At 36.6% G+C, this 54,569-nt stretch carries 51 protein-coding genes, 1 tRNA gene and 2 pseudogenes; 31 read left to right on the forward strand and 23 right to left on the reverse strand.

Translation table 11 applies throughout. The annotated features are described in order from the left end of the window. Positions 1 to 133: 133 nt before the first annotated feature. Both BHECKSOX2_RS04965 and BHECKSOX2_RS10475 read left to right on the forward strand, forming a co-directional pair. A complete protein-coding gene (locus tag BHECKSOX2_RS04965; protein WP_425356607.1) occupies positions 134 to 859 on the forward strand; it encodes an inverse autotransporter beta domain-containing protein in 726 nt (241 codons plus the stop codon). A 29-nt stretch (positions 860 to 888) separates the two neighbouring features. Then, on the forward strand, positions 889 to 3,558 hold the full coding sequence (locus BHECKSOX2_RS10475; protein ID WP_342589271.1) for an inverse autotransporter beta domain-containing protein: 2,670 nt from the start codon (positions 889 to 891) through the stop codon (positions 3,556 to 3,558). A 1,679-nt stretch (positions 3,559 to 5,237) separates the two neighbouring features. Here the strand turns inward: BHECKSOX2_RS10475 and BHECKSOX2_RS04975 are convergent. Next, positions 5,238 to 6,995 carry a TonB-dependent receptor plug domain-containing protein gene (locus BHECKSOX2_RS04975; protein WP_180323667.1) on the reverse strand — a complete coding sequence of 586 codons (1,758 nt, stop codon included), beginning with the start codon at positions 6,993 to 6,995 and terminating at the stop codon, positions 5,238 to 5,240. A gap of 197 nt (positions 6,996 to 7,192) precedes the next feature. Between BHECKSOX2_RS04975 and serC the strand changes: the two genes are divergently transcribed. The 10 genes from serC to aroA are packed head-to-tail and all read left to right on the forward strand — an operon-like array spanning position 7,193 to position 20,091. Continuing rightward, entirely contained in the window at positions 7,193 to 8,272 is a 1,080-nt protein-coding gene (serC, locus tag BHECKSOX2_RS04980; RefSeq protein ID WP_139682704.1) for a 3-phosphoserine/phosphohydroxythreonine transaminase, read from the forward strand. Next, positions 8,272 to 9,429, forward strand: coding sequence for a phosphoglycerate dehydrogenase (locus BHECKSOX2_RS04985; protein ID WP_139682705.1), 1,158 nt, complete (start codon positions 8,272 to 8,274; stop codon positions 9,427 to 9,429). Before serC ends, BHECKSOX2_RS04985 begins: the two co-directional genes overlap by 1 nt. A gap of 8 nt (positions 9,430 to 9,437) precedes the next feature. Next, positions 9,438 to 10,514: a prephenate dehydratase gene (gene pheA, locus BHECKSOX2_RS04990; RefSeq protein ID WP_139682706.1), complete on the forward strand. Its 1,077-nt coding sequence runs from the start codon at positions 9,438 to 9,440 to the stop codon at positions 10,512 to 10,514. A 40-nt stretch (positions 10,515 to 10,554) separates the two neighbouring features. Then, on the forward strand, positions 10,555 to 11,751 hold the full coding sequence (locus BHECKSOX2_RS04995) for a hypothetical protein (protein ID WP_139682707.1): 1,197 nt from the start codon (positions 10,555 to 10,557) through the stop codon (positions 11,749 to 11,751). Positions 11,752 to 11,758: 7 nt separating this feature from the next. Further along, a complete protein-coding gene (locus BHECKSOX2_RS05000) occupies positions 11,759 to 12,328 on the forward strand; it encodes a condensin complex protein MksE (protein WP_139682708.1) in 570 nt (189 codons plus the stop codon). Beyond that, complete coding sequence (locus BHECKSOX2_RS05005) at positions 12,312 to 16,010, forward strand: ATP-binding protein (RefSeq protein WP_139682709.1); 3,699 nt, start codon at positions 12,312 to 12,314, stop codon at positions 16,008 to 16,010. Before BHECKSOX2_RS05000 ends, BHECKSOX2_RS05005 begins: the two co-directional genes overlap by 17 nt. Beyond that, positions 16,010 to 16,864 (forward strand): DUF7281 domain-containing protein, encoded by an 855-nt coding sequence (locus tag BHECKSOX2_RS05010; RefSeq protein WP_139682753.1) that lies wholly within the window; start codon positions 16,010 to 16,012, stop codon positions 16,862 to 16,864. Before BHECKSOX2_RS05005 ends, BHECKSOX2_RS05010 begins: the two co-directional genes overlap by 1 nt. Beyond that, positions 16,861 to 17,940 carry a histidinol-phosphate transaminase gene (hisC, locus tag BHECKSOX2_RS05015; RefSeq protein ID WP_180323668.1) on the forward strand — a complete coding sequence of 360 codons (1,080 nt, stop codon included), beginning with the start codon at positions 16,861 to 16,863 and terminating at the stop codon, positions 17,938 to 17,940. Before BHECKSOX2_RS05010 ends, hisC begins: the two co-directional genes overlap by 4 nt. Continuing rightward, on the forward strand, positions 17,937 to 18,797 hold the full coding sequence (locus BHECKSOX2_RS05020) for a prephenate dehydrogenase (protein WP_139682710.1): 861 nt from the start codon (positions 17,937 to 17,939) through the stop codon (positions 18,795 to 18,797). The genes hisC and BHECKSOX2_RS05020 overlap by 4 nt, the downstream gene beginning before the upstream one ends. Continuing rightward, a complete protein-coding gene (gene aroA, locus BHECKSOX2_RS05025) occupies positions 18,790 to 20,091 on the forward strand; it encodes a 3-phosphoshikimate 1-carboxyvinyltransferase (RefSeq protein WP_139682711.1) in 1,302 nt (433 codons plus the stop codon). The genes BHECKSOX2_RS05020 and aroA overlap by 8 nt, the downstream gene beginning before the upstream one ends. A gap of 133 nt (positions 20,092 to 20,224) precedes the next feature. Here aroA and BHECKSOX2_RS05030 read toward each other — a convergent pair whose 3' ends face one another. Then, the gene (locus BHECKSOX2_RS05030; protein WP_090717654.1) at positions 20,225 to 20,551 is read right to left on the reverse strand and encodes a TusE/DsrC/DsvC family sulfur relay protein; all 327 of its coding nucleotides are present in this window, start codon (positions 20,549 to 20,551) and stop codon (positions 20,225 to 20,227) included. A gap of 68 nt (positions 20,552 to 20,619) precedes the next feature. Here BHECKSOX2_RS05030 and lepB point away from each other — a divergent pair, with 68 nt between their 5' ends. Next, a complete protein-coding gene (lepB, locus tag BHECKSOX2_RS05035; protein WP_139682712.1) occupies positions 20,620 to 21,537 on the forward strand; it encodes a signal peptidase I in 918 nt (305 codons plus the stop codon). A gap of 43 nt (positions 21,538 to 21,580) precedes the next feature. Here the strand turns inward: lepB and BHECKSOX2_RS05040 are convergent, their stop codons facing one another. The 3 genes from BHECKSOX2_RS05040 to BHECKSOX2_RS05050 are packed head-to-tail and all read right to left on the reverse strand — an operon-like array spanning position 21,581 to position 24,554. Beyond that, complete coding sequence (locus BHECKSOX2_RS05040; RefSeq protein WP_139682713.1) at positions 21,581 to 22,420, reverse strand: ParB/RepB/Spo0J family partition protein; 840 nt, start codon at positions 22,418 to 22,420, stop codon at positions 21,581 to 21,583. Positions 22,421 to 22,422: 2 nt separating this feature from the next. After that, positions 22,423 to 23,196 (reverse strand): ParA family protein, encoded by a 774-nt coding sequence (locus BHECKSOX2_RS05045; RefSeq protein WP_139682714.1) that lies wholly within the window; start codon positions 23,194 to 23,196, stop codon positions 22,423 to 22,425. After that, entirely contained in the window at positions 23,196 to 24,554 is a 1,359-nt protein-coding gene (locus tag BHECKSOX2_RS05050; RefSeq protein WP_139682715.1) for a S41 family peptidase, read from the reverse strand. Before BHECKSOX2_RS05050 ends, BHECKSOX2_RS05045 begins: the two co-directional genes overlap by 1 nt. A gap of 96 nt (positions 24,555 to 24,650) precedes the next feature. On the opposite strand from BHECKSOX2_RS05050, the gene BHECKSOX2_RS05055 reads away from it, so the two are divergent. The 6 genes from BHECKSOX2_RS05055 to BHECKSOX2_RS05080 all read left to right on the forward strand — a co-directional run bounded on the left by BHECKSOX2_RS05055 (position 24,651) and on the right by BHECKSOX2_RS05080 (position 27,633). Next, on the forward strand, positions 24,651 to 25,256 hold the full coding sequence (locus tag BHECKSOX2_RS05055) for an ABC transporter substrate-binding protein (protein WP_139682716.1): 606 nt from the start codon (positions 24,651 to 24,653) through the stop codon (positions 25,254 to 25,256). A 10-nt stretch (positions 25,257 to 25,266) separates the two neighbouring features. Further along, entirely contained in the window at positions 25,267 to 25,572 is a 306-nt protein-coding gene (locus BHECKSOX2_RS05060) for an ArsR/SmtB family transcription factor (protein WP_139682717.1), read from the forward strand. Positions 25,573 to 25,599: 27 nt separating this feature from the next. Beyond that, positions 25,600 to 25,676: transfer RNA gene (locus BHECKSOX2_RS05065), tRNA-Arg, on the forward strand. A gap of 6 nt (positions 25,677 to 25,682) precedes the next feature. After that, a complete protein-coding gene (gene lgt, locus BHECKSOX2_RS05070) occupies positions 25,683 to 26,456 on the forward strand; it encodes a prolipoprotein diacylglyceryl transferase (protein ID WP_139682718.1) in 774 nt (257 codons plus the stop codon). Further along, complete coding sequence (gene thyA, locus BHECKSOX2_RS05075) at positions 26,453 to 27,307, forward strand: thymidylate synthase (RefSeq protein WP_139682719.1); 855 nt, start codon at positions 26,453 to 26,455, stop codon at positions 27,305 to 27,307. The genes lgt and thyA overlap by 4 nt, the downstream gene beginning before the upstream one ends. After that, entirely contained in the window at positions 27,304 to 27,633 is a 330-nt protein-coding gene (locus BHECKSOX2_RS05080; RefSeq protein ID WP_090717680.1) for a zinc ribbon domain-containing protein YjdM, read from the forward strand. Before thyA ends, BHECKSOX2_RS05080 begins: the two co-directional genes overlap by 4 nt. Here BHECKSOX2_RS05080 and BHECKSOX2_RS05085 read toward each other — a convergent pair whose 3' ends face one another. Both BHECKSOX2_RS05085 and cas6 read right to left on the reverse strand, forming a co-directional pair. After that, positions 27,634 to 28,665: a thioredoxin family protein gene (locus BHECKSOX2_RS05085; protein ID WP_139682720.1), complete on the reverse strand. Its 1,032-nt coding sequence runs from the start codon at positions 28,663 to 28,665 to the stop codon at positions 27,634 to 27,636. A gap of 91 nt (positions 28,666 to 28,756) precedes the next feature. After that, complete coding sequence (cas6, locus tag BHECKSOX2_RS05090) at positions 28,757 to 29,428, reverse strand: type I-MYXAN CRISPR-associated protein Cas6/Cmx6 (RefSeq protein ID WP_139682721.1); 672 nt, start codon at positions 29,426 to 29,428, stop codon at positions 28,757 to 28,759. 54 nt (positions 29,429 to 29,482) lie between these two features. Between cas6 and rnc the strand changes: the two genes are divergently transcribed. The 5 genes from rnc to acpS all read left to right on the forward strand — a co-directional run bounded on the left by rnc (position 29,483) and on the right by acpS (position 32,979). Then, on the forward strand, positions 29,483 to 30,157 hold the full coding sequence (rnc, locus tag BHECKSOX2_RS05095) for a ribonuclease III (protein ID WP_090716537.1): 675 nt from the start codon (positions 29,483 to 29,485) through the stop codon (positions 30,155 to 30,157). Further along, positions 30,154 to 31,038 (forward strand): GTPase Era, encoded by an 885-nt coding sequence (era, locus tag BHECKSOX2_RS05100; RefSeq protein WP_090716538.1) that lies wholly within the window; start codon positions 30,154 to 30,156, stop codon positions 31,036 to 31,038. The genes rnc and era overlap by 4 nt, the downstream gene beginning before the upstream one ends. A gap of 98 nt (positions 31,039 to 31,136) precedes the next feature. Then, positions 31,137 to 31,829 carry a DNA repair protein RecO gene (recO, locus tag BHECKSOX2_RS05105; RefSeq protein ID WP_245391318.1) on the forward strand — a complete coding sequence of 231 codons (693 nt, stop codon included), beginning with the start codon at positions 31,137 to 31,139 and terminating at the stop codon, positions 31,827 to 31,829. 5 nt (positions 31,830 to 31,834) lie between these two features. After that, positions 31,835 to 32,560, forward strand: a complete 726-nt coding sequence (gene pdxJ / locus BHECKSOX2_RS05110; protein ID WP_139682722.1) for a pyridoxine 5'-phosphate synthase — start codon at positions 31,835 to 31,837, stop codon at positions 32,558 to 32,560. Then, complete coding sequence (gene acpS / locus BHECKSOX2_RS05115; protein ID WP_139682723.1) at positions 32,557 to 32,979, forward strand: holo-ACP synthase; 423 nt, start codon at positions 32,557 to 32,559, stop codon at positions 32,977 to 32,979. Before pdxJ ends, acpS begins: the two co-directional genes overlap by 4 nt. Before the next feature lie 39 nt (positions 32,980 to 33,018). Here the strand turns inward: acpS and BHECKSOX2_RS05120 are convergent, their stop codons facing one another. The 4 genes from BHECKSOX2_RS05120 to BHECKSOX2_RS05135 are packed head-to-tail and all read right to left on the reverse strand — an operon-like array spanning position 33,019 to position 35,174. Further along, entirely contained in the window at positions 33,019 to 33,324 is a 306-nt protein-coding gene (locus BHECKSOX2_RS05120; RefSeq protein WP_139682724.1) for a hypothetical protein, read from the reverse strand. A gap of 37 nt (positions 33,325 to 33,361) precedes the next feature. After that, complete coding sequence (locus tag BHECKSOX2_RS05125) at positions 33,362 to 34,048, reverse strand: hypothetical protein (RefSeq protein ID WP_139682725.1); 687 nt, start codon at positions 34,046 to 34,048, stop codon at positions 33,362 to 33,364. After that, on the reverse strand, positions 34,030 to 34,728 hold the full coding sequence (gene ubiG, locus BHECKSOX2_RS05130) for a bifunctional 2-polyprenyl-6-hydroxyphenol methylase/3-demethylubiquinol 3-O-methyltransferase UbiG (RefSeq protein WP_180323669.1): 699 nt from the start codon (positions 34,726 to 34,728) through the stop codon (positions 34,030 to 34,032). Before ubiG ends, BHECKSOX2_RS05125 begins: the two co-directional genes overlap by 19 nt. Continuing rightward, positions 34,725 to 35,174, reverse strand: coding sequence for a peroxiredoxin (locus tag BHECKSOX2_RS05135; RefSeq protein WP_139682727.1), 450 nt, complete (start codon positions 35,172 to 35,174; stop codon positions 34,725 to 34,727). The genes ubiG and BHECKSOX2_RS05135 overlap by 4 nt, the downstream gene beginning before the upstream one ends. Before the next feature lie 44 nt (positions 35,175 to 35,218). On the opposite strand from BHECKSOX2_RS05135, the gene lepA reads away from it, so the two are divergent. Then, the gene (gene lepA / locus BHECKSOX2_RS05140; RefSeq protein WP_139682728.1) at positions 35,219 to 37,006 is read left to right on the forward strand and encodes a translation elongation factor 4; all 1,788 of its coding nucleotides are present in this window, start codon (positions 35,219 to 35,221) and stop codon (positions 37,004 to 37,006) included. Positions 37,007 to 37,134: 128 nt separating this feature from the next. Here the strand turns inward: lepA and BHECKSOX2_RS05145 are convergent, their stop codons facing one another. Both BHECKSOX2_RS05145 and BHECKSOX2_RS05150 read right to left on the reverse strand, forming a co-directional pair. Further along, entirely contained in the window at positions 37,135 to 38,145 is a 1,011-nt protein-coding gene (locus tag BHECKSOX2_RS05145) for a S1/P1 nuclease (RefSeq protein WP_180323670.1), read from the reverse strand. A gap of 73 nt (positions 38,146 to 38,218) precedes the next feature. Continuing rightward, complete coding sequence (locus BHECKSOX2_RS05150; protein ID WP_139682730.1) at positions 38,219 to 39,004, reverse strand: cytochrome C assembly family protein; 786 nt, start codon at positions 39,002 to 39,004, stop codon at positions 38,219 to 38,221. A 67-nt stretch (positions 39,005 to 39,071) separates the two neighbouring features. Between BHECKSOX2_RS05150 and ffh the strand changes: the two genes are divergently transcribed. The 4 genes and pseudogenes from ffh to BHECKSOX2_RS05165 all read left to right on the forward strand — a co-directional run bounded on the left by ffh (position 39,072) and on the right by BHECKSOX2_RS05165 (position 43,475). Further along, positions 39,072 to 40,487: a signal recognition particle protein gene (gene ffh, locus BHECKSOX2_RS05155; RefSeq protein ID WP_139682731.1), complete on the forward strand. Its 1,416-nt coding sequence runs from the start codon at positions 39,072 to 39,074 to the stop codon at positions 40,485 to 40,487. 27 nt (positions 40,488 to 40,514) lie between these two features. Then, positions 40,515 to 40,828 (forward strand): annotated as a pseudogene (locus BHECKSOX2_RS10230) (IS30 family transposase); the annotation flags it as partial. 56 nt (positions 40,829 to 40,884) lie between these two features. Further along, entirely contained in the window at positions 40,885 to 42,276 is a 1,392-nt protein-coding gene (locus BHECKSOX2_RS05160; protein WP_139682732.1) for a DNA cytosine methyltransferase, read from the forward strand. Continuing rightward, positions 42,273 to 43,475: an MvaI/BcnI family restriction endonuclease gene (locus BHECKSOX2_RS05165; RefSeq protein WP_139682733.1), complete on the forward strand. Its 1,203-nt coding sequence runs from the start codon at positions 42,273 to 42,275 to the stop codon at positions 43,473 to 43,475. Before BHECKSOX2_RS05160 ends, BHECKSOX2_RS05165 begins: the two co-directional genes overlap by 4 nt. Positions 43,476 to 43,501: 26 nt before the next feature. On the opposite strand, the gene hisD is transcribed toward BHECKSOX2_RS05165, so the two are convergent. The 4 genes from hisD to BHECKSOX2_RS05185 are packed head-to-tail and all read right to left on the reverse strand — an operon-like array spanning position 43,502 to position 47,326. Continuing rightward, positions 43,502 to 44,797, reverse strand: a complete 1,296-nt coding sequence (gene hisD / locus BHECKSOX2_RS05170; RefSeq protein WP_139682734.1) for a histidinol dehydrogenase — start codon at positions 44,795 to 44,797, stop codon at positions 43,502 to 43,504. Then, a complete protein-coding gene (gene hisG / locus BHECKSOX2_RS05175) occupies positions 44,794 to 45,411 on the reverse strand; it encodes an ATP phosphoribosyltransferase (protein WP_139682735.1) in 618 nt (205 codons plus the stop codon). The genes hisD and hisG overlap by 4 nt, the downstream gene beginning before the upstream one ends. A gap of 15 nt (positions 45,412 to 45,426) precedes the next feature. Continuing rightward, positions 45,427 to 46,686 (reverse strand): UDP-N-acetylglucosamine 1-carboxyvinyltransferase, encoded by a 1,260-nt coding sequence (gene murA / locus BHECKSOX2_RS05180; protein WP_139682736.1) that lies wholly within the window; start codon positions 46,684 to 46,686, stop codon positions 45,427 to 45,429. A 13-nt stretch (positions 46,687 to 46,699) separates the two neighbouring features. Then, complete coding sequence (locus BHECKSOX2_RS05185) at positions 46,700 to 47,326, reverse strand: MlaC/ttg2D family ABC transporter substrate-binding protein (protein ID WP_090717137.1); 627 nt, start codon at positions 47,324 to 47,326, stop codon at positions 46,700 to 46,702. Positions 47,327 to 47,370: 44 nt separating this feature from the next. Here BHECKSOX2_RS05185 and uvrC point away from each other — a divergent pair, with 44 nt between their 5' ends. Further along, positions 47,371 to 49,152 (forward strand): excinuclease ABC subunit UvrC, encoded by a 1,782-nt coding sequence (gene uvrC, locus BHECKSOX2_RS05190; protein WP_139682737.1) that lies wholly within the window; start codon positions 47,371 to 47,373, stop codon positions 49,150 to 49,152. Between the two features lie 353 nt (positions 49,153 to 49,505). Here the strand turns inward: uvrC and BHECKSOX2_RS05195 are convergent. Both BHECKSOX2_RS05195 and BHECKSOX2_RS05200 read right to left on the reverse strand, forming a co-directional pair. Then, positions 49,506 to 49,737: pseudogene (locus BHECKSOX2_RS05195) on the reverse strand (integrase core domain-containing protein); the annotation flags it as partial. Positions 49,738 to 49,741: 4 nt separating this feature from the next. Beyond that, entirely contained in the window at positions 49,742 to 50,050 is a 309-nt protein-coding gene (locus BHECKSOX2_RS05200; RefSeq protein WP_139682738.1) for a hypothetical protein, read from the reverse strand. 139 nt (positions 50,051 to 50,189) lie between these two features. Here BHECKSOX2_RS05200 and BHECKSOX2_RS10235 point away from each other — a divergent pair, with 139 nt between their 5' ends. Then, on the forward strand, positions 50,190 to 51,731 hold the full coding sequence (locus BHECKSOX2_RS10235) for an RHS repeat-associated core domain-containing protein (protein WP_245391319.1): 1,542 nt from the start codon (positions 50,190 to 50,192) through the stop codon (positions 51,729 to 51,731). On the opposite strand, the gene BHECKSOX2_RS05210 is transcribed toward BHECKSOX2_RS10235, so the two are convergent. From BHECKSOX2_RS05210 to BHECKSOX2_RS05225, 4 genes are all read right to left on the reverse strand, one after another. Next, positions 51,728 to 51,967: a transposase gene (locus BHECKSOX2_RS05210; protein WP_139682739.1), complete on the reverse strand. Its 240-nt coding sequence runs from the start codon at positions 51,965 to 51,967 to the stop codon at positions 51,728 to 51,730. The genes BHECKSOX2_RS10235 and BHECKSOX2_RS05210 overlap by 4 nt on opposite strands. Before the next feature lie 62 nt (positions 51,968 to 52,029). Then, entirely contained in the window at positions 52,030 to 52,209 is a 180-nt protein-coding gene (locus BHECKSOX2_RS05215; protein ID WP_139682740.1) for a hypothetical protein, read from the reverse strand. Between the two features lie 223 nt (positions 52,210 to 52,432). Continuing rightward, on the reverse strand, positions 52,433 to 53,611 hold the full coding sequence (locus tag BHECKSOX2_RS05220) for a hypothetical protein (RefSeq protein WP_139682742.1): 1,179 nt from the start codon (positions 53,609 to 53,611) through the stop codon (positions 52,433 to 52,435). A gap of 134 nt (positions 53,612 to 53,745) precedes the next feature. Beyond that, a partial coding sequence (locus BHECKSOX2_RS05225) for an IS3 family transposase (protein ID WP_180323672.1) occupies positions 53,746 to 54,569 on the reverse strand: 824 nt, incomplete at its 5' end.

The raw sequence follows: 54,569 nt of genomic DNA on the forward strand, positions 1-54,569 counted from the left end.
CAAGAAAGACAACCAAGCCACCACTTTACTCAAAGAAGTCGCAGGCACAACTCGCGCCGCCCTAGGTTCTACCAACTCAGGCAATACCAACCAACTGGGCAAGAAGGTTGCCACAGACATTAAAAACCAAGCCATTAACAAAACCGAAGGTTTTGTGAACAACAAAGCCAATACATTTTTAAACGCATTTGGTGCAGGTCGTAGCGAGGTAAGTATTGGTGGACTGAGCTCAAAAAAACTAAATTACAGCCTCAGAACCATTCAGCCGATATCTGAGCTTGATGCCAACAGCAAAGCATTAACTTTCATTCAAGCTGGCATCGCTTCTGGCAAAAGTATTGATAGTCGCCGCACTACAGTTAACTTAGGCGTTGGTCATCGTCTATTGGTAGAAAACGACATGGCCATCGCAGGTATTAATGTGTTTACCGACTATGAGTCCAAGTCCAAGCACAAACGCTTAAGCCTTGGTTTGGAATACCAGCGTGCTAACTTTAGTGCCAATATCAATAAATACCATGTATTTTCAGACGAAAAATTAGTCAACAGTGTAAAAGAGAGGGGTAGGTCAGGTTATGATGTCAAGCTTAGCGGTCAAGCCCCTTACTTACCTTGGGCAAAAATCAAAGGCACTTATTATTACTGGGACACTAAAGCAGGTCCAGACATTAAGGGTAATATTCTGGGTGTGGATATTGAGATCACACCTTCGGTAAGTTTTGAGCTAGGTCAAGAAAACAACAACACTATGGATGCCANAGTAAGCCTTACACACACAAGCAGAGCAACACCACCAAGAAAGACAACCAAGCCACCACTTTACTCAAAGAAGTCGCAGGCACAACTCGCGCCGCCCTAGGTTCTACCAACTCAGGCAATACCAACCAACTGGGCAAGAAGGTTGCCACAGACATTAAAAACCAAGCCATTAACAAAACCGAAGGTTTTGTGAACAACAAAGCCAATACATTTTTAAACGCATTTGGTGCAGGTCGTAGCGAGGTAAGTATTGGTGGACTGAGCTCAAAAAAACTAAATTACAGCCTCAGAACCATTCAGCCGATATCTGAGCTTGATGCCAACAGCAAAGCATTAACTTTCATTCAAGCTAGCATCGCTTCTGGCAAAAGTATTGATAGTCGCCGCACTACAGTTAACTTAGGCGTTGGTCATCGTCTATTGGTAGAAAACGACATGGCCATCGCAGGTATTAATGTGTTTACCGACTATGAGTCCAAGTCCAAGCACAAACGCTTAAGCCTTGGTTTGGAATACCAGCGTGCTAACTTTAGTGCCAATATCAATAAATACCATGTATTTTCAGACGAAAAATTAGTCAACAGTATAAAAGAGAGGGGTAGGTCAGGTTATGATGTCAAGCTTAGCGGTCAAGCCCCTTACTTACCTTGGGCAAAAATCAAAGGCACTTATTATTACTGGGACACTAAAACAGGTCCAGACATTAAGGGTAATATTCTGGGTGTGGATATTGAGATCACACCTTCGGTAAGTTTTGAGCTAGGTCAAGAAAACAACAACACTATGGATGCCAAAAGCTACGGCAAACTCACTGTCAAACTACCACTGGGCAACAAACAAAAATTCACCAATTTTGCCATTGCCAGCAAAGCCTTTAAAGACAGTCGCAAAATGGACTTAGGCGCACTTGCTTGGGTAGAGCGTAGTAATAAAATAATGATTGAAAGGGGAGAAGGAGGAATATCGTTTAAAGGACTAACTTACAAACTGGTCACCTCACCTGACACAGGCAGAGTATGGCTTGATAGAAATCTCGGCGCAATACAAGTAGCTACTAAAAAGGATGACAGCGCTGCTTATGGAGATCATTACCCATTTAGTGACATTAGTGGCAATAACGACATCTGCCCAGCAGGCTTTGGCGTACCAACTGAGGGAGAGTTGGCGGCAGAGACCATCGTCCCTACTCCGATTAGTACTCCTACAACAGCCCTTTCTAGCTTCCTTAAGTTGCCAGCTGCGGGCGGTGGCCAGACATCTGACAACTTGGCTGGCGATGTCGTCTTCTTGTGGACTAAGACTACTGTTAGCGGAGAGGGTCGTTATTTGACCATCGCCTCCAGCAATAGGGAATTCTCTACCAGCATCACTTCTGGTTTCAAATTTAGCGTTCGTTGTATTAAAACACGCACCCCAATAGTATTTAATGGGTTAACTTATAAAATGATCACCTCATCTAAGACAGGCAAAGTGTGGCTTGATAGAAATCTCGGCGCAACACAAGTAGCTACTTCACTTAACGACAGTGATGCTTATGGAGATTTATACCAATGGGGACGCGCAAAGGATGGGCACGAAAAATCTAGCACAACAACAAAAACAATAGCAACTAGCCTCGATCCAGCAAATAATGGTGCGTTTATTCTCGCTGACGCTCAGCCTGATGATGATTGGGTAGTGGGCAATGTAGACAACGATGGCGCACTCAGAACAGTTGCTTGGGCAGACGGCGGAGTCAATGACATTTGCCCAGCGGGCTTTAGTGTGCCAACTAAGGCAGAGTTAAAGGAAGATATTATTGATGCTGGTATTACTAGCGCTGACGCAGCACTTTCTAGCCCCCTCAAGTTGCCAGCTGCTGGCTATCGTGATCGTGCAATTTACCCCGCCGATCCAGCAAAGAATGGGAAGGTTCACGATATTGGCACGAGCGTATTCTTATGGAGTCGGTCTGCTGATGGTTCGAAAGCTAGTTATTTGAGCATCAACAGTGCCGTGGATTCAGGCAACCTAGATCGTTCTTACGGTTTTAGCGTTCGTTGTATTCAAGCACAGGGCGTTACTGTTTTTGCTGATCCTGCTGCTGATTCTTCTCGATTTTATTTACTTTTGACTGGTGGTATTGGTGATAAAGTGGGTTCAATTTCTACTAGAATCATAGAAATCAAGGAAAAATATGAGGGAGTAGCAGCAAATAAAATCTCTATAAGAAATGCTGTTAATGCTGTTAAAACAGGGACACATTATCGGTTTGTAAGTGGTGTGTCTAAAGAAGATGCTAAAAATATCATAGCTTCTCTTGTTTTGAGAGCTCCTAATATTATTATAGAAACGATAAAAATTCCTCCTATTCCTCCTTCCCGTCCAGCAATATCGTTTAAAGGACTAACTTATGAACAGGTTGTCTCACCTAATACAAAAAAAATATGGCTTGACAGAAATATTGGAGCGGCGAATGTAGGAGGTTATGGAAGTTATTTAAATTATGCCAGTGCTAATAATAATGGAACTTGCCCAATGGGCTTTGGTCTACCAACTAAGGCAGAGTTAGAGGTAGAGACGGCTGGAGCAGTTAATAAAGTTACGAATCTTGAAACGGCTCTCAAGAGCTTCCTTCGGATACCAGCTGCTGGTAACAACATTAAGGGAGCTGGCAAAGAAGCCTTTTTGTGGACTGCGACTGAGGGATCTAATGGAAGCGATACCTATCCTTATGCTTTGCATATTGAGCCTAATAACGCGCAATTCCGTCTTTCTCGTCGTGTAGCCGGTTATAGTGTTCGTTGCGTTAAGGATTAAGCAGATAGTAACACTTTTTTTATTTGCACGCTTACCCTTTGACACAGTCATCCCGAGGATGGGGCTGGGTGCTCTTGATTTTTACGCCATAAGTACAGGGTTATTTTAGGCTGTAAAATAAAAAGCTATAAAGACTGTGAAAATCTAGCTTACCAATGGTATTGGGCTTATTTTGATGTGCGGGAAAAAGTACGACGCTCAAAATCAACTAGAGTTTGATTATGATATTAAGTTGATAGCATTACAACATAGATTAATAGAGGTCTTAGCAACCTAAGCCTTTGAGTTGTGTTGGTGCTTAATAAGTCTTTAAGTGCGGATTTTCTTTCACCGTGTTAAGCCACAGCAAAAAAAATCGCGGTGTTGAATAGGTGCTTATTTTTGTTATTAATGACTTAAATGGCTTTAATTAAGCCATAGAAGCAATCTGTACATGTAGCATTGCATTGTTCATTCTTGCGATTTGTATTAGAAAGGCAGTTGCCAAAGATTTCAAAAGCATTGATGTCACTTTAAATGCAATTATCAAGCACAAGACTAAATCTAGAGCTTGGCTTTCAACGCAGGGCTTTGCACTTAAAAAATAGTTTGTCTAGTAACCCAATAAATACAGGGAAAATGGGGCAGAGCCAGCGTTAGAAATTGGAGTGAGGCTTTCCCTTATCAGTCCTAATCGGTTTTGAGGGTGTTCTGCCATTGTCTTGAGAGTAATGTTGCTTAAAGGCATCGTCAAAGACTCTCTAGTTAATAGTATTGGCATCTAATTGAGAAAAGAGCTTTGAATGAAAAAGATTTGATTGGGTGGATATTGGGCTGGATTTAGTTAATATTTTTTTAAGCAAAACGACCAAGAAATAAGAGGTATTTTAGCAAAAGTTGGTTGATTTGTCTGGGGATATTGTTAGTTTTATTATTATAAATCAATTAGTTGTGTTGTTTTAAAGGGTTGACTAAGTATTTGCATGATTTGTAAATCTGATTTACATGTTGCCTTCATTTGAATCTCCTTATGTTTTTATTGTAAGAAAATTCTACTTTTATTGGGTGTTAATTTTTTGGGAGGATTACTATTCCTATTGACTTGTTATAACACTGTGTCAACTTATTTTTTGACGAAAAAAACCCCCAGTAAGTTTTTAATTTACTGGGGATTTTTTATGGATATTAACTACCTAACCAAACCAGAAGGCTACATCAAGCGAGGAACACTCTGAATCTTGCACTTCGACCCAAACGTATCAACAATATAACCACTGTATCCACCACCGTTAACCCTGTGGTAAATCCTAATATCCTGTCTATATCAGATACACCGTGAAGATAAACATATTGTGGGATATTCCAGTTGCTAGGTGTGAATCAAATCTTTCATTTAACAGAATTAAGCAGGCAATCAATTCACAAATATTTAGAGACCTTTGTATAAATAGGAATGATTAGCAAAATCCAATTTTTGCCCAATTGGTGATTTCTTTAAACCTTGTCCTAGCAGGGCTAAGGCTGGGTTTAAAAAATCGCCAAGTGGGTGAAAAGTGGGTTTCTGATGATTGTTCCTATTTATGCAAAGGTCTCATTTAATAGCAATTAGACTTAGATCTGCAGGGGTACCTTAGATTCAAAATCCAAATGCAGTACTGCGTAGGTGCTGTCCTTGCTACTACTCCATGAGGATGGTGCGTTTAGAATTGATAATCTAGCCCTATTTCAACGGTTCGGCTGGGTTGGTTGTAGCCATTAGCTATGGTGTAATTTTTATCAGTCGCATTTTTAATATTTAATAACACTTTAGCGCTATTGTTAATGTTATAACTATTTGATAAGTTAATTAAAGTGTAGCCATCTAATGCAACACCACTATCCAAACTAGATGATCTTGTAATTACTTGTGCTCTTGCGTTAAATTTAGCATATTGTTTAGCAATTGTTAGGTTGGTGATATTTTTTGGCCTTCTTATAGGCTGTGTGTTGCTATTATTAACACTACTTTTAGAATAAACATGATTAAAGCTAAGGTTATATCCAGAAATATTAGCATTTAATGACAGATCAACGCCTTTAGCGCTATATTGATCCTCGTTTATGTAAATAGAATTCGGCCACCCACCTGTATAGCCAATCCCATCTTTTTCTTTTGTTTTAAATAACGATAGACTCACCTCGCCCCAAACATGGTTTTTGCTTAATTCTATATTGATATTTTTTGAGGTTTCTGGTTTTAAATCATTTATTTGATTGCCAGATGTGACTTCCTTGAGTGTTGGTGCCTGAAAGGCTGTGTTGTAATTACTCGTCAGTCTAATACCGTTGCCTAATTCTTTACCAAATCCCATGTTATAAACAGTATGGCTGCCAAACTTATTGTGTTTGATGTAGCGAAGTCCTGCATTGATATCTAAGTCACTGATGTTTTTTTGCCAATTTATAAATAAATCTTTACTGCTGTGTTTTAATTTATTCGTTGTGTTCTCGCTTTTAACTTGTGATAATCCGATATTGAGCAAAGCATCATCAATTTTTATATCGTTAAGTGCAGTTATCGTGGTTTTTTTGTATTTATCACCTATGGTGGTAGCACTCGCGCCACTGTCTCTTTTGCTCTTAGTTTGTGTTAGGGAGAATGTGGACTTCCAAGTGTTGCTAAATTTTTTGTTTGCATTGATGGCTATTTTGTTTAATTTTATATCGCTTAATTCGCCAGCATCTGTACCACTAAAGCCATCATATTGAGTTTTATTTCTACTTTCTAAATAACCAATATCAAAGTGCTTATTGCCAGCTTTAATTTGTGTGGTTTGATTGTTGATACTGTCTTTTTCACCAGTTGTATCCCCAGTTTGAGCATTGATGCCATCGGTTGTGTATTTGTTGTGGGTGAATCTAACAAAGCCATCTTTGCCACCGTTATTGGCTGATAGCGTGTAAGTTTTGGAATTGTGTGTACCAAATTTAATACCTAGTGTGGCACTTGCGCCATCTGCGCCTTTTTTTGTAGTAATATTAATCACGCCTGAAATAGCAGACGATCCATATAGGACAGAACCTGAGTTCTTGATTATTTCTATTTTTTCAATATCGTTAAGTGCAATACTTGTCAACCCGTATTCTACTGCACCATTTAATGAATCAATACTATTGACACTAACGCCATCAACCAAAACTAAAGTGTGGTCTGAATCACCACCACGCATAAAGAGTGCAGCTACATTGCCGTATGGGTTGTACAAACCAACACTTGGCACAGTTGCCAAGAAATCTAAGAAGGTGTTGGCACCTGTTGCTTTAATATCATCAGCACTAAAACTAAGGGTTGATGCAATAGAGCCGATCACTGGGCTATCGGTACGGTATTCGGTGTTAAGGTAAATGGGAATAGGGCCTAAAGCTGCATTGGTATTTAGACTGGCGATAAGCGTTATTATGAGTAAGATTTTTTGCATGATATTCATCCTTCGTGAGTTAAGAAAAAGTTGAATTATGTATCGGACTGATGTTTACAAACAAATACCGTTGCGAGGACAGTGTGGGATTCACACCCACTTCCATAATAAAACTGGATTATATTATAGATATTAAAATAGCTGAGTTCTGATAAAATTATGCTTTTAATTTTTAATCAATCAAGGGGCGGGTTTAAATGAGTCAAGTTTATAATTTTAGTGCAGGTCCTGCAATGTTGCCAAAGCAGGTGTTACAACTAATGCAAGCCGAGCTTTTAGAGTATGGCAGTGCCAAAGCATCGGTCATGGAAATATCTCATCGTGGTGCAGATTTTATGGCATTGGCACAAAAATCTGAACAAGATTTGCGTGATTTAATGAACATTCCTGATCACTATAAAGTTTTGTTTATGCAAGGCGGGGCATCTAGTCAATTTTCTATGGTGCCGATTAATTTATTGCGTGGTAAAACTAAAGCGAATTACACCCATACTGGGCATTGGTCAAAGAAGGCGATTGCTGAGGCTCAGCGTTATTGTAGTGTGAATATTTGCACGGATAGTTCGGATAATAAGTATACTGATATTGCTGATTTTGAGCGTTGGAATATTGATGAAGACGGCGCTTATTTGCACTATACGCCGAATGAAACGATTGCAGGTTTGGAGTTTGATTACACACCAGAAGTGGGTATGCCATTGGTCGCAGATATGTCATCTAGTATTTTATCGCGTGAGATTGATGTCTCAAAATACGGTGTAATTTATGCAGGCGCACAGAAGAATATCGGCATTGCTGGCTTGAGCATTATAATTGTGCGTGAAGACTTGATAGGTAATGTGGTGCAAAATCAACCGATTTTATTTGATTATGCAACGCAAGCGAATAATGATTCAATGTACAACACACCATCAACCTACCCTTGGTATGTGGCAAGTCGTGTATTTGAGTGGTTAAAGGAGCAAGGTGGTTTGTCTGCAATGGCAAAGATTAACGAGCGTAAGGCAAAGACACTTTACAAGGCGATTGACGGGTCTGATTTTTACTCAAATCCTGTGACAAAGAGATACCGTTCTTGGATGAATGCACCCTTTTTGTTAGCGAATGAAGATTTAAATCCTTTATTCTTAGAAAAAGCAGCCAACAATGGTTTGATTACCTTGAAAGGGCACCGCTCTGTGGGTGGCATGCGAGCGAGCATCTATAATGCTATGCCACAAGAAGGCATCGACCAGTTGGTTGCATTTATGCAAGACTTTGAGAAAGAAAACGGATAATGAACAAGATACAAACATTAAACAACATCTCAAGCGTTGGTTTACAAAAACTGCCAAGAGAGGATTATGAAGTTGCCTCTGAAATGACAAACCCTGATGCAATTTTAGTGCGTAGTGCTAAGATGCATGAGCTAGAAATTGGAGACAATCTAAAGGCTATTGGTCGTGCTGGTGCTGGTGTGAATAATATTCCACTAGATAAGATGAGCGATAAGGGTGTGGTGGTATTCAATGCACCAGGTGCAAATGCAAATGCAGTAAAAGAATTGGTGATATCCTCAATGTTACTTGCCAGTCGTAATATTTGTCAGGCATGGGCATATGTTAATAGCTTGCCACTTAACAATCTAAAAACTGCGGTGGAAGACGGTAAGAAAAATTATTCAGGCTCAGAGTTACCAGGTAAGACGCTGGGTATTGTTGGTTTGGGTGCCATTGGTGTGCAGATTGCCAATGCAGCGAGTATGCTAGGTATGAAAGTGATTGGTTTTGACCCGAGTATCACTATTAAGAGTGCTTGGATGCTCTCAGCCGATGTTGAACAGGCGCAGAGTGTTGATGATCTGTTTTCACAAAGTGATTTTGTGTCTTTTCATGTGCCATTAGTGGAGGGCACTAAGAATTTGTTAAATGAAGCCCGCATTGCTTTGTTGCCAGAGGGCGCAACGATTTTGAATTTTGCACGAGATGGTATTATTGATGAAGATGCATTAATTAGCGCACTTGAAGCAGGCAAGGTGAAATATTATGTGACGGATTTTCCAATTGATGGTAAGAAAGACCACGATAGAGTGATTGCTTTACCACATTTAGGGGCATCAACGGCTGAGGCAGAAGATAACTGTGCGATTATGGTGGCAAACCAGATAAAAGATTATCTTGAAAATGGCAATATCTTAAATTCGGTGAATTTTCCAGAGGTGAAAATGCCGAGAACAAGGGGATCTCGTTTGGCAATTGCGCATAAAAATATTCCGAATATGGTGGGTCAAATCTCAACCATACTTGCTGATGAGGGTGCGAATATTATTGATATGTTAAACAAATCAAGAGACGAAGTTGCCTATACTTTGGTTGACATAGAAGGCGGGGTTTCTGATGCAGTGGTTAATCATTTAAAACAGGTTGAGGGTATCTTAATGGTAAGGGCTTTGTAAGCGATAAAATGGCTAAAGAATTAGAAAAACTAAGAGTTGAAATTGATGCACTGGACAAGAAGATTCAGTCGTTAATTGGTAGTAGAGCCGAACTGGCGTCAGCAGTTGCAGAAGTTAAAAAGACTGCAAAATACAGTAGTAGTTTTTACCGTCCAGAGCGTGAAGCGCAAGTGTTGCGTACGATTATTGAGCGCAATGATAACTTAGTTAAGGACAAAGATATGGCGCATATCTTTCGTGAGATTATGTCCGCTTGTCTTGCGCTTGAGCAAGGTATCAATGTTGCTTATCTTGGTCCTGAAGGTACTTTTACGCAAGAAGCTGCACTCAAGCATTTCGGGCACGCGGTATCGACGCTAGATTGTGGTAGTGTTGATGAGGTTTTCCATGAAGTGGAAAAAGGCAATGCAAATTATGGCGTTGTGCCAATTGAAAATTCGTCTAATGGCGTGATTGGGGCGACGGTTGATATGCTTTATTCTCAAGATTTAAAGATTTGTGGCGAGGTTGAAGTTTTAATCCATCACCAATTAATGATGGCAGACCAATCTAAGGATATTGAGGTAATTTACGCACATCAGCAAGCACTTGAACAATGCCAGCGCTGGTTAAAAAATCATTATCCAAAAGCACAACTTAAGTCTGTAGCGTCAAATGCTCTGGCAGCTCGACTTGTTAAAGACGAGCCAAATGCTGCAGCGATTGCATCAGAAGTAGCACTTGGTTTGTATGCTTTGGAGCGTGTTGCCAAAAACATTGAAGACAAAACTGGCAATGTCACACGCTTCTTGGTGCTTGGCAAAGAAGAGGTTGCGCCTTCAGGTAAAGATAAAACTTCTTTATTGGTCGTTGCCAAACACGAAGCAGGGGCGTTGTTTGATTTGTTGTCACCTTTTAAGGATCAAAATATAAATATACTGCAACTTGCACGCCATCCAATGCCAGGTATAAAGTGGGAATACCTGTTCCTAATCGATATTGATGGTCATCAGCAAGAGGCGCATGTGCACAGTGCCTTGGTGAAGATTGCCAAAAAAGTGCTCAAGGTAGATATCTTAGGTTCTTATCCTGTCACAGTCCTGTAATTTTGCAATATGTAGTGTTGATGACTTTAAACTATAAATTATGAACACTTTTAATGACATTAAAGAATTAGTGTCAGCTCTTAAGAGGGAAGAAAAATTAATTTCTCAGATGTTTGTAAAAAGAAAATCTCTTAATTACAAGTTGAGTTACGCTTTAGAATTAGTTGATGATGATGAGGATAGAATTAATTTTCTTTTACAAAGGGCTGTTATTAGAGAGAATGGCGGGCTTCTTGAAATTGACGATCAATTTATTGAATTCTTTGAACAAGTACTTGATGTTAATGAAGAAATTAACCTTTCATACATTAATGAAAATATCAAAAGTATTAATGAAAATATAAATTACTATTTCAATGAGAATAATGAAAATAGGAAATACAGTTACCTTAAATTTATAAAAAAGACTTTCAGAAAAATGGGAGTTATTACATTTAGAAGTGTAGTTGATTTAAGACGAAATATAGAAAACACCTTTAAGAATGAATCAAATTACAAAAACAAACATCTGAAATTAAAAAACCTTGATGAGAAAAGAACCATTATTACCGATTTAATCAAACAAACTTTATTATTAATCAATGATGGAGAGTTAACTTTTTTTAAGACAGCAACAGATGAAGAATTAAACCAAGTTATTATAGACTTAAAATACAGTTTAAGTGAATGCTCACATAATTTAATTGAAATAGAGAAGCAAATAATTGATTATCTAAATCAAATAAAACATCAAGGAAAGTTTTTAGAAAAACTACGAAGATTAAAATATTTAAAAGATCATTTTCTAATTGAAGGCGAAACGGATATTAAACAAATTCTTACCAAAAAAAATCAAGTAATTTTTGAAGTTCGTGTAGCCGAACCTTTAAATTTATCAATAGATTTTTTATGTGAAAATGAGAATGCTTTTTCGAGTATTAAAAAAATAGCAAAAAAAAATTTAGATCGAATAAACTTTAAGCCATTATTAGCTGAAAGTATTTCTAATGAACTTTTAGAAAACAGCGTTGAAGAAGAGACAATGATAAATTTAGAGGAAGTCAAGAATCATTTTATAGCAACAAGCGACAATTTATTCAATTTTATTGTTCGCTATGATTTCTTAAAAGAAGTTGATTTTAACGAACGGGTAACCATATACTGTCAAGTAGCCTCCCAATACGAATCAGAATTGAATATTGAAAATGAATTTCAAATTGATAATGACATTGAATACACCTTAATTTATCCAAAATAGAATTTTTATGACAAAATATACATCCGACATATTTAAGGTATTGCGTAGAGGGCAATTTATATGTTCTAATAGTCCAGATGATGATACACAAACGCTTTACAAAATTCTGGAAGATGAAGATAATTTTGAAGATTTATACGATTATTTTTATCAAATTGACTATATTTTAGAGCAAGGAGATGAGTTTTTCTATTTTAGTCGTAACGAAAAAAATGCTGATTTAGAAAGAAAAATTGAAAAAGCATTTGGCTGGATTGACACTTTAGATTTTTTTAAAACTTTTGACTCTTCTTTTGATGTTGGCTTTAGGTTTACTCCTTCTGAAATAGTCAATCAACTCAAAAACAATGCGGATTTAAAAACCAAATTAGATAACTTTAAAAAAATAAGTGCTGATAAAAAAAGTTATTTAGATCAAATAAAAAAACTAATTGAAAAACTGGAAAAAGACAACTATATAACATTAGAAAATGAAATATCTGAAACATACAAAGTGCTTACTTCTTTTAACTATTTAAAAGACCTTGTAAACACTATTAATATACCTGAGATAATTGCAAATGAGATACCTGAATAAAATAGTCTTTATAAATAGTGCATCTGTAAAATACGCAGAGATTGGATTAGATGGAAATGTGCATCTAATTGGAACGCAAGGTGTAGGAAAAAGTACATTACTTAGAGCGATATTATTTTTTTATAATGCGAATAAATCTAAATTAGGTATTTCAAGAGAGAAAAAACGTTTTGATGAATATTATTTTGAATATCAAAACTCATATATCATTTATGAAATCGTGAAAGATAATATTCCATTTTGTGTTTTGGCTTATAAGGTAAATGGAAAGGTTGCTTTCAGATTTTTTAATTCTGAATACCAAAAAAAATTCTTTATTGATGAAAATAACAGGGCTTTCGAAAATTGGGAAAAGACTCGTGACGCCTTAGGTAAAGCTATTTACTACACAAAAATAATATCAAGCTACGAAGAATATAGAAAGATTATTTATGGTGATAATAAAGGGCTAAAATCTGAATTTCGTAAATACGCTTTGATTGAAAGTAAACAATACCAAAATATACCAAGAACAATTCAAAATGTATTGTTAAATTCAAATTTAGAGGCTAAGTTTATAAAAGATACTATTATAAATTCTATTAGTGAAGATGAGTTTACAATAGATGTGTCTAATTATTCAAAGAACCATCTTAGGGATTTTGAAACACAAATAAAGGATATTAGAATTTGGTTTAAGAAAAACAAAAAAGGTGAAATAGTTGTAAGAAATCAAGCAGATAAAATTATTGATAATTATAGAATACTGAATTTCTTAAAAAGAGAAAAGAAAGGGTTGGCTATTAATTTATCCAGCAGAATAAATTATATAGAAAGAGAGAAGTCTCAATTATCTACAAATCACTCTACTGAAAACAGCAAGTTAGAAGAGTTATTTCAAAAGAAAGAAAACCTAAAGGGAATCCATTTAAAAAGAGAGCAAAAGCTTATTTCCAAGATAGATTATATTAACAAGAAACTGACGGAAGCAGAAAACAAGCAAACTGAATTTGAGAGTCAAAACATAAAACTATTAATTGAAAAAGTTGCTAAAAAAGAAGGCTTGACAAGTAAAAAATCAGCCAAAATAGATGAGAAAAATCTTCTCACTTCGCAGTTTGCTGAAATTAGCCAAAAATATAAGGCTCTAATAACACAAACTAAGAACCAAGAGAAAGAATTCGCTAATGAGAGAAATGCAGAAATCAATCGTTATGAAAGTGAATTTGGAGACAGGAAATCTGAGATTTTTGAAAGCTACAATAAGTTAATACAAGAAATTAAGAAGGCAAATCAAGAACTAGAAGAAAAGGCAAATAATGAAGTTGATTTCTTTATTGACAAAGAAAATAGCTTTAAAAGAGATAAGGCTGAATTGAAACATAAAACATTTTACGAAGCTGAGATAAGGGGTTGTGAAGATGAAAAAACGCAACTCAATAGTAAAATACAAAAATCAAATACCTTGATTCTCAATTCAAATAACGCAAAAAAAATTTTAGTCAAAGAATGGGAATTTAAAGAAAAAGAAATTGTACATAATGCTGAATCAAAAGTTGAAAATGAGCAAGTACATCAAAAAAAGCATTCAACTGAGATAGAGGATATTGAAACAAAAATTAGACAAAGCAAGTCTTCTCTTTATGGTTGGTTAAATGACAATGTTCCTAATTGGGAAGGTACAATAGGAAAAGTAATTGATGAAAAGTATGTATTGTTTAATACCGAATTAAGTCCAAAACTTATAGATAACAATACAGCTTTAATTTTCGGTTTAGAAATAAATTTAAATGCCTTAGATAACCGCATTAAAACTGTTAAAGAATATAACCAAGAAATTGAACTGTTAAAAGCTAAAGTAACTGAAGTTCAGAAGTCAATCGCACTAATTAATGATTCTAAAGAGAGCAGTTTGGAAAATCTAAATGTAAAATTTAGAAAAAAACTAAATACTCTAAAAGAAGTTATTTCTACAAATGAATATGTCGTATCTCAAAGTGAACAACATTTAAAAAATAATAAAATCAAATTAGATGAGTGGATATTAAAGTCAACATCTGAAAAAGCAGCTGTTTTAAGTAAAATTGAAGAAGATTTGGAGGGTCTTTCAATTCAAAAATCCAAAGCTAAAGAGAATTTAGAAAACATTATAAAGGGGGGTGATCGTGAAATAAGCAAAAAAGAGAAAGAAAGGGCGGTAGAAATAAATAATGTTGAGCTTGCAAAAGATGAAGCCATCAAGACTATTAGCACCTCAACAACTGAAAATAAAGTTGATGCAGATAAGCGTATAAAAGAATTGAAAAATCAGCAAGATTTGGAGTTAAATAATAAAGGAGTAGATACAGAAAGATTAGAAATTATTGAAGATTGTTTAACTGAAATTATTGAAGATTTATCTTTTATAAAGAGTAATGAGCGGACAGTTTTTGATTACGAAAAAGATAAAAGAGAGCTTTTTGATAAAGTACCCGAATTGAGAGCTGATAAAGCTACAAACAGGAAAAAGCAAAATACCCTAAAAAAAGAACAAAGAATAGAGCAAGAAAAATTTGATAAAAAATACAATCAACAATATGATATTGTTCAAGCAATACAAACTAAAATTGATGAATTTAATAAAGATGTAGAAACATTTAATCAATTTAAAACATCTGATACTTTTTCATCTATCCAGAATGACTTTTTAAATAAAATTAATGAAAACAATTGTTCTAAAACTGCTATTTTAATTATTGAAGAACTAAATGATAGGCATTATAAGAGTATTGACAAGTTTAGCGATTTACGACAATCTGTTAATTCTTTTATTAATAATTTTAATGAACAGAATATTTTCAGATTTAAAGTTAAATTAAACGAGGATTCTGATTTTATAAATTTTGCCATTGACCTTAAAGAATTTATTGAAGAAGACAAAATCAATCAATTCGAAAAAAGAGTAAACGAACGATTTTCACATATTATTCAGCAAATTGGAAATGAAACAACCGATCTTATTTCTAAAGAAGCTGAAATTGAAAAAATAATCAAAAAAATTAATAATGACTTCATAAGCAAAAACTTTGTAGAAGCCATTAAAGAGATGGAAATGAGAACTCAAAAAAGTTCAAATCCAGTTGTAAAACTGTTAATTAAAATTAAAGAGTTTAACGATGAAAATAGTTTGATATTGGGTGAGGATAATCTTTTCACATCATCAGAGACAGGAAATAAAAATCATAAGGCGGTTGAACTATTAAAACAATTGGTTAAAGAATTAGAGAAGTATAAAAATTCAGTTCTTACACTTTCAGAATCATTTGATTTACAATTTAGAATTGTTGAAAATGATAATGACTCTGGCTGGGTAGAAAAATTATCTAATGTTGGAAGTGAGGGCACTGATGTCCTGGTGAAAGCAATGATTAATATTTTACTTTTAAATGTGTTTAAAGATAATGCTTCTAAGAAATTCAAAGATTTTAAATTGCATTGCATGATGGATGAAATTGGTCGTTTACACCCAAACAATATAAAAGGAATTTTAAGATTTGCAAACGATAGGAACATACTCCTTATTAACGGCTCACCAACAAGTCAAAATGCTATAGATTATCGCTATACTTACAAATTATTTAAGGAACAATCAAAAACAGATAATAAAAAGTATATAACAAGAATTAAACGTTTAGTAAAAGTAAATACCAAGGTTTTCAATTGATGCGACTAACTCTTAAAATAGGAAAAGTTTTAATTAAATTATTGAGTGGATATACTGTAACTTTTAGCTCCGCTAAGAGTGCGTTAATTAACGAATTGATTTCTGAAAATATTTTATGTCAAAAAGGCAAACATCATAAATCTATACAACTTAGAGATAAAGAGGCGTTAAATATTTATCTTTCAAATCAATTGCAAATTAATGATTTAGAGAGCTATATTTATGCATTAGAAAACAAAAATGCAAGTCGTTCTGAATTCGTAAAAATTGCAAGAGACTCAAAAAAATCAAAAGAAAGGGCTTTTAAGGGTTTTTTAGTAAATAGTTATAACCCCATTAAAGCGGAATTAAACAGTCAAAAACTAGTCATCAACCCAGTAGAAGGAAGTTTTATTTTTTTTTATGATTTTGATACCTTTAAAATAAGTAAAGATATTACTATTGTTGGTGTCGAAAATTCAAGAAATTTTAGACATATTGAGGAGCAAAAATATTTGTTTAAAGACATAAGCCCACTTTTTATATCTCGCTATCCTCAAAATCAAAACAAAGATTTTATTAAGTGGATGAAATCAGTTCCAAATGATTATATTCATTTTGGTGATTTTGATATTTCAGGTATTGGAATTTATTTAAATGAATATAAAAAACATTTATTCAGTAAAGCGAAATTTTTTATTCCTAAAGGCATTGAAAATACAATTAAAAACAATGGAAGCAGAGAGAGATATGATAATCAAAAAGCCAATTTTGATAAAAATAAAATAAAAGAGAGGCAATTGCTAGCTCTTGTTAATATAATTAACACAGAAAAGAAAGGTTTGGACCAAGAGTATTATATTGAAAAGTTATGAAAAAAAATAGCGTGCATATTTGTGAGTCTATACTTTCCCTGAAGGCGTATCAGGGAGGCAAACCTATTAGCGAGCTACAACGCGAGTTGGGCTTGGATGAAGTTGTGAAACTCGCCAGTAATGAAAATCCCTTGCCTGTTAGTAATAAAGTGCGCATGGCGATTGAGCGAGCCATCGCTGAAGTAGGGCGTTATCCTGATGGCAATGGTTTTGAACTCAAGCAATCAATAGCTAAGTATTTGTCGATATCTAGCGAGCACATTACATTGGGTAATGGTTCTAACGATATTTTGGAGTTATTGGCTAGAGTAAGTCTGTGTCATGCGAGTGATGAGGTGATTTTTTCGCAATATGCTTTTGTGGTTTACCCTTTGGTTACTAAAGCATTGGGTGCTAAAGCAGTCATCACACCTGCAAATGACTTTGGTCATGATTTGGATGCAATGCTCTTGGCAATTACCAATAATACCAAGCTGATTTTTATTGCTAATCCTAATAATCCGACGGGTACATTATTGGAAGACGCTGGCGTTTATGCGTTTTTGTCAAAAGTGCCAAGTTCGGTCATTGTGGTATTAGACCAAGCGTATGTTGAGTATTTAGATGTTAATGATGTTACTGTTGGCTGGTTGCAAGCGTTTGATAATTTGGTGATTACGCGTACTTTTTCTAAGGCGTATGGCTTGGCAGCTTTACGGGTGGGGTATTCCCTTTCAAGTAGCAAGATTGCTGATTATTTAAATCGCATTCGCCAGCCTTTTAATGTGAATCACATTGCACAAAGTGCAGCAATTGCTGCTTTGGCAGATGAAGATTTTTTACAAGAATCTATTTCATCTAATAGACAAGGGTTAATACAACTTGCCAATGGATTTAAGGTATTGGGTTTGTCTTATATTCCATCATCAGCAAACTTTATTGCTGTGAAAGTGGGTGATCCAAGTGTGATTTATCAAGCTTTATTAGAGAAAGGTTTTATTGTGCGTCCTGTGGAAATGAAGGGCTATTTAAGAGTTTCTGTTGGTGCAAAAAACGAGAATGAAAAATTCCTTGTTGCGTTAAAATCTGTCTTATGAATAAGATTTGTATCATCGGTGTTGGATTGATTGGTGGCTCGTTTGCACTAGGCTTGAAAAAGAGTTTACATAAATCTCAGCAAGTTAGTATTGTTGGTTTTGGTAGAAATGAGGCTAATTTGCAACAAGCACAAGCCTTGGGTGTGATTGATACATATAGCCTAGATATTGTACAGGCATTATCTGGGGTAGAATTGGTGCTAATTGCTACACCAGTAAACAGTTTTAAAAATATTCTTGAACTTATTAAGCCACACATTAATGATAATGTTATTATCTGTGATGTTGGCAGTACCAAAGGTAGTGTGATTGCGACTGCCAAAGAAGTATTTGGCACTATGCCAGCTAAGTTTATTCCAGCACACCCAATTGCTGGTAAAGAGCAAAATGGTGTGACAGCTGCCGATGGTAGTTTGTTTAGCAATAAACGCGTTATTCTCACGCCAACGGATAATGCCGATACACAAGCGATTGAGCGTGTGAGTGAATGCTGGCAAGCACTGGGTGCAAGGGTGGAAATTATGAATGACAAAACACATGATGATTTATTAGCAATGACCTCGCACTTACCACATATGTTGGCATTCTCATTGATGGATTATGTGATTGAAAGTGGTTCAAATGCGCTTGATTATGCCGCAGGTGGTTTTAAAGATTTTTCTCGTATTGCTTCAAGTAATGCGACAATGTGGCGTGATATTTGTATCAACAACCCTGATGAAATTGTTAAGCATATTGCAGGCTTTCAGCAAAGTTTAGACAAGCTCTCAAGTTTGATTGAAGAGGGCAAAGCAAAAGAAATAGAGCAATTATTCATTAATGCTAAAACTGCAAGGGATGATTGGTTAAATGAGTAAATTTATCACGCAACCTGCCAAGAAATTATTAGGCAAGCTCAAAGTACCAGGGGACAAGTCTATCTCACATCGTAGCATTATGCTTGGCTCACTGGCAAATGGTATTACAGAAGTCAGTGGTTTCCTGCAAGGAGAAGATGCCTTAGCCACGCTGGAGGCTTTTCAAAAAATGGGTGTCAAGATTGAACGAGACGGCGACAAGGTAACGATTCATGGTGTTGGACTATATGGACTTAAACAGCCTGATTCTGCGCTTGATTTAGGCAATTCTGGTACTTCTATGCGGCTGATGTCAGGTATTTTAGCGGCTCAAAATTTTGACTCTGAGTTGGTAGGCGATGAATCCTTATCCAAACGCCCGATGGGTAGAGTGATTGACCCATTAACAGATATGGGTGCAGTGATTGAGAGTAATGACGGCAAGCCTCCATTAAAGATTAAAGGCGCTCAGTTACTTAAAGGCATTGATTACGATTTGCCAGTCGCATCAGCACAGGTAAAATCTTGCGTATTGTTGGCGGGTTTATACGCACAGGGGGAGACTTGTGTGAGTGAGCCAGAAACCACGCGTGACCATACTGAACGAATGCTTAAAGGCTTGGGGTACTCTGTAAAGGTGGAGGGTAATAAAATATGTCTAAGTGGTGGTGGAGAGTTAACTGCTATGAAAATCCAAGTACCCAGTGATATATCATCAGCTACATTTTTTATGGTGGCAGCTGCTATCGCACCACAAGCAGATCTAACACTAGAGGGTGTTAATATCAACCCAACACGCATCGGTGTGATTGATATTTTGCAGTTAATGGGTGCTAACCTTAGTTTATCAAATAAACGAGAAATTGGCGGTGAATTGTTGGCTGATATTCGCATTCAGTCGTCACAGTTAAAAGGTATTTATATTCCAGTAGAATTAGTGCCACTTGCTATTGATGAATTTCCAGCGATATTTATTGCAGCAAGCTGTGCACAGGGCGAGACGGTTTTAACGGGTGCAAAAGAATTACGAGTGAAAGAGAGTGACCGCATTCAAGTAATGGCAGATGGTTTGGGTATTCTTGGTATTGAAAATGAAGTATTAGAAGATGGTATTAAAATTCAAGGTGGACTCTTTCAAAAACCAAATGGTATTATTGAATCACACCACGACCATCGTATTTCAATGTCTTTTGCTGTAGCATCACTTAGATGTGAGCATGTCATTGAAATTAACGGTGTGGATAATGTCAAGACCTCATTTCCAAATTTTGTTGAATTGGCAAATTCTGTGGGTATGAATATTGTAGAAATTTAAAGAATGACGAATAGAGACCTTTGCATAAATAGGAATAATCATTGGCTTTTTCCAATCATCCCTATTTATGCAAAGGTCTCGAATAATAAAAAAGCGCTCATTGAGCGCTTTTTTATTGAAAACTTTAAAATTTTTAGTAGCCGCCTTTGCGTTTAGTCTCAGGCAGTCCAGCAATTTTCCCTGCTTGTTTGGCGGGACCTTTTGGGAATAATGTATAAAGCTCCTTGGTGGTTAGTTTGCCTTCCCAGTCGCCTTTTAAACCTTTAACCATATTGCGTTCATTAGGCTGGTTGGCGTTGTTATTAATGTATTCGTCACGCAAGAAGTTGATGAGTTTAAAACTCTCATCTGTTAAATTAACGCCTTCTTCTTCTGCAAGTTCTGTAGCGATACTCTCACTCCATTGATTAAGGTCAACTAAGTAACCATGCCCATCTCTCTCTAAATCTGCTAATGCCATCTTGTTCTCCAAAATAATAAAAAGAATTATTATATAATAAACACCTTTAACTTTTCCTTATTTTTTATATGACTATTGAAAACGCATCATCATTCTTTGCCTGGGATGTTTCCTCTTATTTAGCAGTGTTTCTGATTTTGGCATTTGTTATCGTGTTTACTGATCATTTTTTTATGGGTGGGGCAGAAGTGAATGCACGCTCAGAGAAAAAAAATTTGCTGAGTAAGTGGCTGTATTTTGTATGTTTTTTGAGGCTTAATAAATCAGAAAAATATGCGCATCGCTCTATGGTTGTGCAATTAGCAGCAGAGTTTTATCCAGTATTGTTGCTGGTTTTTTTACTGAGAGGTTTTATAGCAGAACCTTTTAGGATCCCATCTAACTCAATGATGCCAACATTTCTAACTTATGATTTTTTATTGGTAGATAAAATTTCTTACGGCATTCACTTGCCAGTGTTAAACACTGAGTTGGTGGATATTGGTGACCCGCAGCGTGGTGATGTCGTGGTGTTTAGGTATCCTAATTATGAGCAGGGTAAAGTTCATAAAGGTGCAGATTTTATCAAGCGTGTGATTGGACTCCCAGGTGATAGGATTGAATACATTAAAGACAGACTCACGGTAAATGGTAGAGTGATTGAACGCCAAAAAATCGGCACCTATACAGGGTTTGAGGAAGGTATTGAAATGACGGGGCATGGGCGTTATCGTGAGCTGCTAGATAACAATCCACACGATATTTTGTTACATCCTAATGTTAGTTCTCGTGGTGTGAGGCTTGTTGTCCCTGAAGGGCATTATTTTGTTATGGGTGATAACCGAGAACACAGTAGTGACAGTCGTTTTTGGGGTTTTGTACCTGAAGAATATATTATCGGTAGAGCCTTTTATATTTGGGCGCATGGTGATATTGGTGGGTTATTTTCCAATCCTATAAAAGCACTTAAAACTTTCACCTTTAATCGCAATGGAATCATTGATTAAAGGGTCTTAGCTGTATTTTTCCTTGTAAAAGGGAGGCAAAAAATTATTTAATATGGCTTAGGATGTTATTAAGTTCATCTTCAGATTGGTAATGAATAATAATTCTACCTTTGTTATTGTTGTCTTTAATCTCAGTTTTCGAGTTAAGCTTTTTGTTTAAAGAATCCGTATGTGCTTGAATATGAGGTTCAATTGTATTGGATGTAGCGGGCTTTGGATTGAGCACTCTTTTAACCAATTCTTCCGTTTGGCGCACAGACAAAGATTTTTGCACGACCTGATTGCCGACTTCAAGCTGTTGCTCGTTGCTTAACGGCAGCAGGGCGCGTCCATGACCCATTTCTATATCGCCATTACTGAGTAATTGTTTAGCATCATTACCAAGTTGCAATAGGCGGATTAAATTACTAACGCTGGAACGAGAACGACCAACCACATGTGAGATTTCCTCATGTGTCATTTTGAAATCTTCAATTAACTGGCGTAGCGCTTTGGCTTCTTCAAGTGGTGTTAGCGCCTCACGCTGGATATTTTCAATCAGACCAATAGCTAGGGCAACTTGGTCGTTAATTTCACGAACAATGACAGGGACTTCAGTGAGTCCAGCAATCTTAGCAGCGCGCCAGCGTCGTTCTCCAGCGATGATTTCATATTTATCGTAGGTAATTTTGCGAGCAACTAGCGGCTGAATAATGCCTTGCGCTGAGATTGAGTTAGCAAGTTCGTTTAGCGTATCAGGGTTGACATCGTCTCTGGGTTGGAATTGACCACGCTGTAATTCATTAATTCTTAAGATTTTTAGGTTGTTATCAGATTGCTCGTTGCTGGATGCTTGCCCTAGCAAGATATCTAATCCACGACCTAATTTTGAAGGGTTTGTCATATTTAATTTAATGTTTTTTGTTTTCCAACAATTTCACTTGCCAGTGAAACATAGGAAATTGCACCTTTGGAAGACCTTGCATAATTAATTGCTGCTTGACCGAAACTCGGTGCTTCTGCTAGTTTTATATTTCTAGGGATAATAGTTTTAAATACTTTTTTTGAAAAGTATTGTTGTAGTTGTACTGAGACTTCATTTGATAGTTTATTGCGTGCGTCATACATGGTTCTTATTAAGCCAGTGATTTCTAAATCAGGGTTGGTGGTTGCCTGAATTCTTTCAATGGTTTGTATGAGTGCACTAAGGCCTTCTAATGCATAATATTCACATTGCATTGGAATAAGAATACCGTTAGAGGCAGTAAAGGCATTAATAGTCAGCATATTTAGTGAAGGCGGACAGTCAATAATAATGTAATCGTATTTGTTGCTAACTTTGGCAAGCGCTTCTTTTAATAGATATTCTGAGTTGCCGTTTTTTATCAAGGCAATCTCAGCAGTGATTAAATCGGTATTGGAAGGAATAACATCAATTTTTACCTTGTCTGAATGAACAATAGCATTTTCAATGCTACATTCTCCTAACAATACTTCGCAAGTGGAGTATTGTAAATCGTGTTTGTCAATACCACAACCCATTGTTGCATTGCCTTGTGGATCAATATCAACCATTAACACGCGTTTTCTGATGGTTTGAAGTGCAGCACTTAGATTGACTGCGGTAGTCGTCTTGCCAACACCGCCTTTTTGGTTTGCAATTGAGAAAATGATAGCCATTACTTTTGTAATACCGAAAGTGCTTTAAGTAAGTTGCGCGCTTCATGCACAAAATAATCTTTTTCAAGTCTTTCAAGCGCCTTTTTATCTAGCTCTGTTTTCTTCTTTTCTTGTGCATCTAAGATTTCTTTAGAAGACAGTTCAGAAGGGTCTTCTACTTCCAAATGACCATCCAAGTCGCTTTCTTTGGTGTTGGTTACTGCGTTTTTCTTTTCTTTTTCTAGGCTGATATTTTTCAGTTTAACATCAGGCACAATACCTTTGGCTTGAATAGAGCGTCCGTTTGGCGTGTAGTATCTTGCAGTGGTGACTTTAAGTCCGTAACCACCTTTAAGTTCGAGAATAGTTTGCACTGAGCCTTTACCGAATGAAGTATTGCCCATGATGATTGCGCGTTTGTGGTCTTGTAATGCGCCTGAAACAATCTCTGAAGCTGAAGCGGAGCCTTCATTAATTAAGACTACCATTGGCGCACCATTTAATACATCGCCCGGGTCAGCGGTAAATTTAGTGTTGTTGTTTTTAAGTCTACTCTTGGTAGAAACAATCAAGCCAGTATCGTCAAGGAATAGATTGGATATATCAACTGCACCATCTAAAACCCCACCTGGGTTGTTTCTTAAATCAAGAATGAGCGACTTTAAGTCACCTTTGTTTTCATTAACTAAGCGCTCAAGGGTTTTTTGTAATAAGTCAGTGGTTGGATTTTGAAAACTGGAAACACGAATATAGCCAATACCATCTTTAAGTAAGTAGCCTTTGACTGAGGTAATGGTGATAATTTCGCGGGTAATTTTTACCACGAATGGTTTTGTATTTTTACGCACAATAGTGATTTTAATATCAGTACCTGGCTTACCACGCATCAATTTAACGCCATCTTCTAATGACATGCCATTGACAGGTTTATTGTTAATTTTAACAATCTTATCGCCAGCTTGAATGCCAGCTTTATAAGCAGGCGTATCATCAATCGGTGAGATGACTTGGATGATATTGTCTTTTTTGCTGATGACGATACCCAATCCGCCAAACTTACCCGATGCACTTTCTAATAAAGTCTTTTGCTCTTTTGGTTCTAAATAAGCCGAGTGCGGGTCTAAACCATTCACCATGCCTTTAATGGCATTGGTGAATAGTTTTTTATTGTCAACATCTTCCACATATAGTCTTTTAATTTGGCTGTAAACCTGAGTAAACGCCTCAAGGTCGTTGAAAAATGCTTCTAGGTTTTGTTTTTCTTTGGTGTTTAGTTTTTTACTTTCTGTTTTTTCTGTGGCATTACAGGCACTAAGTGTAAAGAAAGTGGAAAAAATCACTAAGAATAACGGGCGTTTTAAAGAATTCAAGAAAATCATAATATAATTATTAGTTTAATAAAGGTTTGAAGTATATATAATGTGTACAACATTTATAATTTTACTTGTTTTATTTGTTAGATAACGGAGAAAAATATGAAAAAGTTAAATACAGTTCTATTAGTATTTAGTATATTGATACCATCGCTTGTATTTGCCTATAAAGATGCAACAATAAATGAAGCGCCAACACCAGAAGACAGCCCTGTTAAAACTATACAGGCGGCTATTATCAAGCTTAATCAATTAACCAGCGTCGCAACTTACTCGCCACAAATGATGGGTTTTCTTATTAATCAGGAAATTACACCGTTGTTTGATTTTGAGTATATTGCTGATGAGGTTTTGTCAGCGAGCTATGTGAGTCTAAGTGACGAGGAAGTTAAATATTTTTCTAATTCATTAAAGCAAAATGTTATTAACACTTTGTTGGTGAAATTAGCGAAAGGTCGATCAAGGTCGCTTGATTTTGTTTATGCAAGACCAATGAGAGGTGGCAATATAATTGTTGTTAGATTAAACGCCAAGGGTTATTCTAGATACGGTTTTAATGTTGATTTGTCCTTCCACAAAAACAAATCAGGTAAATGGAAAATTTTTGATGTGGCACTTGAGAACGACAGTTTGATTAATTATTATCAAAGAATGATATTGATTAAAGTCAGAAGATACGGCATATATGGTATGCTAGGTAAAATTTAAAAATAAAATTATGATGAAATTATTAGAAAGAGATGAAGACATTAATAAGGCAACCAAAGCACTAAAGGCGATGGCACACCCATTGCGTTTAAAGATTTTATGTGTATTGAAGGGCGATGAATTACCAGTGTTAGAAATTGTAGAGCAAGTTGGCTCTTCTCAATCTAACATTTCTCAGCATATTGATATCCTTAGAACCAAAGGCATTCTTGAATCACGGCGTGATGGTAATAAAATTTTATGCAAAATAAAAGATGCAAAAATTTTGAAATTAGTTGCCAATATGCAAGCGGTTTTTTGTTCTAAAAATGACTAATTTAAACACTTTCGCATACTAAATTATGCGCTCGTAGCTCAATTGGATAGAGTCTTGGCCTCCGAAGCCAAATGTTGGGTGTTCAAATCACCTCGAGCGTACCACACTATATGACATACCCTGATATCAACCCAATCGCACTAGACTTAGGCTTTATCCAGATTTACTGGTACGGAATAATGTATCTGTTGGCTTTTTTGAGTGCTTACTTATTGGCAAGTTATCGTACTAAGCAACTAAATGACTGGAACAAACAGCAAGTAGAAGACATGATTTTTTACGGCGCTATAGGCGTTGTTTTTGGTGGTCGCATAGGCTATATGTTATTTTATAATTTTGGTGCTTTCTTATCAGACCCACTGTCTATCCTTGCTTTTCAAGATGGTGGCATGTCATTTCATGGTGGATTTTTAGGTGTGTTGTTGGGGATGGTGTTATTTAATCGTAAATACAACAAAACCTTTTTTGCGACGATGGATTTTGTTGCACCACTTGTGCCATTAGGTTTGGGTTTTGGTCGACTGGGTAATTTTATCAATGGTGAGCTTTGGGGTAAGGTAACCACAAGTCCGTTTGGACTCTATATTCAAGAGCAGGGTGTTGCACGATATCCATCACAATTGTATGAAGCATTTTTAGAAGGCTTGGTATTATTCGTGGTTCTGTGGATATTTAGCAAGAAACCGCGTGCGCCGATGACAATTTCTGCGTTATTTTTAATTTTGTACGGGTTGTTTAGATTTATCATTGAGTTTGTTAGAGTGCCTGATGTACAGTTGGGTTATTTGGCATTTGGCTGGCTTACTATGGGGCAGCTATTGAGTTTACCGATGATTATGTTAGGCATCTACTTACTTTTAAAAGCAAACAGAGTGTCTAGATGAAGGCATATATTGACATTGGCAGGCGAATCTTAGATGAAGGTGTGTGGCTATCTAATGTGCGTACTGGGCAAAAAACTTTAGCCATTATTGGCGCTACCTTTGAGCACGACTTGTCTGGTGGTACAGTGCCAGCGGTAACCACTAAAAAGCTCTTTTGGAAATCAGCCATTGCTGAAATGTTGGGTTATATTCGTGGTTATCAAAGTGCCGCTCAATTTAGAGAATTGGGCTGTAACACTTGGAATGCTAATACCAATGAAAATCAAGCATGGTTAGACAATCCATATAGAAAAGGTGAGGATGATATGGGGCTTTGTTATGGTGTGATTGGTCGTGCTTTCCCTGGTGTTGAAGGCGATGAACCAATGGACCAATACAAAAAAATTGTGACAGATTTATCTCGCGGTATTGACGACAGGCGTGAAATGATGACATTCAATCACCCTAATCTTATTCATCGTGCGTGCTTGCCAGCGTGTTTGCACACGCATCACTTTAATTTATTAGGTGATGATTTGTATCTTGAGAGTTATCAGCGTAGTAGTGATTATGCAATTGGGCAGCCGTTTAATCATTTTCAAGTGGCATTTTTATTATTGATTACCGCACAAATTACCGGCAAGAAGGCTAAGAAGATACGCCATCATTTGTCAAATGTGCATCTGTATGAAAATCAAGTTGAAATTTTTAAAAATGAGCAAATGAATCGTGAGCCATTGCCACTACCAAAACTTAACATCAATCCAGAGATTAAAACTCTACAAGATTTAGAAACTTGGGTGACAATAAATGATTTTGAACTGCTTGATTATGAGCATCATCCAGCGGTGAAATACCCATTCACAGTATGAGCCTACCCAAGTGCCCCAAATGTAGCTCTGAATATGTTTATGAAGATGGCAATCTTTTGGTGTGTCCTGAGTGTGCTTACGAGTTTTCAGCAAATGATTTAGACGAGCAAGAGCGTATTATTAAAGATGCAAATGGCAATGTTTTAAGTGATGGAGATACAGTAAGCGTTATTAAAGATTTAAAAATTAAAGGCTCTCAATCGGTGGTGAAAGTGGGTACCAAAGTTAAAAATATTCGCCTGTGTGATGGTGATCACGATATTGATTGTAAAATCCCAAACTTTGGTGGAATGAAACTTAAATCCGAATTTGTCAAGAAAGTATAGTTACTTCCAAATATCAACTGTAATCCCTTGTTCTCTTAACTTATCAGACTTATGCTCAATATAGCGCTGAAAGTTTGGCTGGGTTTTATACGCACCTGTCAAAACATAATCCATAATGCTATGCAAGTGATACTGCTTGAAATAAGCATCTTTGCGAATAATTTCATTGCCCGTCTTGTCAAAGAAAACAATGGCAGGTTTGTAGGTAAGTTTTAACGCCTCATACCAATCTTTGGCAGTGGTGCGTTTGCCTGATGGGGTGATTAATTTTTCATTAGACAGCGCATTAAGACGCACGACTTGCATTTGTTGTAAATAGTCTTGTGTTTGTTCTAATGGCATTAATTCAGCATGAAAAAAATCACATTGTGTACAGTTTGGCTCTTCAAAAAATACCGCTAAAACCTTTTGTGCTGGTAGGTTTTCGCTACGCATTAATAAGTGCGGAGGCGATGCAAAGATTGTATGTGAGTTAAGCTTGCCAGTCTTGTTTTTCTTTAACTTGTTGAGATAGTTGGCATAGGATTCTTTGAGATAGACTTTGTTGGCAATATAATCTAATGTAGTGTGCATTTTATCAATAGATTGATAACCATTGAGTCTGAGTAGGGTCCTGCCTTGAGGATTTAAAAAAACGAGAGTAGGGGTAAACTGGATTTTCATATGTGCTGAAAATTCCTTTTCAGTAAACTCTCTACCTGTCCAATCGCTCAAACCTGTATCGCCCCATATATTGGTTTCAATCACATCAAAATCTTTTTGTAATTTAGCAACTAATTTTTTATCATGAAAGTTATCTTTTACTAATTTTGCGCAGTAAGGACAGCCATTTTGATGAAAATAAATCATGACATGGCGACCTTTATCATTGGCTTCTTCTAAGTCTTCAGAAAGATCCATAAAGGTTGTTTTAAACCAGTCAGGTAGAAAATCAATGGTTTCTGCACCTAAAAAATCCCCTTGTTTAACCACTTCTTGAGCGACAGACACGGATGAAAGATAGAAGGAAAATATTAGAAATACAATGCGCATGAGTTGATTGTAGTCCTAAAGTTAAGCCAATGCAAATTTGGGTTAAATACCACTCAAAAAATATTTAACTGCTGGATTGGAAAAAGCCTTGTTAGACCGCATTAACACTTTCAATACCTTTCTGTGGCAAAAATAGCCCACAGCCTAGTAGGCGATGCTTGCCAATGCCTGCTTCTTGGAGCTTGACAGATTCTGCTTTTCTTAGGTCAGCTACCATCAAAGAGCGTGTATGAATGATGCCATCTGGCGTTGATATTTTGCGTTTTAAACCTGCCATCATCTTTTTAGGTTGAATCCCTAGCGCTTGAAATTGCGCAAATGAGGTTTGCAAAAAATCTCCTTCACTGGTATTTTCATCGCAGGCAATATGCTTGGCAAATACAATTTGCATATCACTCATCAATTTTGGCTCTAGCGCCTTGATTACATCAATCTGATATTCGCCTAAATTCAATGTTTTTCCAATCAAAATTTCTACTTCATCTAACTTTTCCTTAGGAATTCGAATATTAAGTTTAGAGCGTTTAGAAGGGTAGTAGAAACCCGATTCATGGTCTTGCTCCCAGCCATTGCCATCAGCCACACTAATATCAAACACACCCGCCTTGACTTCTTTCAACCAAGGTAAGTGTTTGAGTAATGCCTGAGACAGAAAATAAGCATGGTCAATTGGTAAAATTTTGGCGTGAATATTAAACACAGCATCTTGAATCGTCTCAGGAAGCGTAAAATGCTCCTCTTTAATATCTTCTTGCCAAAACATAAGAATCATTGAATTTTATAATGGCGTTAATTATATATAGACACATATTAGACAATGAACGAATTACAGAAAAAAATTAATTATCAATTTAAAGACATTGCTTTGTTGAGGCAGGCATTGACGCATCGTAGCATGGGTAAGGGCAATAATGAGCGTCTTGAGTTCTTGGGTGATAGCGTACTGGGTGTGGTGGTTTCTCGAGAGTTGTATCAGCGTTTTCCAAGTATTGCCGAGGGTAAGCTGTCTCGATTTAAGTCTTATGTGGTTAGAGGGCAAACGCTTGCATTGATTGCAGCTAAGCTTGAGTTGTCAAATTTATTGATTTTGGGTTCGGGTGAATTAAAAAGTGGCGGACATAATCGTAAATCTATTCAATCTGATGCAGTAGAGGCTATTTTGGGTGCTATTTTCTTGGAGGCAGATTTTGATACTGTTAATACGGTAATTCTAGATTTGTTTAAAGAATATATAGATGACATTAATCCAAATGACACACTAAAAGATTTTAAAACGCAGTTGCAAGAACGCTTGCAAAAGTTTGGACAAACACTACCACAATATGAATTAATCAAAACTGTAGGCAAAGACCATAATGCAAAATTTACCGTTAACTGCTTTTTAAAAGACTATTCAATGCAAGTTCAACAAGAAGCTAAAAGCATTAAGAGAGCAGAACAAATGTGCGCTGAAGTTTTGCTAGAAAAATTAAAAGAGAAAAAAGCTTCATGAGTCATAAGGCAGGTTTTATTGCAGTTATAGGTCGTCCAAATGTGGGCAAATCGACTTTAACCAATGAGCTTATCGGTCAAAAACTCTCCATTACCTCACACCGACCGCAAACCACACGCCATCGTATTCACGCTATTGATACCACTGATGATTATCAAATGGTGTTTGTTGATACGCCAGGTATGCATATTGGCAACACTAAGGCTATTAATGCTTATATGAATAGAGCTGCTAGCTCCAGCATTAATGATGTTGATATTATTTTGTGGTTGGTTGAGGCGGGTAAATGGACCAAAGAAGATGCGCGAGTTTTGGAACATGTGTCAAAAGCGCAGGTACCCGTTATACTGTGCGTGAATAAGATTGATAAACTCAAAGACAAACAAGCAGTTTTGCCTTTTTTAGCAGAAATTGGACAAAAATATCAGCCCGATGATTTGTTCCCACTTTCAGCGTTTAATAAGCCTGATACCAAAACACTACGAACATTAATTCTAAAATATTTGCCAGAGCAGGGCAATATTTTCGATGCTGATTATGTAACCGATAGAAGTGAAAAATTTGTCGTTGCTGAGTTTATCCGTGAAAAGTTAATGCGCCATTTGACGGATGAATTGCCTTACGACCTTACCGTTGAAATTGAACAATATGAATTAGATGGCGAAATGCAAAGGATTGCTGCTAGAATTTTTGTTGATAAAACCTCACAAAAAAGTATCGTTATCGGCAATAAAGGCGAGATGTTAAAACTCATTGGCACCGAATCTCGTCAAAGCATTGAGGGTTTTTTACAGCGTAAAGTATTTTTAAAACTTTGGGTTAAAGTCAAACAAGGTTGGTCTGATGATAAACGCTCACTCGCTTCATTGGGATATGATTAATGAAAAGATATTTGCATTAATGGACTTAATTTTATTTATTATTTGGCGTTGTTATGCAACAAATACAATGTTAATATTAGCGTAGCATTTGGTGGCTAATGATGACTAAGATTGATTTAACCCCCGCTTTTTTAATTCATCGTAGAGCGTTTAAAGATTCTTCTTTATTGTTAGATTTTTTTACCCAAGAGCACGGCAAGATTCGTCTAGTTGGACGAGGCTTGCGCAAGTCAAAAACACCTTTGCAAATGTTTCAACATATGAAAATCTCTTTTGCTGGTAAAGGCGAGCTTAAAACATTAACGACTTGGGAGGCAGACGACGAGCCAAGAAATCTACAAGGAGAAACCCTGATATTAGGCATATATATAAATGAGTTGGTTTCTAGATTATTGCAAGAACAAGACCCGCATGCTGTATTGTTTGATGCTTACAAGGCATTCATCAGCCAGATTGCCAAGTTAGAACAGCAAGCAAGATACTGGTCACTCAGATTGTTTGAAAACAATCTATTGTCTGAACTGGGCTATGGCTATGATTTAGAGAATGATATACATGGTGATGATATTGCACAAGGGGCTTATTATCAATATCAGTCGCAATCTGGTTTTGTGCGTAGCGATATAGGTAAAATATCGGGAAACACAATTCAACTAATGTTGGCAAAAGATGTATTAAATATGCCAGATGTTGAGCAATTAAAATTATGTAGAAATTTAAATAGAGAGAGATTGCAACCGTTACTTGGTAACAAACCCTTGCAAAGTCGCTCTTTATTCTTTACCAAGTAGACAAAATGAGTATTTATTTAGGTGTCAATATTGACCATATAGCCACAATTAGGCAAGCCAGAGGCACGCACTACCCCTCACCAGTAGAAGGCGCATTGTTATGTGAACAATCAGGTGCAGACAGCATTACTTTGCACCTGCGTGAAGACAGGCGCCATATTCAAGATGAGGATGTGGTTGTCTTGCGTGAGAAACTCACTACCAAAATGAATCTAGAAATGGCAAGTACCGATGAGATGATTGCCATTGCCAGCAAAATCAAACCGCAAGATTGCTGCCTAGTGCCAGAAAAACGCGAAGAACTCACTACTGAGGGTGGGCTGGATGTGGTTAATCAAATCTCAAGAATGACGGATGTTTGTGCACAGCTCAAAGCATCTAATGTTGTTGTGTCTTTATTTATTGATGCACAAAAAGACCAAATTGACGCTGCCAAACAATGCGGTGCACCCGTGATTGAGCTACACACTGGACATTACGCTGACACTACAGGCCCTGAACAACAAGCTGAATTTGAACGCATTAAAAGTATGGCAACTTATGCGCATTCAATTGGCTTACAAGTCAATGCAGGACACGGGCTAACACTTGAGAACACCAAGACCATTGCGCAATTACCTGAGATTGTTGAGCTTAATATTGGCCATTCAATTATTGCCAGAGCGGTATTTGTTGGGCTTGAGTCTGCTACTAATGAGATGAAAAATTTAATGCTAGAGGCGAGATTATGATTTATGGCATCGGCACTGATATTATTAATATCGAGCGAGTTGAGCAAATATTAAATAAAAACAAAGACGGCTTTGTGCATCGTGTGTTGTCTGAACACGAACAAGCGCTATTTGCCAACAAAGGCGATAGTGCTGCGTATTGTGCCAAACGCTTTGCCGCCAAAGAAGCCTTTGCCAAAGCCCTAGGCACAGGTATTGGCAGGATTGTTAGTTTTCAAGATTTAACCATTAGAAACAACGAAGAAGGCAAGCCCTATTTTATCCCCAGTGAAAAACTACGCTTATATCTCGTTGATAGAAACATCAAGCAGGCACATTTAAGCCTATCTGATGAAAAGTTTAATGCCGTGGCGTTTGTGGTATTAGAATTAGGCAAAAAAAACGAAGCCGAAAAAGGCGAATACGGCACAACTTTCTAAACCCCCCTCTAAATCCCAGTATGACTTAGAGGGCGCCCTCTAGTTAATGTATTGACCAAACCCCGCTTTGTAAGCTTCTTGCTTTGTACCTTCACAGCCAAATTTTTTTGCAGTTTGATAGCTTGATACAGCTAAGGGGTGTTGTTCCAACACAGGCACAGGGGTTCTGTGCATTTTAAAACGCTTTAGCCCTTGGTTCATTTTGCGATAACCCGCTGCATTTAACCCTTCACAGTTTTCATTGTAATATTTCACTGCACCTACTATCATCAGCATTTCGTTGGGTGAAAGTGCTTTTACAGATAGAGTTGCTATTAATATTGCTATAAATAATGTTTTTTTCATTGTATTTGCATTCCTTTTTTTTCTGGCTCAAAATTCTTTAGTTTGACATCTGTGAGATCAATCCTTCTTCTATGTTAGAGTCAATGAAACTAAGGTTTTTAAACTGTTTTTCTGTAAATAATTTAAAAAGTTTTGGGTCGTTCCCTTCAATTGTAAAATCCTGTAGATCAAATATACACCCATCTAAATCAAGGTCTTCTGCCGTGTAATTATTGCTATTGAACCATTTCAGCATATGTTGGGCGTAGCTCCTTCTTTCGGTTTCTGGCACTGTATTCTCTATATTCCAAGTATTCTTCATACCAGGATTAGGATTTGGTATATTTTTTTTCGGAAAACTTTTCAATACTTTGATAAAGGCAAGTTTTACAGTTTCTTTATATTCTGGTGCTTTTTTTGTTAAATCAATCAGCCTCTGTGTTGCGATTTCACGACGAACCACCATATTATCAGTGAGCATCTGTAAAGCATCAAATAACGCATCTTGATGAATATTTTCACGAGTATCGTGAGTTCGAAAGAGCCACAATAATGCACCAGTTGGTAAAGCCAACAATACAAAAAGTAACGGAGTGGCTTTTTCTGATGCAGGGTCAGTGTTTGTAATAAAGTTATACAGGAATGAATAACAGTATTTAGATAGAAGAACACCTATAGTGGCACTTATCAATAAAGAAGGAAAGCGATATTTTAAAATCCAGTTTTTTATTTTTGATAATGACACAGGTAATTCACACTCACATCGTCTTCTAATTTATAAGTTTTTGTAAACGGATTGTAAGTCATGCCAATCATACTTTTCAAGGTTAGTCCTGAGTGTCTTGCCCACTCATCCATTTCACTTGGTTTGATGAACTTGTCCCAGTCATGAGTGCCTTGTGGTAGGAGTTTGAGGATGTATTCTGCACCGACAATGGCAAATAAATAGGATTTGGTGTTACGGTTGATGGTTGAAAAGAAGGTTTGCCCGCTAGGTTTGACTAATTTGCTACAAGCTTTGATGATTGAGGATGGGTCAGGCACATGTTCTAGCATTTCTAGACAAGTTACAATATCAAATTTTTCGAGGTGTTGTTCAGCAAAGTCCTCCACAGGGATTTTTTGATAATCCACTTCTAAACCCGACTCAAGTAAGTGTAATTTGGCAACTTCTAAGCCTGCTTCTGCCATATCAATGCCGGTAACAATCGCACCTTCTAGGGCGAGGGATTCTGCTAAGATGCCACCACCACAGCCAACATCAAGGATTTTTTTACCTTTCAGCGAGCCACCACATTTTTCTTTAATGTAGTTTAGGCGTAGTGGGTTGATATCATGCAGGGGTTTGAATTCAGAGTTTTTATCCCACCAACGCGATGCTAATGCGGCAAACTTATTAACCTCATCAATATCTACATTACTCATAATGCTTGCACTACTTGCAAAACTTCTTCCACATGGCCTTTGACTTTGACTTTATCCCACGCTTTAAGAATATTACCTTTGGTATCAATGATAAAGGTAGAGCGTACAATACCCATATATTCACGCCCCATGAATTGCTTTAGTTGCCAAACGCCAAACGCCTCACATAAATCTCCTTCCACATCAGCAATGAGCTCAAAGGGGAATGCTTGTTTGGACTTAAATTTTTCATGCTTGGTTAAATCGTCTTTTGAGACGCCGTAAATGATGGTGTTTGCATCTAAGAACGCTTGATGACTGTCTTTAAAGTCTTGCCCCTCAGTGGTGCATCCTGGTGTGGCATCTTTGGGGTAAAAATATAAAACGATATTGTGTCCTTGGGTATCAGGAATGCTAATTTCTAAATTGCTTGTGGCTTGGCAGGTAGTTGGTTGGACTTTATTCATAACGGTATAATTTCGGGTTTAAAAATTCCAATTTTAACATCTGTATGAAAAACATTCGTAATTTTTCAATTATTGCCCATATTGACCATGGAAAATCCACCATTGCCGATCGTTTTATTCAGTTTTGTGGCGGCTTGAGTGATAGAGAGATGTCCGCACAAGTATTAGACTCAATGGATATTGAAAAAGAACGGGGCATCACCATCAAAGCGCAAAGTGTGACACTGGATTATCATGCCAAAGATGGTGAAACTTATCAGCTAAATTTTATTGATACACCAGGACATGTGGATTTTTCTTATGAAGTTTCCCGTTCACTTTCTGCTTGTGAAGGCGCACTATTGATTGTTGATGCCTCGCAAGGGGTAGAAGCACAAACGGTGGCAAATTGCTATACCGCTATTGAGCAAGGCTTGAAGGTGGTAACAGTACTAAATAAAATTGACCTACCAGCAGCAGACCCTGAACGCGTGGTGGATGAAATTGAAGATGTGATCGGTGTTGAAGCACAAGACGCTGTTCACGCCAGTGCCAAATCTGGGATTGGTATTGAGGACATCTTAGAGCAAATTGTTGAAAGAATCCCTGCACCAAAAGGCGATGTGGAGGCAACAACTAAGGCATTGATTATTGACTCTTGGTTTGATAATTATTTAGGGGTTGTCTCTCTTGTACGCGTTATGGATGGTGAGATTAAGCCAAAAGATAAGATTAAAATATTCTCAAATGGCGAAGAACATTTGGTGGATGAAGTCGGTGTGTTTACGCCTAAGCGTGTCAAAACCGCAAGTTTAAAAGCAGGTGAAGTAGGTTTCTTAATTGCCAATATTAAAAACATTGACGGTGCACCAGTGGGCGATACGATTACCAGTGTTAAAAACCCAGTAACCGAGGCTTTAGAGGGCTTTAAACCAGTGCAGCCTCGTGTATTTGCGGGTTTGTTTCCCATCTCAGGCGAAGATTATGAAAAGTTTCGTGATGCTTTGTCCAAACTTAGACTCAATGATGCGGCATTACAATACGAACCTGAAAATTCTGACGCCTTAGGCTTTGGTTTTAGAATTGGTTTTTTGGGTTTGCTACATATGGAAATCGTTCAAGAGCGCTTAGAACGAGAATATGATTTGGATTTAATCACCACCGCACCCACTGTGGTTTATGAGATTTTAGACACTAAGGGTAATACCATTCGAGTTGATAGCCCATCAAAAATGCCAGAAAATCAATTTATTGCTGAGTTTAGAGAGCCAATTATTACTGCAAATATTTTAGTAACAGATGAGTTTGTCGGTAATGTGATTAGTTTGTGTGTTTCGAAGCGAGGCGTGCAAAAGAGTCTAACTTATATGGGCAAGCAAGTACAAATGGTATATGAGTTACCACTTAATGAAGTGGTGCTTGATTTCTTTGATAGACTTAAATCGGTATCACGAGGTTTTGCCTCAATGGATTATCAGTTTGAGCGTTATCAAGTGGCTGATTTAATCCGTCTTGATATTCAGATTAATCAAGAATCGGTTGATGCTTTGGCACTCATTATTCACCGTGAAGATTCAGTGCGAAAGGGCAGAGAAATTGCCGAGAAAATGAAAGAGCTGGTACCAAGACAAATGTTTGATGTCGCTATTCAAGCTTGTATTGGCGTCAAGGTTGTTGCCAGAACCAATGTTAAAGCCCTTAGAAAAAATGTAACTGCCAAGTGTTATGGTGGTGATGTCTCGCGTAAGCGTAAATTACTTGACAAGCAAAAGAAAGGCAAAAAACGCATGCGTAGCGTCGGCAGAGTGGATATTCCTCAAGAGGCGTTTTTGGCGGTGTTGCATATTGATTGAGGTGTAATTTAAAATTCTATTGGAAAAATCGCATTAGACAACAATAAAGATTTCAATCAAGCCAAAAAAAATCAGTGCAACTGTCTGTCTACACTGATTTTTTAAAAACCCAAAGAGAAGGCGGTTTCTTAATAGATAAGATTAAGGATATAACCCAAACGCAATCCTGCTAAATATACTAAATTAATGGTAGTTTGTTGAACATTTTTTAAGTAATCATCGGTTAAAACAATGCTATCTTTAGGGTCTTTTAATTTAAAAATATCAGCATCTATAGCGGAAAATACATTGTTATTAAATTGCTGTAAATCGTTTATCCAAGTTTTTGTGTCATAATCCATTTGATATTTTTTTGGATCTATTGTGGCACTTTTTACTATATTTGCAGAGAAATCTTTAACCAAGTTTTTGACAAAAAACTTTTCAGCATTAATGAAGTATTGTTGAATTGTCCCTGTTTTTGGTGGGTATTGTTTTCTTGCTTTATCGGTTAAACATCCCATGCCATCCCAAATTGCGTGTAATTTTTTTGTTCTTAAGCACATGCTAGCTTGAGATGTGTCAACAAGAACTGAATTAGCGCCATAAGTTTCTCCATAAGGGTTTTCTTTGGTTTTGTAAGCTTTATATAAAGGCTCTATCACATGTAATGGCTGGTGGGCATCTCCGATTAAATGTACTAAATACATTAGCAGTAAAGACTGTTTAAATTTACTAAGAGAATAGTCTTTTGGGTTTAATTTGTGTTGTTTAAATGCATATAAAACCTCTTCAAGGTTCCAATATATATCTAATTTGTAAAAAAGAACCTCGTTTGCATGCTCTGGAAGAGAGATATTTTGAGGATTGTGTATTGTTCTACCAGAAAAATGCGCCTTGCTTAACACCTCAATATTTTGCATATTGTCTAACCAACTGGCAGATATAATGGGATCAAGATCCTTTTCAGAATCGCTAAGTTGATTGAGAATATCTGATAACAAAGGGGTGATTTTTGCTCGTTTTTCTACAGAAAGCTGATTGAGTGCAATATTTAAAATACTTAAGTGACCCTCCAGTCCATAGGCTTTGACCATAGATGGGGCGAATAGCAATGATTGAAATAATAGTACATAGATAATTTTTTTTATAGGTTTCATATTTTTATTGTAGTTATTGTAAAATTTTTTCATGCTTCATAAATTGTATTGGGATTTTTAGAGGTACTTTACTTTAAGACAACAAGCGTTCTAATACAAATTTAGAGCCAAAATAAGCCACTAATAATACACTAAACCCTACTTGTATAGCAACAATAGTTTGTTTTCCACGCCAGCCAAAGAGTTTGTGTCCAAAGATTAACACAGCAAAAATGACCCAAGCCACCAATGAAAGCGCAGTTTTGTGAATAAGGTGTTGCGCAAAGAAATTGTCAATAAAGATAAAGCCAGTAATCAGTGACAAGGTTAGTAGGTAAAAACCAACTCGTAAACCTTGAAACATGAGCCTTTCCATGGTTTGTAGTGGCGGAAGTTTATTAATAAAAGGGTTGATTTTTTTGGCGTGCAAGTAGCTCTCTTGGATTTTTAACAATACTGATTGACACACTGCTAAAGCAAGCAGGGCGTAAGCAGTAATAGATAAAAACACATGTGAAGCAATGCTTAAAGAGATGATTTTGCCAGCAGCATCAGGGAATAAAAGACTAAAGACAAGCGACAAAGCAGCCAGCGGATAAACCAAAATACCAAGTGCATGCACGGGTTTAGAGAGTGAGGATAAGAATAACAAAACCGCGATTAACCAAGCAGCAAAAGAGGTGCTGTTGGCAAGTCCAAAAAATACACCGTTAGCCGTCCAAAAGTTTGTAAAGGTTAGAGCGTGTGTGATTACGGCAAAACTAATTAACAAAAAAACGCTTTTTTGATGTTTGTGTTGAGCGTTATCTTGTGTGAAAAAACGCATTAATAATAGGGCCGCTAATAAATAAGCGATGATTGCGAAATAAGATAAAAACATAATCAACTTTGCGTAGGTAAATACAAGTCATTATAATAGGATACTTCTGCCTTATTAACACAAAAAAATGTTTGATAATTTAACCGACCGCCTGAGTAATAGTTTTAAAGCCCTACAAGGCAAGAATAAACTGTCAGAATCTAATATTAAAGACGCTATTCGTGAGGTACGCCGTGCTTTGTTAGAGGCAGATGTTGCGCTTGAGGTTATTAAAATATTTCTTGATAAGGTGCAAGAAAAAGCCTTAGGTTTGAAAGTCGGCGAGGGGCTAAACCCATCACAGGCTTTTATCAAGCTAGTTGAATCAGAATTAACACAGATTATTGGTGGTGAGAATAAAACCTTAGACCTTAAAGCGCAACCACCAGCAGTGGTAATGGTGGCAGGTTTGCAAGGTGCGGGTAAAACCACTTCAATTGCCAAATTGGCGCGTTATTTAAAAGAGCGTGAAAACAAAAAAGTATTGGTAGTAAGTGCTGATGTTTATCGTCCAGCAGCGATTAAACAGCTGGAAGTATTGGCAGAACAAGTTGGCGTGGCATTCTTCCCCTCTAACATTAAAGAAAAGCCCGCGAGTATTGTTGCTAATGCTAAAAAACACGCACAAAAACAATTCTTTGATGTGCTTTTGGTGGACACCGCAGGTAGATTGCATGTTGATAGCGAGATGATGAATGAAATCCAAATCTTGCAGAAGAAAGTTAATCCGATTGAAACTTTGTTTGTGGTTGATTCAATGACCGGTCAAGATGCAGCACACACTGCCAAAGTTTTTGCTGACGCTTTGCCATTGACAGGTATTATTTTAACCAAAACTGATGGTGATGCACGAGGTGGTGCAGCGCTTTCAGTACGCCATATCACTGGCAAGCCGATTAAGTTCTTAGGTGTGGGTGAAAAAGTTGATGCGTTAGAACCATTTCACCCAGATAGAATTGTTTCACGCTTACTGGGTATGGGTGATGTGCTTTCACTCATTGAAGAAATTGGACAAAAAGTTGACCGTAAAAAAGCAGAAAAATCTGCCCAAAAAATGGCAAAAGGGCAGTTTGATTTGGAAGATATGCGCGACCAACTCCTGCAAATGGAACAAATGGGTGGTATGGAAGCCTTGATGGATAAAATGCCAGGCATGGGGCAAATATCTCAGAGCGTTAAAAATCAAATGATGGGCTCAGTGGAATCCAAAAAAATGATTGCCATTATTAATTCGATGACGCCCAAAGAACGCACCCACACCAAACTGATTAAGGGCTCACGCAAAAATCGCATTGCTAGAGGCTCTGGCACTGGACCGCAAGATGTTAATAAACTACTCAAACAGTTTGAAAAAATGCAAAAACAAATGAAGAAAATGGGTGGCGGAAAAATGCAAAAAATGATACAAAAGATGGGCGGTATGCAGGGCACTGAGGGTGGACTACCAGACCTGTCTAAAATGAAATTACCGCCTATGGGCGGCGGTAACAAGTTTCCGTTTTAAATGGCATTATTTGTACAATTTTATGATTGGGTCAAAACCATTACCTTTGACAAGGGTAGAGAGAGTTTATTCTGCATATGGAGGTGGCTACTGCATTGAAGTGTGACACTTACTTTGCCAAGCCATATCATTCATGGGAGAGAGGACAGAATGAGAATGCTAATGGGTTACTTAGACAATATCTTCCAAAGAGTATGGTTCTTCGTAATGTTGTCTCTAAAAAAGTAGTAGAAGTGCTCAATAGAAGACCTATAAAATGTCTTGGGTGGAAAACATCTTATGAGGTATTTGAAGAATTTTTAGGAATAGATGATAGAATTTTTGTGCAGAGTATTTACTAGAGATGCGAATTCATCAAGTAAAAATCATCCTGAACTTTTTCTTATTTTAATATAATATGAAATATATAGATTTATTTGCTGGTTGTGGCGGACTCTCTCTTGGTTTTGAATCAGTTGGTTTTAAGCTTGGCTTAGCTATAGAAAAGTCTCCTATGGCATCAGAAACTTTTTATCATAATCTTATTAAACCACTTGATAGTGATAAGAGTTGGAAAACCTATTTAAACCAATCTACTGAAAAAAAAATTGAGACAGGATTGTATGTTGGAGAGACGATTACTCTATTAGAAAATGAAGAATTTATTGATCAATTAAAAGAAAAACTACCTTTAACTGATTTAATCATTGGAGGTCCTCCATGTCAAGGCTTTTCTATGGCAGGGAAAAGAAATCCTAAAGACCATAGAAATGAATTACCTTGGCAATTTTTAGAGTATGTAGAGATATTTAAACCAAAAGCTGTTTTAATGGAAAATGTTGTAGGAATGAGAAGAAGATTCAATAAGCACAATGAAGATTCTCCATTTCAAAAAATTAAAAAAGTACTTGAATCAGGTGTGGGTAATAGTGAAAATAGCCCTCAATATATAGTACAAGAGTTACAATTAAATGCTATGCATTATGGTGTTCCTCAACATCGTCCACGAGTTTTTTTATTAGGTATTAGAAAAGATATAGCAGAAGTAAAATCATTAACAGCGACTACTGATATTTGGTTTTCATCAAACTTTTTTGATGGAAATATTGGTTCTCCTCTTTGTCCTATACCAACAATTAAAGAAAAGGATATTCTGTCAGTTTATGATGCAATAGGTGATTTATACGATGAAGAGAATAGAAATTTAAAATATCTTAATATTTTAAATAAAAAGAGTGCTTTTAAAAAAGTGATAAAACATAAAAAAGAAGAGTTATCTAATCATAATTTACGAAATCATTCTGATAAAATTAAAAAAAGATTTAGGCTTTATCAGTATTTTTCAGAACAAGGTATCTCTACAAAAGTTTTTAATATTGCTTCAAAATATAATGCTACTTCTGATAAAGTTTATTACCATGAGATTGAAAAAGCTTTAGTAAATGCAAAAGTACCAGCTCTTTCTCCTGATGATATGGTTATAGCTAGAGATAAAAATGAATTGATTGATACTGTACTTGAATTGGCTACAAAAAAACATTCTCAGCGACCATTAAAAGCTATTGAACCGTCTCCTACTGTGGTTAGTATCCCTGATGATGTTATTCATCCTACTTTGGCTCGAACAATGACAGTGCGAGAACAGGCAAGATTCCAATCTTTTCCTGATTATTTTGAGTTTAAATCCAAAGAGACAACAGGTGGAGCTATGCGAAAAGTAGATGTTCCTCAATACACACAAGTTGGGAATGCTGTTCCTCCTTTAATGGCAAAGGTTATTGCTCAACATATAAAAGATTTAATTTCATGAGAGCATTAACAGAAAAAGAGAAATTAGCAGTTACTTTATTAACAAATTATTCGGTGGAATTAACTTTAATTGAGCCTACAAAAACAGCTTTAGAAAAATATATCATGGATGCTACTGTTCCTGTAAGAGCTTATTTAAAAGAACAAAATATTCATGATTATGTTTTTCAATCTGATGGTACAGAGCATAAAATAATTATAGAAGATACTTTTTTGATTACTGAATCAAGTTTTATAGAATCTCAAACTTCGTTATATAGACCTAGAGCAAAAAAGAAAAGAGGCGACCCTCGTATTTGGTTTAAAAAATTGCCAGAATATAGTAATGCAAATAATATTTTAGCTATTACTTATTTTGAGGATAAATTATATGTTATAAATATTTCAACTTTAGCAATCGATAGTTTATTATCATCTCTACTTATAAATCCTCTTTTAGAACTTGTACAAGATATACAAAAACAAAATAATAGTATTTCTAATGAGCTTTTGAGAAAGATTCAAGATATAGCTAATCAAGGTACTTTACCTGCTATTAAAAAAGGAGATACAGCTATTGGTCATACTTTAGAAACAGCACTGGGCATTGCTCAAAATAGTTCAAAAGCTCCTGATTATAAAGGTATTGAACTAAAGTCATATAGAGAAAAATCTTCAAAATCAAAAGAGAGTAGAAAGAATCTCTTTGCCCAAGTTCCAAATTGGAAACTCAGTAAATTTAAAAGTAGTCGTGAGATTCTTGATACCTTTGGTTATCAAAGAGAAGATAATTTTAAGTTGTACTGTACCAGTTCAACGAAAACTAGAAATAGTCAAGGTCTAATATTGAGATTAGATAGTGATATAAATAAATTGGTTGAAAACTCTAGTCAAAAAGAGATAGGAGATTTTGTTATTTGGCTTATGAGTGATTTGAAAAATAGATTGTTAGAAAAACATAATGAGACTTTTTGGGTAGGTGCTGATAGCACAATAATAAATGGTGTTGAGCATTTTCAGTATCAGAAGATTTTACATACTAAAAAGCCAATTCCCTCTATGTTTGAACTTCTTATTGAGCAAGGAGAAATTACTTTAGACCATTTGATAAAAAAAGATTCTAAAGGTAGAGTAAGCGAAAAGGGTTCGCTATTTAAAATATCAACTTCTGCATTGAGTATGCTTTTCCCTGAACAGATTAAGTATAGTTTGGTCGCATAAAAGATAAAGAAACCAAATAAAAATGGTTATGGTTTAATACGATAGCGGGCTGATTGAGCGTGAGCCTGCAACCCTTCACCGTCAGCCAAGGTAGCAGCAATTTCGCCGAGTGTGTTCGCGCCTTGGTCAGAGACCATAATCAAACTAGATTTTTTTTGGAAATCGTAAACACCGAGTGGCGATGAGAAGCGTGCAGTGCCTGAAGTAGGTAGCACATGATTAGGTCCTGCACAATAATCACCCAAAGATTCACAGGTATTTCTACCCATAAAGATTGCGCCAGCGTGCTTAATATCATCAAGCATGGATTCTGGGTCTTCAACAGAAAGTTCTAAATGCTCAGGGGCGATTTGATTAGAGAGTGTGATAGCCTCAGCCATATCTTTGGTGTGGATTAAAGCACCACGGGCTTTAAGAGCCTTGGCAATAATAGTTTTTCTATTCATGGTCGGCAAAAGTTTAGCGATGCTTGCTTCTACTTGAGCGATAAAGTCTGCATCAGGACACAATAAAATAGATTGTGCGTCTTCGTCGTGTTCAGCTTGTGAGAATAAATCCATGGCAATCCAATCAGGATTGGTTTTGCCATCGCAAATAATTAGTATCTCGCTCGGTCCAGCGATCATATCAATACCAACTTGCCCGAATACTGCGCGTTTAGCAGTTGCTACATAGATATTACCAGGGCCTACGATTTTATCGACCTTTGGCACCGTTTCAGTACCATAAGCAAGGGCTGCAACTGCCTGTGCGCCACCCACGGTATAAACGCTATCTACACCTGAGAGATAAGCTGCTGCCAGTACCAATGGATTAGTAATACCATTGGGTGTTGGTACGACCATAATCAATTCATTCACGCCAGCAACTCTAGCAGGGATAGCGTTCATTAGCACTGAAGAAGGGTAAGCGGCTTTGCCGCCAGGTACATACAAGCCAACTCGTTCAATCGGGGTGATTTTTTGCCCCAACATCGTGCCATTGTCTTCTCTATAAGTCCAAGTGGCTTGTTTTTGCTTTTCATGATAGGTGCGTACTCTGTCAGCGGCAACTTGTAACGCGGTTTTTTCTTTGTTGTCTAAGTTGTCAAAGGCAGTTTTTAGTGTGTTTGCATCAAGGGTTAAATCTGCCATACTGCTAGCATTAACACCATCGAACTTAATACTGTAGTCAATCAGTGCTGCGTCACCTTTGGCTTTGATGTTGGCAATAATGTTATCAACGGTATTGACAACTTCTTTGTTTGAGACGCTTTCCCAAGCGAGTAATTTGGAAAGTTTGTGTTGAAAATCAGACTGAGTTGAGCTAAGATTGGTTATCATAGATTTTTCTCAATACTTTCAATCCAAGTTTTGATTTGTGCATTTTTGGTTTTGAATGACGCAGTGTTCACCACAAGGCGAGAGCTAATATTCTCAATGTGTTCAAGAGGTATAAGACCATTCGCCTTTAGCGTATTGCCAGTGTCAACCAAATCAACAATACAGTGTGCTAAACCAACGACTGGCGCGAGTTCCATTGCGCCATAGAGTTTAATGATTTCAGTTTGTTGGTTTTTAGCGTCAAAATAGCGTTTGGCAGAATTGACATATTTGGTGGCAATTTTTAAGGTGTTTTGCACTAATTTTTCTTTGTCACTTGCTGCTACCATCAGTTTGCATTTGGCAATATTCAAGTCTAACAATTCAAATAAGCCATTAGCACCATGTTCAAGTAATACATCTTTGCCAGCGATACCCATATCAGCTGCACCGTGTTGCACGAATACAGGAACATCAGTAGCACGAATAACGATTACCTTAACATCGTCAAGATTGGTGTCTAGAATCAATTTTCTGGAATTTAATTCTTTATCAGCAATTTCTAATCCTGCTTTTTTCAGTAATGGCAGGGTTTGCTGAAGAATTCTGCCTTTTGATAATGCGATTGTTAACATAATTTTTTTATTAATTTAGTCCTGCACTCTTTCGATATCAGCACCCAATGATTTTAATTTCTCCTCAATGGTTTCATAGCCACGGTCAAGGTGATAAACACGCTCAATCGTGGTAGTACCTTTGGCGGCTAATCCTGCTAACACTAATGATGCTGAGGCCCTTAAGTCAGTTGCCATCAAGTGTGCACCAGTGAGTGATTTTACTCCTTTACAAACCACCGTGTTGCCCTCTAATGTCAGGTCAGCACCCATACGCATTAACTCAGGAATGTGCATAAAACGATTTTCAAAGATATTTTCAGTAATACTACTGTGGCCATCTGCAATAGTATTTAATGCGGTAAATTGTGCTTGCATATCGGTCGGAAAATTTGGATAAGTGCCCGTTTTAATACTGACGGCTTTTGGTCGCTTGCCTTTCATGTTGAGGCTGATTGATTGGTTTTCTGTTTTAATGTCAGCACCGATTTCAATTAGCTTCCCAAGCACTGAGCGCATCGCTTGAGGGTTGGCATTTTTAACAGTAATAGAGCCACCAGTAATGGCAGCGGCGACCAAATAAGTGGCTACTTCAATACGGTCTGAGCAGACTGAATATTCCACGCCATTTAATTGAGGCACACCTTCAACTGTGATGATTGAGGTGTCAATACCACTAATTTTTGCACCCATTTTATTAAGGAAACAGCACAAGTCAGAGATTTCTGGCTCTTGTGCAGCGTTGTTAATTATGCTTGTACCTTTGGCTAAAGTGGCAGCCATAATGACATTTTCTGTCGCAGTAACAGTGACTTGGTCAAAATGAATATTTGCACCTATCAAGCCATCCGTTTTTGCGTAAATATAGCCGTTTTCAACTCTAATACTAGCGCCCAACTCTTCTAATGCTTTCAAGTGAAGATTAACAGGGCGTGTACCAATAGCGCAACCGCCTGGTAGTGACACCTTAGCTTCGCCATATTTTGTCAACATAGGTCCTAACACCAAGATTGATGCACGCATGGTTTTAACCAAATTGTAATCAGCAACTAAATTATTGAGTTTTGATGAATCAACAAATAAGGAAGAGTTTGATTCTAAAATAAAATCAGCACCCATGCTCATTAACAATCTGAGCGTGGTAGATATGTCGCTAAGTTGTGGCGTATTATTAAGCGTTATTGGGCTGTCTGCCAAAATAGAGGCAAATAAAATGGGTAATGAAGAGTTTTTGGAGCCTGAGGCTTTAATGGTGCCTTTTAGGGGTTTACCACCTTGGATAACTAACTTATACATTTATAAGGCAACCTTAATCTTTTGCAAGTTTTTTTGTCAATTTTTCAGTTAGGCTATCAATTCCCTTGCGTTTAATATGCGAATCAAATTGTGCTCCGTAAGTTTTAATCAAACTAACGCCTGAAAACACGACATCATACACACGCCACTGTTGTGAATAAATCATTTTTATAGAAATACGAGTAGGCTTTGGGTCATTATTAAGGCTGATAAATAACTTGACGATAGCCTTATCGTCTTTGCGTTTTACATTGGGGTCGGCTGAAATCTTAACGCTATCAAATTTATCATAAGAGCCAAGAACGCCGGCGTAATCTTTGATTAAAGATTTTACGATATAGTCTTGGAATATTTGTTGTTGTTGAATGTTTAGATTGTGCCAGTGTTTTTTTAGCGTTAGTTGCGTTGAAACTTTTATCGCAATATTAGGTAATAATTTTTCTTTAATTAATACTTTAATATTTTCAGGTGTGGCTTGCTGTTGTTTTCTAAGATTTTTAATTGACGATAGTGTGTTTTCGAAAATACTAAGTGCAACTGCACTTGGTGAATTAGAGTTGTCAATTGGCAAGACATTGTTTGTTGCTAAAGCCATATTCATCGATAAAATAGACCCTATAATAAGTAGCGTTTTAATCATTTTTTAATTAATAGACATTTTTATAAAGTTTTTTATTTTACCCGATGACACCAGAAAAACTAAAAAATTTAACAACGCAACCCGGTGTTTATCAAATGCTTGATAAACAGGGCATGGTGATTTATGTGGGTAAGGCAAAAAATTTAAAAAAGCGCGTATCCAGTTATTTTAGTAAAACCCATCAAGATGATAAAACCAGAGTACTGGTTACTAATATTGATGATTTTGATGTGGTGATTACCAACACAGAAACACAGGCGTTGTTGTTAGAAAACGAGCTAATTAAACAGCACAAACCTAGATATAACATCCTGCTCAAAGATGCAAAGAGTTATCCTTATATTTATATCACTAATGACAAGCATCCAAGAGTCGGTTTTTATCGTGGTACAAAGCATAAAAATTACCAATTTTTTGGCCCTTATCCATCCGCACATGTGGTGCGAGACTCGTTGAATTTATTAAAGAAAATTTTTAAAGTTAGGCAATGTACTAACGCCACTTATCGTTCTCGTTCACGACCTTGTTTAGAATATCAGATTGCTCTATGTAGCGCACCATGTGTGAATAAAATCAGCGATAAAGATTACGCACAAGATGTCAAAATGATGTCGCTTTTTTTGTCAGGAAAGGGCGTGCAAACACTGGATAACATCTCACAAAAAATGCAAGCAGCCGCTAAAAATCAAGAATTTGAATTAGCAGCGCACTTGCGTGACCAAATGATTGCCCTACGCACGATCCAAGAACAGCACAGCTCTCAAAGTATGGGTAATATAGATGTTATTAGTATCGCCATGCAAGATGGCATTCACGCTGTTGAAGTATTGTTTGTACGCTCAGGCAAGCAAATTGGTCAAGAATGTGTTTTTCCAAAACACACCAAGGGCAAAGACAATAAGGAAGTTTTGTCAGCCTTTTTGCCCTTGTATTATTTAGGCAAAGATACACCTGCGCAATTATTACTCAGTGAAAAATTATTAGATAAAAAACTTATTGCCCAAGCGTTGTCCACAAAGATTATTGACACACCACAAAAAGACAAGCGCCACTTTCTAAAAATTGCCGATTTAACCGCAAAGGAGAACTTAAAACAACATCTAGCTTCAAAGTACACCAAACGCACACAACTCAAGCAATTGCAAACCACCCTTAATCTTAAATCTCTACCAAACACTATGGAGTGTTTTGACATCAGTCACACCATGGGCGAAGCAACGACTGCGTCCTGCGTGGTGTTTGAAAAAGGATTGCCAAAGATTAAAAAATATCGCCAATTCGATATCAAAAATATCACTCCAGGCGATGATTACGCAGCAATGAATCAGGCGGTTTTTAGGCGTTATTCGCGTTTATTGAAAGATAAAAAACCCTTACCTGATATAGTGTTTATTGATGGTGGTTTGGGGCAACTCAATCAAGCGATTATGGTGATGGACTCCATCGGTGTTGAGTCTATTCAACTCGTGGGCGTGGCAAAAGGCGAAGGTAGAAAAGCAGGGCTGGAAACTTTGATATTGGTTAAAGAGGGCAAAACACAAAAAATCAACCTACCACCACACGACCAAGCCCTGATGTTGATTAACCACATTCGCGATGAATCACACCGCTTTGCCATCAAAAATCACCGACAAAAGCGCGGTAAAAAACGCACGACTTCAGCACTTGAAGGCATTGAAGGTGTAGGAAAAGCACGCCGAGCAGCGCTACTTAATCATTTTGGTGGCTTGCAAGAGCTCAAACAAGCCTCTGTTGAAGAAATGCAAAAAGTCAATGGCATTAGCCTCACCTTAGCGACTAAAATAACCAAAACCCTTAAACAATAAATTCAGCTATGTTTATCCTTCGTATTTTAGTTATCACACTTATTATTGGTTATATTATTTGGATAGTAAACAATAGGCTACTGGGTAAAAATCTCAAACTTGCCCGAGTGATTGCTGCAACCTTGGCAACCACTTCATTGGTGTATTTGGTGTTTGGGATTTTGTCGTATTTGATTGAACCTTAAGTGACAAAGATAAGGCTTTCACTACTTGTTTTAATGAGCAAAGTTCGTCATTTTTTAAATCTTTTTACTGCTTCGTGGTGGGCTTGTTCATTTTCTGCTTCGCTAGAAAACAATCCAAAAGAGGCGACCCGCTAAAAACTGTAATGATCCAATCAACTTAGACACATTTCAAGCTACTTTTTTCAATTCAGCCATCTTCTGAGCAGGTGTCATATACCCAATGGCTGAATGAATTCTTTTGTAATTGTAAAAATAAATATAACTTTCTACATTTTTTACTACTTCTTGATGATTGGCAAAGCTTTGATAGTTTAATCGCTCAGTCTTTAAGCTTTTAAAAAAAGCGTTCCATAATTGCATTGTCCCAACAATTACCCCGTCTGCTCATGTTTTGGGTAATGCTTTTACAATATTGTACAAACGCGTTTGCCATAGGTGTGTCCAACTTCAATGGCAGTTTGTTTAATGAATTTAATCATGGCGTTGGTATTATTATTGAGCGACTTACCTTTGACTTGATAGTAATAACTGCTAAGAGGAAGTTTGAGTAATTGGTACAATTTATTGGTTTTGTACTGTTTACAAGCCCTGTTCATTTTAGCAATCATAGAGTGTTTTGATTGTCCACTGTGAACAAGGCTGTTGCCTTTTTTTAAGAGTTCATTGTCCCTTTGTTTCTTGAGCGATTGTATTTTTTGTTGCTCGGGTGTCATGGCTTTGCTTAATTTGTTGGAGTTTTATATATTTATCTATATTAGACATAAAAATCAATTATGATTTCTTTGGCAATATAGAATAGAGGGTGCCAGTGAAGTTAGTAAAACTATCACCTCAAAAACCATGTATTATTTTATGAATTTATTAGAGACCTACCATCAAACCTACAGCTACGACATAGGTAATAATTTAACTCACTTTTCACACCAAGCAAATAGTAGTGCTTGGCAACAAACCATCGCCATCCATCCTAACAACAATCGTGGCACCGAAACTCAGCAGTCTGCCGCTGACTTTGATGCTAATGGCAATCTATTGGGTTTAAATGATATCGACAACCTAGAATGGCACTACAACAACACCTTAAATAAACTCATTAAATCAGACAAAGCCAACACCACAGAGTATTATGTCTACGACTATCAAGGCAGACGAGTCCGTACTGTGGGTGAATCTAACAATCAAGTACAAAACCAAAGAGACTACCTACCTTTATTAGACATCTCAACTAACCAAGCAAAACAACAAAGCAATACCCTGCACATCGGCACCCATATCCTCAGTGAAACTAGCAAAGACAAAGCGCAAAACTCTACTCAAAATCTTACTCAAACCCGCTATCAACTTACCAGTCACCTCCAATCCAGCACCTTAGAACTCAACGATAAAGCCCAAGTTGTCAGTTATGAGCATTACTACCCTTATGGTGGTACTGCTATTATTGCCGGCAAGAACAAAGCCGAAGTTCAACAAAAATGCTATCGCTACACTGGCAAAGAAAGAGATGATAATAGTGGCTTATATTACTATGGTGCCAGATATTTAGCCCCATGGCTTGCCAGATGGATAAGTCCTGATTCGCAAGGCGACGATGGTTTGAATTTATATGTTTATGTGGGCAATAATCCACTTAAATATATAGATCCGACAGGGCATGTTAAAGTTACTCCAGTTGACATGGATTTAGCAGATTATGAGATAGACATACTAAGTCCTATTGAAGGCACTTATCAGAATAATAATTTGTTTAATTTTCCCGAATCGTATGAAAGACTGGAAAATATTGTCAAGTCTTATCCTGCTGATAAATTTAGCTTGTTAGAAACCCATACAATGTTTTCCACACAATCAAACGACAGCAATGGGGCACTAACAATTAAAGCGCATTCTTATCCGCCTTCTGATACTTTTATTAATATTATGAACTTCTCCACAGGAGAGTTAAATTTTAATTCACATTTTAAAAATGAAGATATAAGTCTTCGTTCTGGCTTGAACGCAACAGAAGTAACAGCCTACCAATATTTAGGGATGACAAAAATAGCTGGAGCATTAAACATGCTACCTACAACAATTTTAAATAAGAGTATAACCAATGATAGCACGCAAGAAGCAATAAAGATTTATAAAACTGATAGAAATTACCCAAGATTTTATCGTAATTTTTTTATCAATAGTGATAATGGCAGATTTTCTTCAAGGGTTATTAATACTTTTAGTTTTGAGGCAACTTCTATAAAATTAGAGAAAGCTGGCCTTGATATTCGCTTATATTTAAAACCAAAAATGCCCTTAATACCCGCTGAAAATCCATTGCCACCTCGTGGAGATATGCATGAGCATTTTGAATCTGATAATGTATTACCTGAAGTAATACCAAATTCAAAAAACAACTAAACCAAAAAACTCCACTCCCTACTACACAAGTTTTCAATAAAACCATCCTCACTTAGTATTTCATCCCAAGCCTGGCAAGATCTTTCAACAATATCATCATAATTTTGGAATGTAGTATTAGACAAAAATCTTTGTTTAATCTGTTGCCATAGTTGCTCCACTAGATTCAGTTCTGGAGAATAAGGCGGTAATGGTAATAATGTAACATTGCTAAAACAACGAATTGCTTTCGTCATATGCCATTGTTAGTTTTATTGTTATAAATTAATGTTTTGTGTAGTTTTTAAGGGATGACTAGTTAGGATTGCTGTTGTCTTTGGGTGATATTTGGTGCTTTTGATAACCCAGATGACTCGACAATTCCTTTGAATAACCTCTCACAAGATATTTTTAAACTCATCTGTGATGTTGTCAAGCAAGGTAAAAATTCCCCTGATTTTATTTGTCTTTTTAGTTCTGTTTGGTTGATTAAACTCATTTGTGTTTCTCCTTGTATTTTTAATGCATTTGATTTTATAGGGTTAAATGCTTTTTAAGGATTTACGCAGTTTGATTTACGCCCTCCGAGTAATTTATAACTACCACCAACATATCCATGAATACCAATATACATAGTGCCGTGAATGCTGGCAACACAAGATTCAAACTTTTTATAATCAGTATAAGGTCTATATTCAAAGCTAGAAACTGTTGGTTTTTTATTACCATTTGTTGTTATGCAGCCGATCTTGTCTTTGCATCTCTTCTTCAAATGCTTGTTGTCTATTATTAGTATTAACAATTTCTTCTTCTATCACTTGTCTTATTAAAGGGGAGTTTATTCTTTCTCGGCTGATATGTTTGCTAATTAAATCACTATCTTCTCTACTGTCATCTTCAAACATTGCTATAAAAAACTCTCTGGCTTGTTCTGCATCTGTGCCTGGGGCCTCTTGTGCCCAACGCAGAACTGCTTCTTTGTCTCTGGCGTCACCCGTGGTTGCTAATAAAAGACCGCTAACTTGTCTTTGTATTCTTGATCTTTCATTGTTTTCTTTGAAACTGCCTAGGTGATGCTTTAACTTGTCTTTTATTTGCGGATTACTGCCTCCCCTAGTAAAGTTTTTTACTGATTGATTGAGTATTTTTATTTTAATAGGATCGGTAACACTTAAAAATTCATCAAAGAATAAAACAAGCGAGCTATCTTCGCCAATATAAGCCAGTGAATCTGCTGTAGCGCGATAGAGCATTATATTTTGTAGCCCTTGCCAGTTTTTTTCCATAACCTTGGCGACATGACGATTGGGTTTGCCATATACCCATTTTTGGTTTGCAAAACTGCGGATTGCTCTTCTGGCTACAAGCTCTTCATCAGAGGACCCGTGTTTATCGCCTACTTCAATCAACAGACCATCGTTAATCAGTTTGTATAATAATTCTGCTGATTCTTTGGTGGCAGCGGAGCCTAATATTGAAATAATGAGTTTTTTTGGGCCAGATGGTGTGTCGTGTAGAAATAAATCATAAATATCACTATAAAAAATATTATCACCAGCTGGAAGGTTTCTTAGTATGCCATCAATTCTTTTTTCAAAACTATTATAAGATGAGTCGCCATTTTTAAGATTGTTTAGCCAAAGTTTCCAATTTTCTAAATTAGTCAATTTTGGATTATAGTGACTATAGTAACCGTTCTGTTTGATTTTTTTTAAAGATTTGTTTTTGTTATTACTGACAATATTCTTTAGATTGCTATTATCTTTAATAATAGCATCGTTCCCAATATTATTGGTTTTAATCAATGCATTAGAATCCCCCTGTGTCAATAAATAAATACCCACACCTAACACTGTTAAGATTGCCGTTGTTGCCATCATAATTTTTGTATTGTTTTGCATAATCACCAACCTAATTTATTGTAAATTTTGTGTAATGTTTTTGTTAAATGTTTTGTTTTTCTTGTCTCTTTAGCGTGCCTTTACATTACCCCAAAACCCCTGACAACTTTTTAAAATTTCTTATATAGAACATCTTAAGAGACCTTCTTCTTTTCCTGATTCAATTTTATACTTTCTTGATACACATCCATTGGTTTTTTATATTTCAATGTTTCATGGAATCTTTGATGATTGTAAAACTCAATATAATCATCCATATCAGTGATTAAATCACTGATGGATTGATATTCATTTAAATAAATTCTTTCGCATTTTGCGCTCCTCCAGAAACGCTCAATACAGATATTATCTGTAGCCCTACCTTTACCATCCATAGATATTGTAATACCTAAATCTTTTAATCGTTTAGTGTGTATCTCACTGGTATATTGACTACCTTGATCAGTGTTAAATATCTCTGGGTGTGGGTGTTTCTCTAAAGCGTCATTAAGTACACCCATTACCAATTGAGAATCCATGGTATTGGATATCCTGTGTGATAGAACAGCTTTTGAATGCCAATCAATAATAGCTGCCATATAGACCATACCCCCTGCAATCTTGACATAGGTAATGTCGGTGCTCCATACATGGTTAGAATGACTGATATTAAGCCCTCGTAGCTTGTAACTGTATTTCTTGTGTGCTTTGATTGGTATAGTTGTATTAACTTGTTTAACTGCTAATACTGCCTTTAAACCTAATTCTTGCCGATAGCGTGCTACGGTGTTTAAACTCACCTTGTAGCCGTCTTCAAGTAATTGTTGATGGACTTTTTTCTCACCATAGATGGGTATTTTTTCAAACACCTTGGTGATGTGGTTTTTGATAGATTGCTTGGTGTTATTTACTTTTGGCTTGTAATAAATCCCACTTCTGTTAACACCTAACAATTGACATTGATGATTAACTGACAAAG

Source organism: thiotrophic endosymbiont of Bathymodiolus puteoserpentis (Logatchev) (assembly GCF_900127505.1).
Classification (GTDB): Bacteria; Pseudomonadota; Gammaproteobacteria; order PS1; family Pseudothioglobaceae; genus Thiodubiliella.

What these genes read in the sequence shown, in the direction of transcription:
- BHECKSOX2_RS04975 (WP_180323667.1), bottom strand. Translation starts at nt 6,995, where the DNA reads ATGCAAAAAATCTTACTCATAATAACGCTTATCGCCAGTCTAAATACC.
- serC (WP_139682704.1), top strand. Translation starts at nt 7,193, where the DNA reads ATGAGTCAAGTTTATAATTTTAGTGCAGGTCCTGCAATGTTGCCAAAG.
- BHECKSOX2_RS04985 (WP_139682705.1), top strand. Translation starts at nt 8,272, where the DNA reads ATGAACAAGATACAAACATTAAACAACATCTCAAGCGTTGGTTTACAA.
- pheA (WP_139682706.1), top strand. Translation starts at nt 9,438, where the DNA reads ATGGCTAAAGAATTAGAAAAACTAAGAGTTGAAATTGATGCACTGGAC.
- BHECKSOX2_RS04995 (WP_139682707.1), top strand. Translation starts at nt 10,555, where the DNA reads ATGAACACTTTTAATGACATTAAAGAATTAGTGTCAGCTCTTAAGAGG.
- BHECKSOX2_RS05000 (WP_139682708.1), top strand. Translation starts at nt 11,759, where the DNA reads ATGACAAAATATACATCCGACATATTTAAGGTATTGCGTAGAGGGCAA.
- BHECKSOX2_RS05005 (WP_139682709.1), top strand. Translation starts at nt 12,312, where the DNA reads ATGAGATACCTGAATAAAATAGTCTTTATAAATAGTGCATCTGTAAAA.
- BHECKSOX2_RS05010 (WP_139682753.1), top strand. Translation starts at nt 16,010, where the DNA reads ATGCGACTAACTCTTAAAATAGGAAAAGTTTTAATTAAATTATTGAGT.
- hisC (WP_180323668.1), top strand. Translation starts at nt 16,861, where the DNA reads ATGAAAAAAAATAGCGTGCATATTTGTGAGTCTATACTTTCCCTGAAG.
- BHECKSOX2_RS05020 (WP_139682710.1), top strand. Translation starts at nt 17,937, where the DNA reads ATGAATAAGATTTGTATCATCGGTGTTGGATTGATTGGTGGCTCGTTT.
- aroA (WP_139682711.1), top strand. Translation starts at nt 18,790, where the DNA reads ATGAGTAAATTTATCACGCAACCTGCCAAGAAATTATTAGGCAAGCTC.
- BHECKSOX2_RS05030 (WP_090717654.1), bottom strand. Translation starts at nt 20,551, where the DNA reads ATGGCATTAGCAGATTTAGAGAGAGATGGGCATGGTTACTTAGTTGAC.
- lepB (WP_139682712.1), top strand. Translation starts at nt 20,620, where the DNA reads ATGACTATTGAAAACGCATCATCATTCTTTGCCTGGGATGTTTCCTCT.
- BHECKSOX2_RS05040 (WP_139682713.1), bottom strand. Translation starts at nt 22,420, where the DNA reads ATGACAAACCCTTCAAAATTAGGTCGTGGATTAGATATCTTGCTAGGG.
- BHECKSOX2_RS05045 (WP_139682714.1), bottom strand. Translation starts at nt 23,196, where the DNA reads ATGGCTATCATTTTCTCAATTGCAAACCAAAAAGGCGGTGTTGGCAAG.
- BHECKSOX2_RS05050 (WP_139682715.1), bottom strand. Translation starts at nt 24,554, where the DNA reads ATGATTTTCTTGAATTCTTTAAAACGCCCGTTATTCTTAGTGATTTTT.
- BHECKSOX2_RS05055 (WP_139682716.1), top strand. Translation starts at nt 24,651, where the DNA reads ATGAAAAAGTTAAATACAGTTCTATTAGTATTTAGTATATTGATACCA.
- BHECKSOX2_RS05060 (WP_139682717.1), top strand. Translation starts at nt 25,267, where the DNA reads ATGATGAAATTATTAGAAAGAGATGAAGACATTAATAAGGCAACCAAA.
- lgt (WP_139682718.1), top strand. Translation starts at nt 25,683, where the DNA reads ATGACATACCCTGATATCAACCCAATCGCACTAGACTTAGGCTTTATC.
- thyA (WP_139682719.1), top strand. Translation starts at nt 26,453, where the DNA reads ATGAAGGCATATATTGACATTGGCAGGCGAATCTTAGATGAAGGTGTG.
- BHECKSOX2_RS05080 (WP_090717680.1), top strand. Translation starts at nt 27,304, where the DNA reads ATGAGCCTACCCAAGTGCCCCAAATGTAGCTCTGAATATGTTTATGAA.
- BHECKSOX2_RS05085 (WP_139682720.1), bottom strand. Translation starts at nt 28,665, where the DNA reads ATGCGCATTGTATTTCTAATATTTTCCTTCTATCTTTCATCCGTGTCT.
- cas6 (WP_139682721.1), bottom strand. Translation starts at nt 29,428, where the DNA reads ATGTTTTGGCAAGAAGATATTAAAGAGGAGCATTTTACGCTTCCTGAG.
- rnc (WP_090716537.1), top strand. Translation starts at nt 29,483, where the DNA reads ATGAACGAATTACAGAAAAAAATTAATTATCAATTTAAAGACATTGCT.
- era (WP_090716538.1), top strand. Translation starts at nt 30,154, where the DNA reads ATGAGTCATAAGGCAGGTTTTATTGCAGTTATAGGTCGTCCAAATGTG.
- recO (WP_245391318.1), top strand. Translation starts at nt 31,137, where the DNA reads ATGATGACTAAGATTGATTTAACCCCCGCTTTTTTAATTCATCGTAGA.
- pdxJ (WP_139682722.1), top strand. Translation starts at nt 31,835, where the DNA reads ATGAGTATTTATTTAGGTGTCAATATTGACCATATAGCCACAATTAGG.
- acpS (WP_139682723.1), top strand. Translation starts at nt 32,557, where the DNA reads ATGATTTATGGCATCGGCACTGATATTATTAATATCGAGCGAGTTGAG.
- BHECKSOX2_RS05120 (WP_139682724.1), bottom strand. Translation starts at nt 33,324, where the DNA reads ATGAAAAAAACATTATTTATAGCAATATTAATAGCAACTCTATCTGTA.
- ubiG (WP_180323669.1), bottom strand. Translation starts at nt 34,728, where the DNA reads ATGAGTAATGTAGATATTGATGAGGTTAATAAGTTTGCCGCATTAGCA.
- BHECKSOX2_RS05135 (WP_139682727.1), bottom strand. Translation starts at nt 35,174, where the DNA reads ATGAATAAAGTCCAACCAACTACCTGCCAAGCCACAAGCAATTTAGAA.
- lepA (WP_139682728.1), top strand. Translation starts at nt 35,219, where the DNA reads ATGAAAAACATTCGTAATTTTTCAATTATTGCCCATATTGACCATGGA.
- BHECKSOX2_RS05145 (WP_180323670.1), bottom strand. Translation starts at nt 38,145, where the DNA reads ATGAAACCTATAAAAAAAATTATCTATGTACTATTATTTCAATCATTG.
- BHECKSOX2_RS05150 (WP_139682730.1), bottom strand. Translation starts at nt 39,004, where the DNA reads ATGTTTTTATCTTATTTCGCAATCATCGCTTATTTATTAGCGGCCCTA.
- ffh (WP_139682731.1), top strand. Translation starts at nt 39,072, where the DNA reads ATGTTTGATAATTTAACCGACCGCCTGAGTAATAGTTTTAAAGCCCTA.
- BHECKSOX2_RS05160 (WP_139682732.1), top strand. Translation starts at nt 40,885, where the DNA reads ATGAAATATATAGATTTATTTGCTGGTTGTGGCGGACTCTCTCTTGGT.
- BHECKSOX2_RS05165 (WP_139682733.1), top strand. Translation starts at nt 42,273, where the DNA reads ATGAGAGCATTAACAGAAAAAGAGAAATTAGCAGTTACTTTATTAACA.
- hisD (WP_139682734.1), bottom strand. Translation starts at nt 44,797, where the DNA reads ATGATAACCAATCTTAGCTCAACTCAGTCTGATTTTCAACACAAACTT.
- hisG (WP_139682735.1), bottom strand. Translation starts at nt 45,411, where the DNA reads ATGTTAACAATCGCATTATCAAAAGGCAGAATTCTTCAGCAAACCCTG.
- murA (WP_139682736.1), bottom strand. Translation starts at nt 46,686, where the DNA reads ATGTATAAGTTAGTTATCCAAGGTGGTAAACCCCTAAAAGGCACCATT.
- BHECKSOX2_RS05185 (WP_090717137.1), bottom strand. Translation starts at nt 47,326, where the DNA reads ATGATTAAAACGCTACTTATTATAGGGTCTATTTTATCGATGAATATG.
- uvrC (WP_139682737.1), top strand. Translation starts at nt 47,371, where the DNA reads ATGACACCAGAAAAACTAAAAAATTTAACAACGCAACCCGGTGTTTAT.
- BHECKSOX2_RS05200 (WP_139682738.1), bottom strand. Translation starts at nt 50,050, where the DNA reads ATGACACCCGAGCAACAAAAAATACAATCGCTCAAGAAACAAAGGGAC.
- BHECKSOX2_RS10235 (WP_245391319.1), top strand. Translation starts at nt 50,190, where the DNA reads ATGAATTTATTAGAGACCTACCATCAAACCTACAGCTACGACATAGGT.
- BHECKSOX2_RS05210 (WP_139682739.1), bottom strand. Translation starts at nt 51,967, where the DNA reads ATGACGAAAGCAATTCGTTGTTTTAGCAATGTTACATTATTACCATTA.
- BHECKSOX2_RS05215 (WP_139682740.1), bottom strand. Translation starts at nt 52,209, where the DNA reads ATGAGTTTAATCAACCAAACAGAACTAAAAAGACAAATAAAATCAGGG.
- BHECKSOX2_RS05220 (WP_139682742.1), bottom strand. Translation starts at nt 53,611, where the DNA reads ATGCAAAACAATACAAAAATTATGATGGCAACAACGGCAATCTTAACA.